Source organism: Marinitoga sp. 1197 (genome assembly GCF_001021165.1).
Taxonomy (GTDB): Bacteria; Thermotogota; Thermotogae; order Petrotogales; family Petrotogaceae; genus Marinitoga.
In genome coordinates this window covers 115,343-173,013 of sequence record NZ_AZAY01000048.1, presented here as the reverse complement: position 1 = coordinate 173,013, position 57,671 = coordinate 115,343, and the positions used below count along the sequence as shown (strand labels likewise).

At 26.9% G+C, this 57,671-nt stretch carries 50 protein-coding genes and 3 pseudogenes (1 of these 53 cut by a window edge); 43 read left to right on the top strand and 10 right to left on the bottom strand.

Features of this window, described 5'->3' with window-relative positions:
- Both X275_RS10480 and mnmG read left to right on the top strand, forming a co-directional pair.
- A protein-coding gene (locus X275_RS10480) for an ABC transporter permease (protein WP_047268739.1) crosses the window boundary here: on the top strand, window positions 1-561 show its 3' portion. It extends 498 nt beyond the left edge of the window; the window shows 561 of its 1,059 coding nt (coding positions 499-1,059); its start codon lies beyond the left edge, outside the window; the stop codon is at window positions 559-561.
- A gap of 82 nt (window positions 562-643) precedes the next feature.
- Window positions 644-2,515 carry a tRNA uridine-5-carboxymethylaminomethyl(34) synthesis enzyme MnmG gene (mnmG, locus tag X275_RS10475; protein WP_047268775.1) on the top strand — a complete coding sequence of 624 codons (1,872 nt, stop codon included), beginning with the start codon at window positions 644-646 and terminating at the stop codon, window positions 2,513-2,515.
- A 48-nt stretch (window positions 2,516-2,563) separates the two neighbouring features.
- Here mnmG and X275_RS11215 read toward each other — a convergent pair whose 3' ends face one another.
- On the bottom strand, window positions 2,564-4,297 hold the full coding sequence (locus X275_RS11215) for an HD-GYP domain-containing protein (RefSeq protein WP_052913884.1): 1,734 nt from the start codon (window positions 4,295-4,297) through the stop codon (window positions 2,564-2,566).
- A gap of 58 nt (window positions 4,298-4,355) precedes the next feature.
- Here X275_RS11215 and X275_RS10465 point away from each other — a divergent pair, with 58 nt between their 5' ends.
- The 3 genes and pseudogenes from X275_RS10465 to X275_RS11430 all read left to right on the top strand — a co-directional run.
- Window positions 4,356-5,798 (top strand): alpha-amylase family glycosyl hydrolase, encoded by a 1,443-nt coding sequence (locus X275_RS10465; protein WP_047268738.1) that lies wholly within the window; start codon window positions 4,356-4,358, stop codon window positions 5,796-5,798.
- A gap of 3 nt (window positions 5,799-5,801) precedes the next feature.
- Window positions 5,802-6,398, top strand: coding sequence for a transglycosylase SLT domain-containing protein (locus tag X275_RS10460; RefSeq protein WP_231588328.1), 597 nt, complete (start codon window positions 5,802-5,804; stop codon window positions 6,396-6,398).
- A gap of 128 nt (window positions 6,399-6,526) precedes the next feature.
- A pseudogene (locus tag X275_RS11430) lies at window positions 6,527-6,775 on the top strand (transposase); the annotation flags it as partial.
- Window positions 6,776-7,147: 372 nt separating this feature from the next.
- On the opposite strand, the pseudogene X275_RS11760 reads toward X275_RS11430, so the two are convergent.
- Together X275_RS11760 and X275_RS11930 are read right to left on the bottom strand one after the other, a co-directional pair.
- Window positions 7,148-7,375 (bottom strand): annotated as a pseudogene (locus tag X275_RS11760) (PD-(D/E)XK nuclease domain-containing protein); the annotation flags it as partial.
- Between the two features lie 30 nt (window positions 7,376-7,405).
- Window positions 7,406-7,468: pseudogene (locus X275_RS11930) on the bottom strand (hypothetical protein); the annotation flags it as partial.
- A gap of 395 nt (window positions 7,469-7,863) precedes the next feature.
- On the opposite strand from X275_RS11930, the gene X275_RS10455 reads away from it, so the two are divergent.
- From X275_RS10455 to pruA, 5 genes are read left to right on the top strand one after another with little or no spacing between them, the layout of a single operon-like run.
- Entirely contained in the window at window positions 7,864-8,178 is a 315-nt protein-coding gene (locus tag X275_RS10455) for a (2Fe-2S)-binding protein (protein ID WP_047264819.1), read from the top strand.
- On the top strand, window positions 8,165-9,700 hold the full coding sequence (locus tag X275_RS10450; RefSeq protein WP_047268737.1) for an FAD-dependent oxidoreductase: 1,536 nt from the start codon (window positions 8,165-8,167) through the stop codon (window positions 9,698-9,700). The genes X275_RS10455 and X275_RS10450 overlap by 14 nt, the downstream gene beginning before the upstream one ends.
- Window positions 9,700-9,978: a (2Fe-2S)-binding protein gene (locus X275_RS10445; protein ID WP_047264821.1), complete on the top strand. Its 279-nt coding sequence runs from the start codon at window positions 9,700-9,702 to the stop codon at window positions 9,976-9,978. The genes X275_RS10450 and X275_RS10445 overlap by 1 nt, the downstream gene beginning before the upstream one ends.
- A complete protein-coding gene (locus X275_RS10440) occupies window positions 9,968-11,110 on the top strand; it encodes an NAD(P)/FAD-dependent oxidoreductase (RefSeq protein ID WP_047268772.1) in 1,143 nt (380 codons plus the stop codon). Before X275_RS10445 ends, X275_RS10440 begins: the two co-directional genes overlap by 11 nt.
- Window positions 11,111-11,126: 16 nt before the next feature.
- On the top strand, window positions 11,127-12,746 hold the full coding sequence (gene pruA / locus X275_RS10435; protein WP_047268736.1) for an L-glutamate gamma-semialdehyde dehydrogenase: 1,620 nt from the start codon (window positions 11,127-11,129) through the stop codon (window positions 12,744-12,746).
- A gap of 504 nt (window positions 12,747-13,250) precedes the next feature.
- On the opposite strand, the gene sfsA is transcribed toward pruA, so the two are convergent.
- On the bottom strand, window positions 13,251-13,922 hold the full coding sequence (gene sfsA, locus X275_RS10430; protein ID WP_047268735.1) for a DNA/RNA nuclease SfsA: 672 nt from the start codon (window positions 13,920-13,922) through the stop codon (window positions 13,251-13,253).
- A 107-nt stretch (window positions 13,923-14,029) separates the two neighbouring features.
- Here sfsA and X275_RS10425 point away from each other — a divergent pair, with 107 nt between their 5' ends.
- A complete protein-coding gene (locus X275_RS10425) occupies window positions 14,030-14,803 on the top strand; it encodes a TIGR00266 family protein (protein ID WP_047268734.1) in 774 nt (257 codons plus the stop codon).
- Window positions 14,784-14,906, top strand: a complete 123-nt coding sequence (locus X275_RS11845) for a hypothetical protein (protein WP_255350044.1) — start codon at window positions 14,784-14,786, stop codon at window positions 14,904-14,906. Before X275_RS10425 ends, X275_RS11845 begins: the two co-directional genes overlap by 20 nt.
- Window positions 14,907-14,911: 5 nt before the next feature.
- On the opposite strand, the gene nadD is transcribed toward X275_RS11845, so the two are convergent.
- Together nadD and obgE are read right to left on the bottom strand one after the other, a co-directional pair.
- A complete protein-coding gene (nadD, locus tag X275_RS10420) occupies window positions 14,912-15,493 on the bottom strand; it encodes a nicotinate (nicotinamide) nucleotide adenylyltransferase (RefSeq protein WP_047268733.1) in 582 nt (193 codons plus the stop codon).
- Window positions 15,494-15,497: 4 nt separating this feature from the next.
- The gene (obgE, locus tag X275_RS10415; protein WP_047268732.1) at window positions 15,498-16,826 is read right to left on the bottom strand and encodes a GTPase ObgE; all 1,329 of its coding nucleotides are present in this window, start codon (window positions 16,824-16,826) and stop codon (window positions 15,498-15,500) included.
- Window positions 16,827-16,891: 65 nt separating this feature from the next.
- On the opposite strand from obgE, the gene X275_RS10410 reads away from it, so the two are divergent.
- The 14 genes from X275_RS10410 (at window position 16,892) to ligA (ending at window position 32,707) form a co-directional block, all read left to right on the top strand.
- Window positions 16,892-17,134, top strand: coding sequence for a DUF370 domain-containing protein (locus X275_RS10410; RefSeq protein ID WP_047268731.1), 243 nt, complete (start codon window positions 16,892-16,894; stop codon window positions 17,132-17,134).
- Complete coding sequence (gene clpP / locus X275_RS10405; RefSeq protein ID WP_047268730.1) at window positions 17,134-17,730, top strand: ATP-dependent Clp endopeptidase proteolytic subunit ClpP; 597 nt, start codon at window positions 17,134-17,136, stop codon at window positions 17,728-17,730. The genes X275_RS10410 and clpP overlap by 1 nt, the downstream gene beginning before the upstream one ends.
- Window positions 17,731-17,842: 112 nt before the next feature.
- Window positions 17,843-20,260: a DNA mismatch repair protein MutS gene (gene mutS, locus X275_RS10400; protein WP_231588327.1), complete on the top strand. Its 2,418-nt coding sequence runs from the start codon at window positions 17,843-17,845 to the stop codon at window positions 20,258-20,260.
- Window positions 20,261-20,308: 48 nt separating this feature from the next.
- Window positions 20,309-21,391, top strand: coding sequence for a M24 family metallopeptidase (locus X275_RS10395; RefSeq protein WP_047268729.1), 1,083 nt, complete (start codon window positions 20,309-20,311; stop codon window positions 21,389-21,391).
- Between the two features lie 23 nt (window positions 21,392-21,414).
- Window positions 21,415-21,972 (top strand): elongation factor P, encoded by a 558-nt coding sequence (efp, locus tag X275_RS10390; RefSeq protein ID WP_047264833.1) that lies wholly within the window; start codon window positions 21,415-21,417, stop codon window positions 21,970-21,972.
- A 13-nt stretch (window positions 21,973-21,985) separates the two neighbouring features.
- Window positions 21,986-22,423, top strand: a complete 438-nt coding sequence (locus X275_RS10385) for an Asp23/Gls24 family envelope stress response protein (RefSeq protein ID WP_047268728.1) — start codon at window positions 21,986-21,988, stop codon at window positions 22,421-22,423.
- Window positions 22,420-22,848, top strand: a complete 429-nt coding sequence (nusB, locus tag X275_RS10380; protein ID WP_047268727.1) for a transcription antitermination factor NusB — start codon at window positions 22,420-22,422, stop codon at window positions 22,846-22,848. The genes X275_RS10385 and nusB overlap by 4 nt, the downstream gene beginning before the upstream one ends.
- A 10-nt stretch (window positions 22,849-22,858) precedes the next feature.
- Entirely contained in the window at window positions 22,859-24,694 is a 1,836-nt protein-coding gene (gene dxs, locus X275_RS10375; protein WP_047268726.1) for a 1-deoxy-D-xylulose-5-phosphate synthase, read from the top strand.
- 22 nt (window positions 24,695-24,716) lie between these two features.
- Window positions 24,717-25,280, top strand: a complete 564-nt coding sequence (locus tag X275_RS10370) for a hypothetical protein (RefSeq protein ID WP_047268725.1) — start codon at window positions 24,717-24,719, stop codon at window positions 25,278-25,280.
- Between the two features lie 3 nt (window positions 25,281-25,283).
- A complete protein-coding gene (locus tag X275_RS10365) occupies window positions 25,284-27,596 on the top strand; it encodes an endonuclease MutS2 (protein ID WP_047268724.1) in 2,313 nt (770 codons plus the stop codon).
- 23 nt (window positions 27,597-27,619) lie between these two features.
- On the top strand, window positions 27,620-29,689 hold the full coding sequence (locus X275_RS10360) for a cell division FtsA domain-containing protein (RefSeq protein ID WP_052913882.1): 2,070 nt from the start codon (window positions 27,620-27,622) through the stop codon (window positions 29,687-29,689).
- Window positions 29,686-30,042: a holo-ACP synthase gene (gene acpS / locus X275_RS10355; protein ID WP_047268722.1), complete on the top strand. Its 357-nt coding sequence runs from the start codon at window positions 29,686-29,688 to the stop codon at window positions 30,040-30,042. The genes X275_RS10360 and acpS overlap by 4 nt, the downstream gene beginning before the upstream one ends.
- A complete protein-coding gene (locus X275_RS11210) occupies window positions 30,042-30,689 on the top strand; it encodes an MgtC/SapB family protein (RefSeq protein ID WP_052913879.1) in 648 nt (215 codons plus the stop codon). Before acpS ends, X275_RS11210 begins: the two co-directional genes overlap by 1 nt.
- 20 nt (window positions 30,690-30,709) lie before the next feature.
- Window positions 30,710-32,707, top strand: coding sequence for an NAD-dependent DNA ligase LigA (ligA, locus tag X275_RS10345; protein ID WP_047268769.1), 1,998 nt, complete (start codon window positions 30,710-30,712; stop codon window positions 32,705-32,707).
- A 61-nt stretch (window positions 32,708-32,768) separates the two neighbouring features.
- Here the strand turns inward: ligA and X275_RS10340 are convergent, their stop codons facing one another.
- From X275_RS10340 to X275_RS10330, 3 genes are read right to left on the bottom strand one after another with little or no spacing between them, the layout of a single operon-like run.
- Window positions 32,769-33,008, bottom strand: coding sequence for an acyl carrier protein (locus X275_RS10340; protein ID WP_047264843.1), 240 nt, complete (start codon window positions 33,006-33,008; stop codon window positions 32,769-32,771).
- A gap of 12 nt (window positions 33,009-33,020) precedes the next feature.
- Complete coding sequence (locus X275_RS10335) at window positions 33,021-34,070, bottom strand: NAD(P)H-dependent flavin oxidoreductase (RefSeq protein WP_084825194.1); 1,050 nt, start codon at window positions 34,068-34,070, stop codon at window positions 33,021-33,023.
- A gap of 56 nt (window positions 34,071-34,126) precedes the next feature.
- A complete protein-coding gene (locus tag X275_RS10330) occupies window positions 34,127-34,771 on the bottom strand; it encodes a TetR/AcrR family transcriptional regulator (protein ID WP_047268721.1) in 645 nt (214 codons plus the stop codon).
- A 209-nt stretch (window positions 34,772-34,980) separates the two neighbouring features.
- Between X275_RS10330 and X275_RS10325 the strand changes: the two genes are divergently transcribed.
- Complete coding sequence (locus tag X275_RS10325; protein ID WP_047268720.1) at window positions 34,981-35,418, top strand: GatB/YqeY domain-containing protein; 438 nt, start codon at window positions 34,981-34,983, stop codon at window positions 35,416-35,418.
- Window position 35,419: 1 nt separating this feature from the next.
- Complete coding sequence (locus X275_RS10320) at window positions 35,420-36,577, top strand: TolB family protein (protein ID WP_047268719.1); 1,158 nt, start codon at window positions 35,420-35,422, stop codon at window positions 36,575-36,577.
- A gap of 2 nt (window positions 36,578-36,579) precedes the next feature.
- Here the strand turns inward: X275_RS10320 and X275_RS10315 are convergent, their stop codons facing one another.
- Complete coding sequence (locus tag X275_RS10315) at window positions 36,580-37,038, bottom strand: chemotaxis protein CheW (protein ID WP_047268718.1); 459 nt, start codon at window positions 37,036-37,038, stop codon at window positions 36,580-36,582.
- 152 nt (window positions 37,039-37,190) lie between these two features.
- Here X275_RS10315 and X275_RS10310 point away from each other — a divergent pair, with 152 nt between their 5' ends.
- The 15 genes from X275_RS10310 (at window position 37,191) to X275_RS10240 (ending at window position 57,437) form a co-directional block, all read left to right on the top strand.
- Window positions 37,191-39,350, top strand: coding sequence for a methyl-accepting chemotaxis protein (locus tag X275_RS10310; RefSeq protein ID WP_047268717.1), 2,160 nt, complete (start codon window positions 37,191-37,193; stop codon window positions 39,348-39,350).
- Window positions 39,351-39,498: 148 nt separating this feature from the next.
- Window positions 39,499-41,487 (top strand): CHASE2 domain-containing protein, encoded by a 1,989-nt coding sequence (locus X275_RS10305; RefSeq protein ID WP_047268767.1) that lies wholly within the window; start codon window positions 39,499-39,501, stop codon window positions 41,485-41,487.
- Complete coding sequence (locus tag X275_RS10300) at window positions 41,480-42,658, top strand: HD-GYP domain-containing protein (protein WP_047268716.1); 1,179 nt, start codon at window positions 41,480-41,482, stop codon at window positions 42,656-42,658. Before X275_RS10305 ends, X275_RS10300 begins: the two co-directional genes overlap by 8 nt.
- Window positions 42,651-43,304, top strand: coding sequence for a DUF3307 domain-containing protein (locus X275_RS10295; RefSeq protein WP_047268715.1), 654 nt, complete (start codon window positions 42,651-42,653; stop codon window positions 43,302-43,304). Before X275_RS10300 ends, X275_RS10295 begins: the two co-directional genes overlap by 8 nt.
- 4 nt (window positions 43,305-43,308) lie before the next feature.
- Window positions 43,309-45,420, top strand: a complete 2,112-nt coding sequence (locus tag X275_RS10290; RefSeq protein ID WP_047268714.1) for a hypothetical protein — start codon at window positions 43,309-43,311, stop codon at window positions 45,418-45,420.
- A 2-nt stretch (window positions 45,421-45,422) separates the two neighbouring features.
- Window positions 45,423-46,679 (top strand): HD domain-containing phosphohydrolase, encoded by a 1,257-nt coding sequence (locus X275_RS10285; protein WP_047268713.1) that lies wholly within the window; start codon window positions 45,423-45,425, stop codon window positions 46,677-46,679.
- 76 nt (window positions 46,680-46,755) lie between these two features.
- Complete coding sequence (gene dnaX / locus X275_RS10280; protein WP_047268712.1) at window positions 46,756-48,120, top strand: DNA polymerase III subunit gamma/tau; 1,365 nt, start codon at window positions 46,756-46,758, stop codon at window positions 48,118-48,120.
- A gap of 14 nt (window positions 48,121-48,134) precedes the next feature.
- Window positions 48,135-50,723: a glycosyltransferase family 2 protein gene (locus X275_RS10275; RefSeq protein WP_047268711.1), complete on the top strand. Its 2,589-nt coding sequence runs from the start codon at window positions 48,135-48,137 to the stop codon at window positions 50,721-50,723.
- Between the two features lie 53 nt (window positions 50,724-50,776).
- On the top strand, window positions 50,777-51,334 hold the full coding sequence (gene frr / locus X275_RS10270; protein ID WP_047268766.1) for a ribosome recycling factor: 558 nt from the start codon (window positions 50,777-50,779) through the stop codon (window positions 51,332-51,334).
- The gene (locus tag X275_RS10265) at window positions 51,331-52,047 is read left to right on the top strand and encodes an isoprenyl transferase (protein WP_084825192.1); all 717 of its coding nucleotides are present in this window, start codon (window positions 51,331-51,333) and stop codon (window positions 52,045-52,047) included. Before frr ends, X275_RS10265 begins: the two co-directional genes overlap by 4 nt.
- Entirely contained in the window at window positions 52,034-52,879 is an 846-nt protein-coding gene (locus tag X275_RS10260) for a phosphatidate cytidylyltransferase (protein ID WP_047268764.1), read from the top strand. The genes X275_RS10265 and X275_RS10260 overlap by 14 nt, the downstream gene beginning before the upstream one ends.
- A gap of 12 nt (window positions 52,880-52,891) precedes the next feature.
- Window positions 52,892-55,501, top strand: coding sequence for an alanine--tRNA ligase (gene alaS, locus X275_RS10255; protein ID WP_047268710.1), 2,610 nt, complete (start codon window positions 52,892-52,894; stop codon window positions 55,499-55,501).
- Between the two features lie 13 nt (window positions 55,502-55,514).
- Window positions 55,515-56,789 carry an SLC13 family permease gene (locus X275_RS10250; RefSeq protein WP_047268709.1) on the top strand — a complete coding sequence of 425 codons (1,275 nt, stop codon included), beginning with the start codon at window positions 55,515-55,517 and terminating at the stop codon, window positions 56,787-56,789.
- An 11-nt stretch (window positions 56,790-56,800) separates the two neighbouring features.
- Window positions 56,801-57,097, top strand: a complete 297-nt coding sequence (gatC, locus tag X275_RS10245; protein ID WP_047268708.1) for an Asp-tRNA(Asn)/Glu-tRNA(Gln) amidotransferase subunit GatC — start codon at window positions 56,801-56,803, stop codon at window positions 57,095-57,097.
- Between the two features lies 1 nt (window position 57,098).
- On the top strand, window positions 57,099-57,437 hold the full coding sequence (locus X275_RS10240; protein ID WP_047268707.1) for a YraN family protein: 339 nt from the start codon (window positions 57,099-57,101) through the stop codon (window positions 57,435-57,437).
- The last annotated feature ends 234 nt before the right edge of the window (window positions 57,438-57,671 follow it).

Below are 57,671 nucleotides of genomic sequence, written 5' to 3'. Positions count from 1 at the left end.
ATTTTATCAAACGGGATGTTTTCTATGATAACTGTTTTTGGTAGATATAAAAAATTAAATATTTTAAAAAGGTTTATATTAATTCCCATAAAATCATATGCATTTACTGTAGGAATAGTTCTTACAAGGGTAATAATTAGTTTTATATCATTGATTTTTCTTATAATAACAGGTATGATTATATTTAAGTCAAATATAGAAATAAACTGGATATTATATTTATTACTGTCATTTACAAGTACAATTGGTATGATGGGTCTTGGATTGGTATTTTTATTTGTATTTAAGAAAAGTGAAACTGCGCAAAATGTAGCATCAATATTTTTTACAATAATGATGTTTTTTTCTGGAGTTTATTTTCCAATAGAATTTTTACCAAAAACATTTCAAATAATTTCTAATTTTTTACCGATAAAATATATTGTTGATTCACTAAGATATGTAGCAGGTATAGATATTATGAATATATATTATTTTATATTTTTAAATATAATAATGTTTGTATCAGGTACGTTTTTATTAATACTTGCATCAAAAGCATTTTTAACTCCAGAAAAATAAAAATTCACAAACTATATTATTAAAAGAAAAACAATAAGTGTATAATAAATGTATAATATGTAATTTGGAGGGAATTCTTGTGATTAATTATGAAGATGATTTAAAATATGATGTTATTGTGGTAGGAGCTGGACATGCTGGAATTGAAGCAGCTCATATTTCTGCAAAAATGGGTATGAAAACATTATTGCTTACTATAAACTTGGATAATGTTGGATGGGCGCCGTGTAATCCTGCAATAGGAGGGCCGGCAAAGGGAATCGTTACACGCGAAATAGATGTGTTAGGTGGGATTCAGGCTAAAGTTACAGATGAAAATATGATAAATATTAGAATGTTAAATACTAAAAAAGGACCTGCAGTAAGAGCATTGAGAGCTCAAATAGATAAATATGATTATTCTCAGCATATGAAAGAAATTTTACATTCTACACCAAACTTATTATTGAGATATGGTCTTGTTAAAGACCTGATTATAGAAAAAGGAAAAATAAAAGGCGTAATTACTGAATTAGGAGCGAAGTATGAAGCAAGGGCAGTTGTTTTAACTACTGGGACTTTTTTAAGAGGAAAAATTTTTGTAGGAAGAAGTGTATTTGAATCTGGAAGAATGGGAGATTTTCCAGCAAATGGATTAAGCAAATCTCTTTTGAAAAATGGTATTAAATTGGGAAGATTTAAAACTGGAACACCTGCAAGAATTCTAAAAGAAAGTATAGATTTTTCTAAAATGGAACGACAAGATACCTCTGATGAACCATTAGCTTTTTCGTATTTTTCTCAGCCTAAAGTGTTAAATAAAGAATATCCTTGTTGGCTTACAAGAACTACTAAAAAAACACATGATATAATAAAAAAATATTTGATGTTTTCGCCATTATATGGTGATATAAAATTAATAGAAAGTGTTGGGCCAAGATATTGCCCATCAATAGAAGATAAAGTGGTTAAATTTAATAAAGATTCTCATCAACTATTTATAGAACCTGAAGGAAGAAGAACAAAAGAGTATTATATTAATGGATTGAGCACTAGTTTACCGTATGAAGCACAAATTCAAATGGTGAGAAGCGTTCCAGGATTGGAAAATGCAGTTATAGTTAGACCAGCATATGCAGTTGAATATGATTTTGCTTATCCTGATCAGCTTCAACATACTCTGGAATCAAGTATAATAGAAGGTTTATACTTTGCGGGGCAAATTAATGGAACAAGTGGTTATGAAGAGGCTGCAGGTCAGGGATTAATTGCTGGAATAAATGCAGCATTGAAAATTAGAGGAGAAAAACCATTTATTTTATCACGAGCAGAATCTTATATTGGAGTATTAATAGATGATTTAATTATAAAAGGTACAAATGAGCCATATAGATTATTAACATCAAGAGCTGAATTTAGATTACTCTTAAGGCATGATAATGCGCATATAAGATTAGCTAAGTATGGTTATAAATATGGATTGATTCCTAAAGAATTTTATGAAAAGGTTATAAAGTTGGAAAAGAAAGTTCAAGAAGAAATTGAAAGATTTAAAACAGTTAAGATAAAACCTAATAATAGGATTAACGATATTTTAGTAAAAAGTGGGACAACACCTATAAAAAGTGGGATGAATTTATATGAATTATTAAAAAGGCCACAGGTGTTATATGTAAACATAAGAGAATTTGACAATAATCCAATTTCAGATATAGAACTTTTAGAACAGGTTGAAATAGCAATAAAATACGGTGGTTATATAAAAAGAATGATGGAAGATGTGGAAAGAATGAAAAAACTTGAAAATGAAAAAATTCCTGAAAATATAGATTATAAAGAAATTCCTAATCTAGCTTACGAAGCAGTTGAAAAGTTAAGTAATGTTAAACCAAAATCAATAGGTCAAGCAATGAGAATTCCAGGGATTACCCCAGCGGATATAATGAACTTAACCATGTATTTAAAAACAAAATGAGCATATTGCTCATTTTGTTTTTAATATGGTAATTATTTTTATAATTCTTTAATTGTTAGATTCAATATTTTTATTAATAATTTTCTTAATAGTTATTTTATTTTTTATGAAAATATCAATTAAATCAGGATCAAATCTTTTTCCAGAATCTGATTTAATAATTTCAACAGCTTCTTCAAATGAATATGCGTTTCTATATACCTTTTTTGTTATTAAAGCTATTAAAGTATCAACAATAGCAACAATTCTTCCTTCTATTGGTATTTCGTCTTTTGAAAGACCATAAGGATAACCTGAACCATCCCAATTTTCATGATGTGAAATAATAATTTTCCCGGCATTTGAAAATGGAAATATATTTATATTATTTAATAAAATTAGACCTAATTTTGTATGTTTCCTGACAATTTTCCACTCATTTTCATTAAGTGGTCCTTTTTTTAGTAAAATATTTTCAGGAATAAATATCTTTCCTAAATCATGAATTTTAGCTCCATAATATAAACCTTTTAGTTTTAATTCATCTAATTCTATTTGTTTTCCAAGAAATAAAGAAATATCCCCAAGTAGATAATTGTGAATATAATTATATTCTTTCGATTCAGACATTATTCCAACAATATTAAAAAGGTTTTCTAATTGGGAGTAATAATTATTTTTAATATTATTTATTTCAAGAACCTTAATATTTAACTTCGTTGCCAGATTATTTAGGTTTTGTCTTAATAATTCGGATTCAAAAGGTAGTTCTGCAATTAGTTTATTTATGGACAATTCAAAATTCCTTCTATCATATTCTTCATAAATGAATTTTTTAAAAGAAGAAAGAAAAGTTATAATTGCAAAATTTTCTTTTTCTATTCTATCTAATTTATTTTTTAAAATTTTATTTTCTGATATAGTTGTTTGTAAAGGGATTTTTAATGAATTTATTATATAAAAAAAAGAATTAAAAAGTTCATCGAATTCAGGAATAGATGTTTCTATTGTTTTAAAGTAATCCTTTTTTTTAATAACGGAATTTAAGTTTAAGTTTTTTATAATATCTTTATTTATATTAAATCTTGACATTATAAATTTAAAAAGAAAGAAGTGATAGATAAAAACAATTATTATTGATATAATAAAAGAATAAAAAAAAGATTTGAAATAATTTAAAGGAAAATCAAAAATACCAGGTTTAAAAAATGTATAAATCTTTAAAAGTGGTTTATTTCCAAAATAAAAAAAATCAAAATAACTCATATAAAAATTTTTAATTTTGAAAGTATCTTTAATAAAATGAATATTTTTATATTTTTCATAATAACTTTCATTGCCATAAATGAATTTTCCAGAAAGATCTGTAATATAAAATTTAAAATCTAAATTTAATTTTGAAAAATGGGTGTCAAAAAAAGTATCCAATTTAAATTTTAAATTTTTAAAATCATCTTTGTTTCTTATTTTTAAATAAATACAATTATTTTTAATTCCATAAACATAAACATTTAAATCAAAAATATTTTTTACAAATTCACTGTTTTCAAAAGGAATTATTTGTGTTTTTAAAACAAAAGGAGGTTTTACTTCTGATGAATAATAATTTATTATTGTATGTTCGAAATCATTTACTATAACATCATTTATAACTTCGATTGTTAATTTTATATTTTCATAAAATTTATCTATTTGCTCATTTTGTTTCAAAAAAGATGATATGATAATAAATGAAAGAGAAAAAGATAGCAAAATAATACTCATTGTCATTAATGTTATTTTATGCATAGATAAATTTTTCATTTAATACACCCTCTTTATTAGTTTCGTAAATATTATATCATAGAAAGGAGAAATAAATATGTTTTTTTACGAATTGTTTGTAAGATCTTTTTATGATTCAAATAATGACGGAATAGGCGATATAAAAGGAATCACTAAAAAACTTGATTATTTAAAAAATTTAGGTGTAGAAGGAATTTGGTTGTTACCTATTATGCAATCGTCTGCATTTCATGGATATACCGTAATTGACTTCTATTCAATTAATCCGTCATATGGCACATTGGAAGATTTTAAAGAATTGGTGAAAGAAGCACATAAAAAAGATATTAAAATAGTTTTAGATATTCCAATAAATCATACGTCTGTTAAGTGTGAGTGGTTCCAAAAAGCTATAAATGGAGATGAAAGATATAAAAATTATTATATTTGGGCAAATGAAAAAACAGATTTAAACGAGAAAAGGCATTGGGATGATAGTAACATATGGTTTAGATATAGAGATAAGTATTTTTATGGATTATTTGGTTCATCATCTCCAGACTTAAATTTTGATAATAAAGAATTATGGAAAGAGATGAAAGCAGTTTTTAAATATTGGCTTGATTTAGGCGTGGATGGATTTAGATTGGACGCGGCTAAACATATTTTTGATTATGATATAAAAAATATGAAGTTTAAATATCAACATGAAAAAAACATAAGATTTTGGAAAGAAATGGTAACATACATAAAAAATTTAAAACACGATGCAATTATTATCAGTGAAATCTGGGATTCTCCCGATATTGTAAAAAAATATCATGGTATTTTTGATGTGGAATTTAATTTTCCATTATCTTATTATATAAAAGATTCTCTTAAATATCATGATCCCAAAATATTGATTGAAGGAATAAAAGAAACATTAAGTCATTATATAACAGGAGATATTGAATCTATATCTGGGAATTTTTTTACAAATCATGATATGGAAAGGTTAATTTCAACATTATATAATAATTCTAATATGGCTAAGATGGCATTTAATATTCTATTTACGCTACCTGGTTATCCTTTTGTTTTTTATGGAGAAGAATTGGGTATGAGAGGAGAAATAATTGATGTAAATTATACAGAGGATTCTCAGGAACCGATGCAATGGTATGAGTCTGGTTTTGGTCCAGGGCAGACAGAATGGAAGGGGTGTAAATTTAATAAACCATATTCTTTTGTTTCGGTAGAAGAACAGGAAAAGGATAAAAATTCGTTGTTAATTCATGTCAAAAAGTTGACGGAATTTAGAAGTGAAAATAAATGGATTGAAAATGCATTAATATCTAATCTAAAAAATGATAGGTTTGTAATAAAATATGAATTGAAAAATAATGAAAAAAACATATTAATTTATCATAATGTTAAACCACAAATAGTAAAAATAAACTTAGAAGTGTATAATTCATATAGTGTATTTGGTTCTGCAACTGTAAAAAATAATATAGCTTATTTAAATGGATACTCAACATTAATTTTGGAAAAATAAATTATGGAGGTGATACTTATAAAAAAGTATCTGATATTAGTTGTTGTTTTATTGACAGCTTTTGTATTTGGTGAAGTGAAAAATTATAATTTAACAAATGAAACGAATTTAAAACTATTTTTAGTGGATTTTATGAATCGTGAATATAAATTAACTACAGGAAAAGATTTAAAATCTGAAAGGAAAATATTATTGACAGATGGAATTTTAATGGCATCAAAGGAATTTAATATTTCTCCAATACTTATTGCATCTATTATCGATATCGAAACAAGTTTTAGAAATGTCATAGGTAAGTATGGTGAAATAGGTTATATGCAGATTAGACCAGAAACAGCTAAATATATCATAGAAATGTATAAAGAAACATTTGAGAAATATAAATATTATAATCTGGATTTGAAATGGATTAAACAAAGATTATTATATGATCCAAAATATAATATACTTGTTGGAACTGCATATCTTGATTATTTAAAAGAATTACATGGAGATATTACGCATGCTATTAGTTGGTATAATGGTGGTGGAAATTCATATTATTTAGATAAAGTTGTATTTAAAATAGCTCAAATAACAATAGAATATCCAATAATCTAAAATATTCAAACGTAATCTAAAAGGAATCGCTATGCGATTCCTTTTAGGTTTATATTATAAGCAAATTTATATATAAACCATTTTCACCTATTTTTGAAAGAAACGTTTTTCAACTTTGGAAACTCGCTTATTTTAAATATTCAGAACCTATTAGAAAGCTGATATATACCACAAATCCCATAGAAAATGTACATAGACAATTTAGAAAAATAACAAAAAATAAAAGTGTATTCCCAACAGATGAATCATTAATAAAAGCAATATATCTTGCAGCAATGAGAGTAACAGAAAAATGGACTGGTAGAATCAGAGATTGGGATCAAATATTAAATGAACTTAGAATATATTTTGAAGATGATAGAGTACCTATATTTTAAAAAGATTTTTAAAAAAATTAGATAAAATCACAATTGAATATTAAACTCATTTTGAAAAGTGAATATTACTTAAATCACTGCACAGAAATGTGCACAAAAGGATGAGAACAAAAAAATTGAATATTCATTAAAAAGAAAAATTCTCAATTAAAATCCAACATAAAAATTATTATAAACACTATGAAATTATAACTCTAACATTTAAATTTCACAAAGTGTATTAATTTTACGAAAAACTAAGAAAAAACTTTATATTTACTAATATTTTATAATAATTCCCATTAATCAACTATTATCAATTTACACAGAATTTTGGATAGTCCCACAAAAAAACCGTTTTCGGGGATTTTGTTAATTCGAGATTGTGTGCAGTTATATCTTTTCTATTATATAATCCTCAATATTCCTTTTTTCTGAATCTATGTTTATCCCTATTATATATATTTCTTTTCCACTGTATTTTTCATAATATTTCTTTTCTTTTATTTGGTTTATCGCATCAATTGCGCTTTTATCCATTTTTATTTCAAAAAGATATATCCTTTCATCAAAATCTATTACAAGGTCGCTTCGTCCTAAGTTTGTTAATTCTTCTGCTTTTTCTTTATTGTTTATATGTTCTAATATTGATGATTCATATTCGTCTATGAGTATTACTGTTTTTTCTTTGTATTTTTTACTTAATTCTGTTATTAAATGTCCAAATCTTGTTGGTAAATTATTTTTTATTGGTGAAATATCATATTCTCCTCCACGTTTTTTTTATATACTCTATGTCTTTCTTCATAAGTTCGTTTGTTTTTAGTTTTTCATCTTTTGTAAAGTATTTTAATAAGTTTTCATAAAAACTTATTATATCATAAAATCGTGATATTCCATTTTTGAAAGTTAAGAGTTAATGTTTGAGCATTTTTGTTTTTTGGATTCTCTATAATTAATATTTGTTTTTTTAGTTTAAAATATGACGTTATAAGAAGTTACGGTTAATTAATTCGTAATACTAAGTAAAGATAATTTATTTTAAAGTTTTTATATATTAAGCTTTGTTGTATAATGTTAATGAAAGTTTTTTCACAGGGGGGGATAATTTGAGAATTCAAGAGCATCCAATTTTAGAATTTAAAAGGAGAAAAAAAATTAAGTTTTATTTTGAAGATCAGGAATTATATGGTTATGAAGGAGATACTATTGCTGCGGCGCTGCACGCTTTAGGAATTTGGGAATACAGAGAGGGTTTGAAAACAAAAAGACCAAGAGGTTTGTTTTGTGCAATAGGACATTGTTCTTCATGTTTAATGGTTGTTGATGGTGTTCCAAATACGAGAATTTGTATTACACCATTAAAAGAAGGAATGGTAGTAAAAAAACAAAAACCAAAGGGTGATTTAATTGAGAGAGTATGATATTTTAGTTATAGGGGGAGGTCCAGCTGGGATAAATGCTGCCTTGAGTGCAAGTAGAAAGGGATTAAGAGTATTACTTGCAGAGGAAAAGGAATTTTTAGGGGGACAATTGATTAAACAAACACATAAATTTTTTGGTTCAAAGGATGAATACGCAGGAACAAGGGGTATTCAAATAGTAAGAGAATTTATTGAAAAGATTAATAACGATAAAAATATAGATTTAATGTTGTCGGCAATGGTAATGGGATATTATGAAGATGGAGTAGTAACGATATTAAAAGATGAAAGAATGTTTAAGATAAAACCCAAAAAAGTAATTGTTGCAACAGGTGCGTTTGAGAGGTCATTGCCATTTGAAAATAATGATTTACCAGGAATTTTTGGAGCTGGTGCGGTCCAAACACTTATGAATGTATATGGAATTTTGCCTGGAAAAGAAGTATTGATGGTTGGTTCTGGAAATATTGGTTTGATTGTTTCGTATCAACTGACACAGGCTGGAGTTAAGGTTAAAGGAATAGTTGAAATTTCAGAAAAAATTGGTGGATATCTTGTTCATGCTTCTAAAATTAGAAGGTTAGGAATTCCTATATATACATCATATACGATAATAAAGGCACTGGGAGGAAGGAAAGTTGAAGGTGCAATAATTGAAAATGTAAAAACACATGAGAAAAAAGAGATAAAATGTGATGTTGTATGCCTTGCAACTGGATTAAGTCCTTTAGGAGATATTTTAAATCAGATGGGTTGTGAGATGATGTATATTCCTGAGCTTGGCGGATTTGTTCCAGTCAGAGACGATAATTTAAAAACAACAATTGATAATATATTTGTCGCTGGTGACGTTGCTGGAATTGAAGAGGCTACTGCTGCAATGCTCGAAGGAGAACTTGCAGGTTTGTATGCTTCATATGAATTGACCGGTGAATTTGACAAAAGGATAAATGAGATAAAAAATAGATTGGCTGAATTACGAAAAACTTCCACAAAGATAGTTAGTGGTTTAAAAAAGTTAAATTTAAATGTAGATTTTATAATTGAAGAGCAGGAAGATTTAGACGAATTGCATAGAAATGGAATTCCAGAAAAAGAAAGAATAGAAAGTGTTTCAAATACTGAAAAGGCAAAATTTGCTGTAATAGAATGTTTTCAAAAGATTCCTTGTAATCCATGTGTAGTAAGTTGTCCTACGAATGCTATAAAAATGGATACTTTAAATGGACTACCAAAATTGGAATATGATTTGTGTACAGGATGTGGTAACTGTATAGGTGTTTGTCCTGGTTTGGCAATATTTGTTGTTGATAAGAAAAAATCGTCTGTTTTCTTGCCATATGAGATGTTACCATTACCGGAAAAAGGTGAAAAAGTAGATTTATTAAATAGGAAAGGAGAAAAAATTGCAGATGGAAAGGTTTTGTCTATCAGAAAATTAAAAGACAAAACAAATATAGTAGAAGTAGAAGTTCCCAAAGAATTGATTATGGAAGTAAGAAACATTGAGGTGATGAGATAATGGATGAAGACAAAATTATTGTATGTAGATGCGAAGATATTACTCTTAGAGAAATTAAAGATTTAATAAAACAAGGATTCACTACTGTTGAAGAAATAAAAAGAGTTTCAAGAGCTGGAATGGGGCCATGTCAGGGTAAAACTTGTGGTCCAATTATTGCAAGAGAAATTTCTAAATTTACTGGGAAACCAATAGAAGAAGTTTATAATCCACATAACAGACCACCATTTGGGGGGATTTTCTTTAAGGAGATTGTAGGTGGAAAATATGAAAAATAAGGCTTCAGTTGTTATTATTGGTGGAGGAGTAATAGGGGTATCTATAGCATATAATCTTGCTAAAGTTGGTATGAAAGATGTAGTTTTACTTGAAAAGAAATATCTTGCATATGGAGCTACGGGAAGGTGTGGGGCAGGAGTTAGACAACAATGGGGTACAAAACAAAACTGTATTTTATCCCGTGAAAGTGTGAAAATATTTGAAAATATAAATGATATACTTGAAACAGATATAAATATAGAATTTAAACAAAAAGGATATTTGCTTTTAGCATATACAGAAAAAGAGTGGAATCAATTTAAGAAAAATGTGAAGTTACAGAATTCTTTTGGTATAAATTCAAAACTTTTAACTCCACAAGAAGCTAAAGAGATAGTTCCATTTTTGAATACTGAAAAGTTGCTTGGGGCTGCATTCCATGATAAAGATGGACATGCCAATCCGTTTTTAACAACCATAGCTTATGCGCAAGCTGCAGAAAGATTAGGAGTTGAAATTAATAAAGGTGTAGAAGTAAAGGATATATATGTAAAAAATGGAAGAATTAAAGGTGTTTATACAGATAAAGGATTTATTGAAACAGAAAAAGTTGTAAATGCAGCTGGAGGCTGGTCAGGCGAAATAGGTAAGATGGTAGGTGTTGATTTACCTGTATATTCTGAGAGGCATGAAATACTCGCTACAGAACCTGTAAATGAAATACTTGGACCAATGGTTATGTCTTTTTCTTACAATATATACTGTCAACAAACACCGAATGGTTCGTTTGTGATGGGTGAGGGGCCAGAAAAAAGTGTAGAAAAAAACATTAAGAGCACATGGCAATTTCTTGAAAGCATGGCTGAAAAAGTAACATGGCTACTTCCACCAACAAAAAATTTAAGAGTTGTACGTCAATGGGCGGGTTATTATAATATATCACCTGATCATCAACCAATAGTTGGTGATTGCAAAGAAATTGAAGGATTTTATATGGCAATAGGTTTTAGCGGACATGGATTTATGCTAGCACCAGCGGTGGGAATTTTAATGAAAGATATTATTTTGAGTAATAAGTTAACATGGGAAGTTATTCTTGATATTGGTAGATTTGAACGTAATGAAATTATTACTGAACCATCAGTAGTTTAAAAGGAGGGATAGAGGAATGTTTAACAGTATTTTTGTTATGGAAAGACCAAAAAATGAACCTATTTTATCTTATGAGCCAGGAACAAAAGAAAGGGAAGAATTAAAAGAAAAATTAAAAGAATTATCTTCAAAAGAAATTGAAATTCCTTTAATAATCGGAGGAAAGGAAATAAAAACTGGTAATTTAGGAAAATGTATAATGCCTCATAATCACAAGCATATATTAGCTCATTATCATATTGCTGGAGAAAAAGAAATAAAAATGGCTATTGAAAGTGCATTAAAAGCAAAAGCAGAATGGGAAAGTTATTCGTATATTGATAGAATTTCAATATTTTTAAAAGCCGCTGAATTATTATCTACCACATGGAGAAACACATTGAATGCTGCAGCAATGTTGGATCTTGGGAAAAATGTTTTCCAGGCAGAAATTGATGCAGCGTGTGAATTGATAGATTTCTTCAGATTTAATTCATATTATGCAACAAAAATTTATACAGAACAACCCCAATCTTCCAAAGGTATTCTTAATAGAATGGAATATAGAGCTTTAGATGGATTTATTTTTGCAGTTCCGCCATTTAATTTTGCGTCAATTTCCGGAAATTTACCAACAGCACCTGCAATAATGGGTAATGTTGTATTATGGAAACCAGCTTCATCTGCAGTTTATACTGCTTATTACATAATGAAATTATTACAAGAAGCCGGTTTACCAGATGGAGTTATTAATTTTATTCCAGGCCCAGGTGCTAAAGTTGGAGAAATAATCTTTTCAAATCCAAATTTCGGAGGAGTACATTTCACAGGATCTGTTAATACATTTAATTCAATGTGGGAAATGATAGGCAAGAATATTAGAAACTACAAATCGTATCCAAGAATTGTAGGGGAAACTGGAGGAAAGGATTTTGTAATCGCTCATCATACTGCAAATAGAAAAGCATTGATAACAGCATTGATAAGAGGTGCTTTTGAATATCAGGGACAAAAATGTTCAGCAGCTTCAAGGGCATATATTTCAAAAAGTATTTGGGATGACATAAAAGATGAGTTAATAGAAACTACGATGAATTTAAAAATGGGTTCCCCAACAGATTTTTCAAATTTTGTTAATGCAGTAATTGATAAAGCAGCATTCAAAAAAATAACTGGTTATATTGAATATGCACGGGAAAATGCAGAAATATTAGTTGGTGGAAAATATGATGATTCCATTGGTTATTTTATAGATCCTACAATTGTTTTAACAGATGATCCTCACTTCAAAACAATGGAAGAAGAAATATTTGGACCAGTATTGACAGTATATATATATGATGATGATAAATATGAAGATATTTTAAAACTTTGTGATAAAACATCGCCATATGGTTTAACCGGTTCTATTTTTGCACAGGATAGAGAAGCAATTAGAAAGGCTGAAAGAATATTGATCCATGCAGCAGGAAATTTCTATATTAATGATAAACCTACAGGTGCTGTTGTTGACCAGCAGCCATTTGGAGGTTCAAGAGGTTCCGGGACAAATGATAAAGCAGGCAGTTATCTCAATCTTTTGCGATGGACTTCCGCAAGATCAATTAAAGAAAACTTTAATCCACCAACAAATTATACTTATCCATTTATGAAATAAAACAAGCCAGGGGAAACCCTGGTTTATAATTTATTAACAAATAATTTTTTAAAAACATTTTTTGTATTTAGTATATATTGTTTTCAATAGCAAAAATTGGGAGAAATTCCATTTTTCTACTTTGAAATAATTTTCTGTAATTTATTTGATATATGATAAACCTTTTTTAAAAGTTTATCTATATAAAGTTTATTATTAAATTCGCTATAAACATAATTTTCTATATACAATAATAACCGAATTAATTTATTTATATCTTTATTATTATAATTTTTTTTAGATTATCGTATACATTATCTAAAGCAGAAATTATAATAGCATATTTTATTACTTCATTATTTGAAATTGTGCATATATCACTAATTAACTTAATTTCAGGTATTATATTTTCTTTGCTTTCTTAATAAGCAAATTCTCATTATTTTTAAATTGTTTCAAATATTCTATTATTTTTATATAATCATATTCTAAGTCTTTAAAAAAAATATCATAATTAGACATTTTTCACACCTTTTCCATTAATATATCAAGTTTTCTTTCAAAAATAATCAAATTATTTTTGAAAGAAAATAAAAGCGGAAATATTTTCACACCTTTTTTATATGCTTCAATAAGTTTTTTTGAAAATTCCGGATCCGTTTCATAATTAGGTGAAAAATATTCTGCTGTTGAAAAAACTAAAAAATATATATGACTTTCATATCCTTTTTCTTTAAGTTCTATTAGTTCGTTTAAATGTTTTAATCCGCGTTTTGTAGGTGCATCAGGAAACTTAGCAATATTATTTTCAGATAAAGTGCATCCTTTTATCTCTATCCATATTTTTTCATTTGCTAAAAAATCTATTCGGCTGTTATTATATTTTACTTCAGGCTTTAAATTTTTATATTTTTTCCTCAATATATTTTCAGCTATATATCTATGATATATTGAATTTACCAAAACAAATTCCTTAAATTTTTTTGCAGCAATTAAATCATATTTTGTTTTTCTTTTAGGATTATATACTCTTTTAATTAAAACACTGTTATTTTTATATAGAAGCTCTTTCAATCTACCAGGATCGTGAACATGAACATCTTCTATTTTATCATTTATTAGAATTTTAGCTAAATATCTGTTAACTCTCTCAATAAAAATACCTTTCTGAGTATTTTTTATTTCAAATATTTTCATGTTATCACCTAATATAATTATATCATATTATTATTTAACTTTGAAATTTAGAGAAAAGAATAATATGATATAATGTGAAAGAGAATAAAATTTAAGGAGGAATGGTTATGGCTGATATTATCGATTATAAAATTATTGGAGATGATATGCAACTTGTGGAAATTGAACTTGATCCAGGAGAGGGAGTTAGAGCTGAAGCTGGAGCTATGATGTATATGGATGATGGAATTGAAATGCAAACCAACACAGGGGGTGGCTTTTTTAAAGGATTAAAAAGAATGTTCGTTGGTGAAAGCTTTTTTATTACAAATTTTATTAATGTCGCTCATGGAAAAAAACATGTGGCATTTGGAGCGCCATATCCTGGGAAAGTTATTCCAATAGATTTAAAAAGATTTAATGGTGAATTTATATGTCAAAAAGATAGTTATTTATGTTCCGCAGCTGGTATAGAAATAGAAATAGCATTTACTAAAAAAATTGGTGCAGGATTATTTGGTGGTGAAGGTTTTATTTTAGAAAGATTAGTTGGGGATGGAATGGCTTTTATTCATGCAGGTGGCATGATAATTGAGAAAAATCTTATGCCTGGAGAATCGTTAAGGGTTGATACAGGGTGTATTGTCGGCTTTTCTAATACAGTAGATTATGATATTCAATTTGTTGGAGGTTTTAAAAATGCTCTTTTTGGTGGAGAAGGAATGTTTTTAACAAGAGTAACAGGACCAGGAATTGTTTATTTACAAAGCCTTCCATTTTCCAGACTTGCTGATAGAATATATTCTGCTGCAAGATTTTCTAATAAAGGTGAAACACGTGGAATCGATGGAATAGGTGGAAATTTATTGGGAGGTCTATTTGGTGGCGACACGAGATTTTAATAAAACTAAAATGGAAGCTACAAAAGCTTCCATTTTAGTTTTATTATTTCTAAAAAATAATATGAATGAGTTTGAATTTTTGGACATCTTTGTAAGTATTTAATTTTTCTAATTATTATTTTTATAATATTTTTTATAATATTTTATAACTTCATTACTAATTTTATCATCTACCATTCCATAAATACTGAGGCTTTTTTTTATTCTGTCTCGTATTTCTGTTGCGGATATTTCTATTAAAGGTGAATTTAAAAATATGTGAGGCAAATTATAGTTGTCAAATTTTAACTTTTCTGAGTATCTTTTATATACAACTAATGTTACTTTTTTTAATAAATCTTTCCATTTATACCAAGTATGGAAATTAATTAGCGAATCTTCCCCTATTAACAAAAAAATTTCATCATTATATTTTTCTTTTAAATATGAAACTGTTTGATGCGTATAAGACGGTGTTGGTAATTTTTTTTCAATATCACTCACAATAAACCGTTCTTTAGGAAAGGTTTTTTCACACCAGGAAAATCTGATTTTAAAATCAGCAATTTCATTATTTTTTAATTTGTGTGGTGGAATTACAGCAGGTATAATTAAAAACTTGTCTGGTTTCAAATAATCGTATGCATATTCTGCAATAATTCTATGACCAATATGTGGTGGATTATAACTCCCTCCAAAAAGAACTATCATAAAATCACTCCATATATTCAAATGCGAAATTTCCTAAATAAACTGTATCTCCTTCTTTTACACCAATATTTTTCAATGTTTTTTCTAAACCACTTTTCTCAAGAATTTCTAAAATCTTAATTCTCGCATCTTTTTGCTCTATTGGATATTTTTTTAAGAGAATTTCCACTTCTTTTCCTGTAACTTCATATATTCCTTCATCCCATTTTATAATTTCAAACCTTACTTTTTTGGGAACTTCAATATCTATAGGTTTAATGTCTAATTTTAATTTTTCTGGAGCATTTTTTAAAGATTTTAATATTTCTTTCTGTCTATCTATTCTCATTTCTTTGATATTATTCCATATTTCATTTAATAATTTATCTACATTCTTTTTTGTAGCTGCGGAAATAGGTATTATCTTCTTACTTATCTCATTTTCTAATTTTTTAATTCTTTTATTTAATTCTTCTTCATCTAATAAATCAGATTTATTTGCAACAACAATTTCTAATTTGTTGGATAATTCTGGAGAAAATTTTTCCAACTCATTACGTATTACATAGTAATCTTCTTTAGCACTTCTGCCTTCGCTTTCAGATATATCTAATATATGAACAATACAATAACATCTTTCCACATGTTTTAAAAATCTATCCCCAAGACCTGTTCCTTCATGAGCACCCGGAACCAATCCAGGTATATCTGCAACAACAAATGTATTTCCGTCACCCATATCAACTACACCTAAGTTTGGTATTAAAGTAGTAAAATGATAGTTGGCAATTTTTGGTTTAGCATTTGATATTACAGATATTAAAGTTGATTTACCAACATTTGGATAACCTATAATTCCAACATCCGCTAAAACTTTCAATTCTAATTTTAATATTTTTACTTCGCCTTCAACACCTTTTTCTGCTATCGTGGGAGCCTGAACTTTTGAATTCATAAAATGGACGTTTCCTTTTCCTCCCTTTCCCCCTCGCGCTACGACAACATATTGATTTGGATATTTTAAATCTGCAATTAATTCATTTGTTTCATAATCATAAACTAATGTACCAACAGGGACTTCAATAATTAAATTTTTTCCATTTCTACCATGCATTTTTTTTCCTTGCCCATTTTTTCCATTTTCAGCTCTAAACTTCTTTTTGAATCTAAAATCTGTTAATGTATTTTTTTCTATTTTTGATACGACAATTACATTTCCGCCATCTCCACCATCACCACCATCCGGGCCACCTTTTGGAATAAATTTTTCGCGTCTAAAACTGACGATTCCATCGCCACCTTTTCCACCGAATACAGTAATAATCGCTTCATCAATAAATATATTTTCACTCATTTTATCGCCTCCGTTTTGATTTTTTAATATTTTCGGTGTATAATATAATCTATGGAGGTGAAAATATGGCTATCATAAATGTAACAAAAAACTCTTTTTTAGTTGCGGAAAGAATACATTCTATTATACCAGAAAAATTCGCTCATTATAAGAGGTTGAAAAAAGAACATCAAAATACAACAAGTTTAGTTGATTTAACTTATGGAAAAAGTGTAAGATCAATAGTATTTACAGATAGTGGCCATATGTTTTTATTGGCGCTTCCTGTGGAAAAAATATTTGAAAAAATAAGGAAGGTGAATTCATAATGAGTATGCCAATACCAGTTGTAGTTGAGTCTACAGGGAGATATGAGAGAGCTTATGATATTTATTCAAGATTATTAAAAGATAGAATTATATTTTTAGGATCAGATGTTAATGATTATATTTCAAATTTAGTTGTAGCACAATTACTTTTTTTAGAAGCGCAGGATCCTGAAAAAGATATATATTTATACATTAACAGTCCAGGTGGTTCTGTAACTGCTGGTTTGGCAATGTACGATACAATGCAATATATAAAACCAGACGTTGCAACTATATGTATAGGGCAGGCAGCATCAATGGGAGCTGTATTATTAGCAGCTGGGGCAAAAGGAAAAAGGTTTGCCTTGCCTAATTCAAGAATCATGATCCATCAACCATGGGGTGGTGCTCAGGGAACGGCTAAAGATGTTGAAATTCAGGTTCAAGAATTATTAAGAATTAAAAAAATGCTAAATAATATATTAAGTGAACATACAGGTCAGGATTTAAAAACAATAGAAAAAGATACAGATAGGGATTATTTCATGTCCGCTGAAGAAGCTTTGAAATACGGTTTGATCGATAAGGTTATCAAAAGCAGAAAAGAAATAAAATAAAGTATCAGGGCGCATTTGCGCCCTGATACAATAATTTCATAATGAAACATCATTGGGGTGCGAAAGCACCCTAATGTAATGGGAAGGTGATATTATCAACAATTTAACTCCAATGATGAAACAATATCTGGAAATAAAAAACGAATATAAAGATTGTATTTTATTGTTTCGATTAGGAGATTTTTATGAAACTTTTTTTGATGATGCTAAGATTACCAGCGAAATTCTTCAAATAACCTTAACTCAGCGAAATGGTCATCCAATGGCAGGGATACCTTATCATGCTCTTGATAATTATTTAAAAAAGCTTCTTGAAAGTGGTTTGAAAGTAGCTGTATGTGAGCAAGTTGAAGATCCAGCCACTGCGAAAGGAATTGTAAAAAGAGAAGTAACAAAAATTTTAACTCCTGGCACTGTAGTGGAAGAAAATATGATAGATGAAAACAATAGATATTCTCTTTTAATATATTCATTAAAAGGTGAAGAATATATATTTGTTGTTTTTGATTTTAGTACTGGAGAGTTGTATATAGATACATTCAATTATTCAGAAAATGAAATTTTAGATTTCATTTCTTCATATTCTTTTGTCCAGATTCTAATTTCTAAAAATCTAAAAACATTAAAAAATAAAATAAAAAACGTTCAATCAAATATTTACATTGAAGAATTAGATGAATGGTATTTCAATAAAAATTTTGAAGATATAATAAAAGAAAGTTATGAAATTGTGAATATTGATGTTTTAAATTTGAATAAAAATGAATTATTAGCATTAGGTGCTATGTTTAAATATCTTGAAATTACTCAAAAGCAGAAAATAACCCACTTTTCTTTTCCGAAACGATTTAAAAATACAAACAATATGATTTTGGATTCTACTACAATATTGAATTTAGGGTTACTTCCAAATAAAGAAAATAAAGGAAAAACTTTGTATGATATTATTAAAGTTACAAAAACATCCATGGGAGCAAGAATGCTTCAGCAATGGATTTCAAAACCTTTAATTGATAAGAATCTAATTGAGGATAGATTAAATATCGTTGAATTATTTAGAAATGATACATTAATTATGGAAGAAATGAAAGAATATTTAAGTTCCATTAGGGATATAGAAAGAATATCTTCAAGGATTTCACTGTTAAGGGCTACACCAAGAGATCTGATTGCATTAAAAACATCTCTTGATGCTTTGCCTTATATTAATGAATTATTAACTATAATGGGATTAGAGACATTAAATGAATTTCATAATTTGAAAGAGTTATTAAATAGAGCAATAGTTGATGAACCAACAACGCAGGTTGGAACTGGAAAGGTTATAAGAAAAGGGTATAATGATGAATTGGATCAATATAAAGAAATTTTTGAAAATTCAAATTTGTATTTAAAAGAAATAGAATCAAAAGAAAAACAAAAAACAGGAATATCAAATTTGAAAGTTTCAAGAAATAAAATATATGGTTTTTATATTGAAGTTACAAAAGCAAATATTGATAAAATTCCGCAGTATTATATAAGAAAACAAACGTTAGTTAATTCTGAAAGGTTTATTACACAAGAACTAAGAGAATTAGAAGAAAAATATGCAATTGCGGAGAAAAAAATAGATGAGTTAGAAAAGAAAATATTTAATAATTTAATAGTTGAACTTCAAAAATATATTAAAGATTTAAAAAAACTTTCTAATAAAATATCTGAAATAGATATTTTAAGGGGATTTGCAGAAGTTTCGATAAAAAATAAATATATCAGACCAAAATTTGATGAAGAAAATTTTATAATTATCGATGGAAGGCATCCGGTTGTAGAACAATTTACTGATAACTTTATTCCTAATACAATAAATCTTACTAAAGAAAATAGATTTGTAATACTTACAGGACCAAATATGAGTGGTAAATCCACATATTTAAGGCAAATCGGTATTATTTCTATAATGGCACAAATAGGATCTTATGTTCCCGCAAAAAAAGCAGAAATACCTGTTTTAAAAAATATATTTACGAGAATAGGGGCAAAAGATGACGTTGTAAGTGGTAAATCCACATTTTTAGTGGAGATGTCAGAAGTATCAACAATATTGAATAACGCCGATGAGAATAGTTTGATTTTACTCGATGAGGTTGGAAGAGGCACAGGTACTATTGATGGAATAAGCGTAGCCTGGGCCACGTCTGAATATATATATCAGGTATTAAAATCATATACAATTTTTGCCACACATTATATGGAATTAACAATGTTAAATGATTTTTATGATGGTATTATTAATAAAAGAGTAAAAGTTTTAGAAACTGAATCTGGTATAATCTTTTTACATAAAATCGAGGATGGGATTAGTGATAAAAGTTATGGTATAGAAGTGGCAAAGTTAGCAGGCCTTCCTGGAGAAGTTGTGGATAGAGCTAAGGAAATAATGGAAGAAATTTCAAATAAAACAGAATTTGAAAACAAATTAAAAAGTATGAAAAAAATAAAGCAAAAAAGATTCAAGCGAAATGAAAATCAATTAAAACTTTTTTAATTCTATGATATAATATGAATATATAAATTTAAGAAAGGGGATTTCAGCATGTTTGAAAATAGAATAAATAAATTAAGAGAAAAAATGATGGAAAAAGGATTGGATGGCTTTTTGATAATAAATATTGAAAATTCTTCAAAACCAACATCTTATTATTTAACAGGATTCACAGGATCTTTTTCAGTAATTTTTATTACACATAACGATATAAAGTTTTCAACTGATGGTAGATATACTGAACAAGCAGAAAAACAAACAGGAATAAAACCTATTCTTTTTAAAAATAAATTATCAGAAGAATTGAATACTATTATTACAATTCCAAAGGGGTCAAAAATAGGATTTGAGTCAAACATGGTATCTTCAAATATTTATATAAATATTTTAAAAAAGTTCGAAAATTATGAATTTGTACCAGCAGAGGATATAATAAATGAAATGAGAAGAATTAAAACTCCAGAAGAAATATCTTTTATTAAAGAAGCAGCAATTATTGCTGAAAAGGCTTTGGAGGAAACTCTTGATACTTTTAAAATAGGTATGACAGAAAAGGAATTTGCTGCAAAATTAGAATATAATATGAAATTATACGGAGCTGATAACTATGCATTTGAAACAATAGTTGCATCAGGTTATAGAGGTGCTCTTCCACATGGTATTGCAAGCGAAAAGCAAATAGAAAATGGAGAACTAATAGTTATAGATTTTGGTGCATATGCAAATGGGTATAATTCTGATATAACAAGAACAATAGCTGTCGGTAATATTTCTGAAAAACAAAAAGAAATTTATGAACTTGTGTTAAAAGCGCAAAAAACAGCAATTGCAACAGCAAAATCAGGGATGAAATATTCTGAATTGGATAAAGTAGCAAGAGATATTATTTCTGAAGGTGGTTATGGAGAATACTTTACTCATAGTCTGGGTCATGGCTTGGGAATTGAAGTTCACGAAAATCCAAGAGTATCAAAAAATTCTGAAACTATATCTCAAGTGGGTGAGGTTATTACTATTGAGCCAGGTATATATCTACCAGGGGAATTTGGTGTAAGAATAGAAGATGATATTGTAATAACAGAAGAAGGTTGTGAAATATTAACATCTTTTGATAAAAATTTAATTATTTTATAATTCTAAGGGAGGTTATAAGAGTTATGGTAGTTGTAGGTGATTTAAAAAAAGGAATGATTATTGTTATGGATGGTGAATTATATAGAGTTTTGGGTATGCAAAAACATTTTACCGGAAGAGGCAGTGGAATAATAAAAACAAAATTAAAAAATTTAAAAACAGGATATGTTGTAGATAAAAATTTTAATTCCGGTGAAAAGGTTGAAGAAGCTGCCCTTGATTATAGACCTGCCGAATATTTATATCATGATGGAGATAATTATGTTTTTATGGATTTGAACACATATGAACAATATTTATTATCAGAAGAAGATGTTTCAGAAGCAAAAGATTATTTGATTGATAATTTAGAAGTAACTTTAACATTTTATGATGAAAAGCCAGTTGGGATAGTCTTGCCTACTGTAGTAATTTTAGAAGTAGTTGAAACTGAACCAAACTTTAAAGGTGACACAGCATCTGGTGGAGGAAAACCTGCAAAATTAGAAACGGGTTTGAAAACAACAGTTCCTTTTTTTGTTGAAGTTGGACAAAAAGTAAAAATTGATACGAGAACAGGAGATTATATAGAAAGAGCCTGAGAGGAGGGAAAGTATGCCCATCAATGAAAATAACCAATTTGGAGAGCTTTCGTTTACTGATGGAGCTTTAAAAGAATTGACCATGAAATCTTATCAGTTGTATTTTAAAGAAAATGTTCCAGAAATTGAATTAAATGAAAAAGATATTGCTAAAATGATAAAAATTGTTGAAAATGATGATGAGACAATATCTGTATATATTAAAACTAAAGCAAAATACGGTGTTAGTATTATTGAATTTGCAAAAAATTTACAAAAATTTTTGAAATCAGAAGTAGAAAAAATGACAGAAGTTCCTGTTAGAAATGTGGATATAGTCTTAGATGGTTTGATAGTAAGTCAAAATGAAGAAAGTTTTGAAGAACTGGAAAAGCGTCCAGAATTTGAAGATGAAATCACTTCAGAAAATGAATTTGAAGAGGATGAAAATAATGGGAGTGTTGAAAATTGATATCAAAAAGAAGAAAAATTAGAGAAGCAGTCTTAGAAAGCACATTTCAAATTGATTTTAATAAAGAAATATCTTATGAAACAATAAAAAATTTATTGAGGGACCTTTTGAAAGATAAAAAGGTCCCTCAAAGCCTTATAGAGGAAGCGGAAATTTATTTAGAAAATATAATTAATAACAAAAATGATTATGATGAATTGATAAAAAAATATTTAGTTAATTGGGAATTTGATAGAGTTGCTTATATTGAAAAAGCAATTTTAAGATTGTCAATTTTTGAATTAAATAATAGAAAAGATATACCTCCAAAAGTTATTTTAGATGAAGCAGTGGAGTTAGCAAAAAAATACTCTAATGAAAAGAGTGCGAAATTTATTAATGGAATATTAGATAGACTCGCTAAGGAAGAATTTAAGAGATTATAGAGGTGATTATATGAAAGAAAAACCATTATATCATTCAATTCAAAAAATGAATTATGAACAGCTAAATTCTTTTGCAAAAAGAATAAGGGAATATATATATAATACAGTAATCAAAAATACGGGTCATTTGTCTTCTAATCTGGGAGTTGTTGAATTAACACTGGCTTTATATAGAGTTTTTGATCCGAAAAAAGATATTATAATATGGGATACAAGTCATCAGGCATATATACATAAATTATTAACAGGAAGATGGGATAGTTTTAAAACATTGAGACAAAAAAATGGCATTAGTGGTTTTACAAACATTTTTGAAAGTGAATATGATTATTTTGGTGCAGGGCATGCGGGAACATCAATAGCTGCAGCATTGGGCTATGAAATAGGCTTTAGAAAACAGGGAATTGAAAAAAATATTATAGCTATTTTTGGCGATGGCGCTATGACAAGCGGTATGATGCTCGAATCGCTAAATCAATTAAAATCAGTAGACTCAAAAATAAAATTAATTTTGTTAAACAATGAAATGTCTATTTCCCCTAATGTCGGAGCTTTAGCTAAGATGCTCAATAAAATTAGAATATCAAATGATTATTTTACTCTTAAAGAAAAACTTAAGGGTTCTTTGGAAAGCACCGAAGTAGGAATTGACATTGAACATGCTTTGAAAAGACTAAGAGATGGAATAAAACATACAGTTTATAATAATGCTATAGGTGTTTTTGAAGATATGGGAATAAAGTATTATGGACCAGTGGATGGACATAATATAAAAGAATTAGAAAAATATATGAATTTTATAAAAAACTATAAAGATGGACCGTGTATTTTACATTTGAAGACTATTAAAGGTAAAGGAATGGATTTTGCAGAAAAGAATCCAACAAAATTTCATGGAGTTAGTAATAAAAAAACAGAAAAGATTTCTTACTCGAAAGTAGTTGGAAATACATTAAAATATATTGCTGAAAATTATGAATTTGTAGCTTTTACTGCTGCAATGGAAGAAGGTACAGGACTTAATATATTAAAAAAAGAATATCCAGAGAAGGTTATAGATCTCGGTATTACAGAGCCTTCTATTGTTACCGCAGCTGGTGGAGTAAGATTGGCAGGTACATTTGCCATTGTTGATATTTATTCAACATTTATGCAAAGAGCTTTTGATTCAATAATCCACGATATAGCATTGCAAAAAATTCCTGTTTTATTTTTACTGGATAGAGCAGGAATAGTTGGTGAAGATGGACCTACACATCACGGAGTATTTGACATTTCATATTTAAGATTGATTCCAGATATTGAGATACTAACACCTTTAAATGCTCAGGATTTAGCAAATATGATATATACATCTTTAGAGAAAGATTTAAATGTTCCTACATTTATACGATTTCCGCGTGGAGGTGAATTGTTAAACATAAATGAGATAATTGATAATTTAAAAATTGTAGATTATAACTGGAAAGTACTAAAAAGGGGAAATGAAAAAAATGTCATTTTTGTTGTTGGGCAATTGATAGAAGAATATAAAGATTTATGGGATGAATTAAACGCAACTATAATTGGTGTAAGAAGTATAAAAACATTGGATAAACACATTTTAGATATTTATTTAAAAAATGGATCTAATATTATTACTATTGAAGAAAATAATATAAAAGGAGGATTTAACGAAGAAATAAAAACGTATATATTAGAAAATAAAATAAAATGCAATTTTCATGCATTTGGAATAAAAGATGAATTCGTACCCCAGGGAACAAGAAAAGAACTTTTAGAAGAATATGTGTTGAATTCTGAAAAATTGAAAAAGATAATTTTATCTACAGAAAGGGTAAATTAACCAATTGAAAGGGGAGGGTAAAATGGCAAAAAATAAGATCTTACTACTATTCTTAATATTGTTTAGTTTTTTTGGATTTTCTTTTAATCTTTTTACATTAGGAACTTATGGAATAACTTCATCATCAACATCTTTAGATATAAACACATGGGATGAAACCTTCAAAGATTTTAATTATTATTCTTTTAAAATTGCCATAATGTATCCAGCTGAAGATTCTCCAGAAATGCTTTTTGGACCTTATTTTGGATATACAATTTATGATAATCTTGATAAAACACAGATGAAAGATTTAAATGCCATAATAGAAAGTGCTGGATACGAATTTGGTATTGCAACATTATACAATACAGAATTTTTGTTTAACTCAAAATTTAATGTATTAGCATTTGGTGGAGTTCATACAGAGGATCAATTCCAATCATTATCAACTTCTATTAGCATAAATCTGGGTATTTCATATAAAATATCAAGTTTTGATTTATCAATATTTACAGGATATGAATCAAGATATTTTACAACGGATAATAAGATGGCAACAATAAATTATTTTCCCGTTTCTTTAGGTATGGAGGTGCTCTTTTAATTAATGAATCAAAAAACATATAACGATTTAGAAATAAACAAGATATTGGAAAAGATTTCAAGATATTCTTTTTCAAACTATGGAAAGAAATATATTTTAGAAAAATTTGAATATATAAAAGATTATAAATTGTTAGAAAAAGAATATATGATATTAAAAGAATATCAGGAGTTTATTCTAAAATGTGGAGAATTTGATTTAAGGGGAATTCCTGCAATTTATTTAGAAATGGAAAAAATCGAAAATAATATATATTTAACACCTGTTGAATATAAAAAAATCTCAAATTTTTTATCTCAAATATTAAGTGTCAGAGATGAAAATAAGAAACTATTAAAAACCCACAATGAATTAGATAAAATATTTAATTCTATTCCTGATACGAACAAAGTTATAAAATTAGTGGATAAATCTATAGATGAAGATGGGAATGTTAAAGACACAGCGAGTGATAGGTTAAGACAATTAAGAAAAAAAATTGATATAATAAAAAAAAATCTAAGCGCTACTCTAAAAAGAACCATATCAAAATATCATAAATATGTATCTTTAGAACAACCGACGTTAAAAAACAATAAATATTGTATAGTAGTAAGGAGTGAATATAAAAATAAAATAGGTGGTACGATAATTGCGTATTCTGATACTGGAGTTTCCGTTTATATTGAACCATATGAGATAGGAAAATTAAATTCAGAACTTCAGGATTTAATAGCGTTGGAAAAATCTGAAATCTCAAGGATATTGGGGAATATTTTTTTAGAAATTACAAAAAATATATATTCAATAAATAAAACTATTGAAATAGTTGAGTATATTGATGGTTTAACAGCTAAAATCAGATATGCAAAAGAGTATAATTATGTATTTTCATTACCTGATTATAAAAATAATACAATAGTACTTGATGGTATTAGACATCCATTAATAAAAAAAGATGAAGTTGTTCCTGTAAATCTGAAATTATCGAAAGATAAATGTGGAATGATAATTACAGGGCCTAATACGGGAGGAAAAACAGTAGTCTTAAAATCAATTGGAATTAGTGTGATTTTTTCTCACGCAGTTTTCCCAATTCCAGCATATAATGCAAAAATTCCATATTTTAACAATGTATATACAGATATTGGGGATGAGCAAAGCATTGAACAAACATTGAGCACATTTTCTGCTCATTTGAAAAATATAAAATATATTTTGGATAATAGCGACGAAAATTCGTTGATACTAATAGACGAACTTGGAACAGGAACAGATCCTATAGAAGGTTCTGCATTAGCATTAGCGATAATTGAAAAATTGATAGAACTTAAATCTACATTTTTTATAACTTCTCATTTATCAGCAGTAAAAATATTTTCAATAGAAAACGAAAATTTAATGTCTGCTTCAATGGGGTTCGACAAAGAAAACTTAATGCCCACTTATAAATTATTAGTCGGTGTTCCAGGAGCATCTCATGCTATTGATATTGCAGAGCGATTGGGATTACCAAATGATGTATTATTAAAGGCAAATAATTTTTTAAGCAAAGAACAGGTCTTTGATGATAAAATTATAGAAAACTTAACTCAAATATATGAAGAATTAGAAAAAGAAAAGGAAAAACATGAATTAAAACATAAAGAAGTTATAGAATTAAAACAGAATTTAGAAGAAAAAATGGAAATATTAAAGAAAAAAGAAATTGAAAAGATAGATGAAGACATAAAAAAATATAAAAATTATCTGAGAGAATTGAAAAAAGAAATAGATTATTACATTAGTATACTAAAAAAAGAAAAAAACATAAATCAACTGAGAGAATTGGGTAAAACGGTCGAAAATAAAAAAAGAGAAATAGAAAAAATAAAAATTAACGATAAAAAAAGAAAAGAAACAAATATACAAATTGGAGATATAGTGAATATTTCAGGTGAAAAGGCAAAAGTTATAAAAATAAAAGGTGACAAAATTATAATAAAATTCTTTGATAAACCTTTTGAATTAAGTGTTTCGATGGATGAAATTAATATTGAAAAAGATGAGATAAAAAAAGAAAAGAAAATTGAAAAGGCATATATTGTTCATAATAAAAAGAATGAAATAGATATAAGAGGTATGACTGTAGAAGAAGCTATACCGGAAATAGAAAAATTTATTTCCGATATGATTTTGTCAAATTCTAATAATGGATATATAATTCATGGTAAGGGAACTGGAAAATTAGCAATGGGTATATGGAATTTTTTAAGAAAAAATAAAAAAATAAAATCATTTAGACTTGGTAATGATAAAGAAGGCGGAACTGGAGTTACATATATAGAGATAAAATAACAAATCCTCATTGGAGGTGTATTATGTTTGCACTGGATATAGGCACAAGATTTATTGTTGGATTAATATCAGAAATGAATGAAGATTCAGAAATTGTAATAAAAGATATTGCAATAAAAGAGCATGAGAACCGTGCTATGCTTGATGGGCAAATTCATGATGTTACTAAAGTGTCAAAAGGTGTTGAGAAAGTAATAAATAAGCTTAAAGAAAAAAATAACGAAATAAAACATGTTGCTGTAGCCTTAGCAGGTAGATTCCTGGTTACAACTGTTGGAGAATATGAAAAAAACATATCTGAAAACAAATATATTGATTATAATACAGTAAAGACTTTAGAATTAGAAGCGGTAAAAAATGCAGTTGAAAATTTAGAAATTGAGAAAAATTTTTATTGTGTGGGATATTCTGTATTATATTATGAAATTGACGGAGAGTGGATAAAAAAATTAGAAGGTCAAAAAGGGAATGTTGCAAAAGTAAAAGTAATAGCAGCTTTTTTGCCGAAAAATGTTGTAGATGCTATGTTGGCTGTATTAGAACTTAATAATTTAGAACCTGTTCATATTACGCTTGAACCTATAGCAGCTATGAATTTAATTGTACCAGAAGATTTAAGAACACTAAATATAGCTATGATAGATGTTGGAGCAGGTACCAGCGATATAGCCATATCCAAAGATGGAACAATAATTGGTTATGGAATGGTACCAATGGCTGGAGATGAAATTTCAGAAGCAATTTCTAAAGAATTACTTGTCGACTTTAAAACTGCTGAGCGATTGAAAAGGGCTCTGAATTCTGGCGATGATACTATATTAAAATATAAAGACATTTTAGATTTTGAGCATGAAATAACAAAAAATGAAATTATGGAAATTATAGATCCAATAATTGAAGAAATTACAGGTAAAATAGCAGAAAAAGTTTTAGAATTAAACGGAAAATCTCCAATAGCAGTAATGGTAGTTGGAGGTGGTGGTAAAGTTCCAGGATTTGTAGAAAAATTATCTTTAAAATTAAATTTATCAAAAAATAGAATAACTTTAAAAGATGTAAAAAATATAGATTATGTAAAATTTGAAAATGAAGATGAAACTATTGAAGGTAGTGAATTTATCACGCCAATTGGAATAGCATATGTTGCACATAAAAATGAAGGAAATGTATTTGCAAGAGTTTTGGTTAACAATAAGCCTATTAATATGATGCTGGTTGGTGGAAATATTTCTGTAATACAGGTATTATTACAAGCTGGATTTGGAATAAATGATCTTGTAGGCAAACCAGCCCCAGCAATATCTTATGAGATAAATGGTGAATTGAAATTTATTCCTGGTGAAAAAGGAAAAGAAGCTGAAATAAAAATAAATGGAATGAAAGCCGATTTAAAATCACCTATAAAACCAGGAGATATAATCGAAGTTGGCAAGCCTGAAAATGGAAAAATAAAAAAGGTATACTTTAAAGATATTATAAAAGCATATAAAATATATATTGATGGAAAATTATATGAAATATATCCCAAAATTTTTAGAGAAGATAAAGAAATAGATATTTCAGAGGAATTAAATGATGGGGATAAAATAGAAATAAAAAATCCTTTTGTAAAAGATTTAAATATAAAAACTACAGTAATAAAATTCTCGATTAACGATAATTCTTATGAAATACCAGCAGGAAAAATCATTCTAAGAAATGGAAATATATTGAATGATTATGATGAAATAAAAGATGGTGACATATTAAACACAAAATTTATTGATTTACCAAATATTGCCGATTTTATTGATATTAAACCAGAAAAGTTTATTACGGTGGTTTTGAATGGGAATAACATAGAAATACCGATAGAAGAAATTATAGTAAAAGATAAAAACAATAAAATAGATATAAATAATAAAGTTTATAACGGTATGCATATTAAGGTAGAAAAAGTGGAAAAAGATATAAAATTATTAGACCTATTTTTACATATAGATTTAGATATAAGCAGTTTCACCAAATATAGAATATTTATAAATAATAAAGAAATATTCAGTTTTAATGAGAAAATAAACAATGGAGATAATATAAGGATGGAATTTGAATGATAAAGGGAATAGGCATAGATATAGTTGAGATTGATAGAATAACAGATGGTATTGAAAATAAAATATTAAGCGAAAAAGAATTAAAAATATTAAATAAATTTCAAGGTAGAAAAAGAAAAAAAGAGTTTATTGCAGGAAGATTTTCTATAAAAGAATCATTAATAAAAGCATGTGGGATTTTTATACCTTTTAAAAAAATAGTCATTCTTAATAATGAAAATGGAAAACCTTATATAGATGAAGAAACATTAAGATATATAGAAGAAATATTCGGTGAAATAAAAATACATATATCAATATCTCACGAAAAAAATTACGCAGTTTCAATGGTGATAATCGAAGAGGTGGAATGATGACATATTATGAAATAATAATAAAAATAATATTATCTTCAATATCCGGAGCCTTAATTGGGTATAATAGAGAAAAAATAAATAGACCAGCTGGAATCAGAACTCATGCGCTGTTATCTTTGGGCGCAAGCATATTGACAATTATATCAATAACATCATTTTATGACCCTGTAGCAAAAGTTGGAGACCCAGGAAGAATTGCAGCTCAGATTGTTTCAGGAATAGGATTTTTAGGCGCAGGTACAATATTAAAGAATGGTAATAAAGTTAAAGGATTAACCACCGCTGCAACATTATGGGTATCTGCATCAATAGGTATGACATTTGGTGCAGGCGCATATTTCGTAGGGATTAGCGCTTTAATGATAACGCTAATTATTTTATATATAAACAAATTTTCAAAACATTTAAATATGGAAAGAACTATTGAAATAACTTTAAAAGATAAAAAAGATATTAAAGAAATATTGGATATTTTCTCAAAACACAATAATATAATATTAAAAAATATCGACTTTTCACAAAAAGATGATGGGATATTATATTTTGTTCTGGAAAAACCAGGTTATATGGAAATATCTAAAATCCAAAAAGAATTGATGTATATAGAGAATATTGAAAATATAAATATAATTGATGATAATTAATGAAAGGTGGAAATAATTATATGATATCAGAAGATATAAAAAAAGAGTATGAAGAACTAAAAAATAATATAGAAAAATATAATTATTACTACTATGTATTAAATAATCCTTTAATTTCTGATGCTGATTATGACAAATTATTTAAAAAGCTAATAACATTAGAAAAAAAATATCCGAAATTAAAAACACCAGATTCCCCAAGTTTTAGAGTTGGAGGTAAAATATTAAAACAATTTAACACTGTGCCGCATACTCTTCCTATGCTGAGTTTGGATAACACATATAATGAAAAAGAGATTATAGAATTCGATGAAAGAATAAAAAAACTTCTTAATGTTAAAAATGTTGAATATACATGTGAATTAAAAATAGATGGAATTTCAATATCGCTAAGATATGAAAATGGAATCTTAGTTCAGGGAATAACAAGGGGAAATGGAGTAAATGGAGACGATGTAACAGAAAATATTAAAACAATTAGGAGCATACCTCTAAAATTAAAAGAACCCGTGACCATTGAGGTTCGCGGAGAAGTTTTTATGCCTAAAAAGGAGTTTTTAAGAATAAATGAAGAAAGAGAAAATGAAGGGCTGAACGTGTTTGCAAATCCGAGAAATGCAACTGCGGGTACTATTAAACTTCTTGATACATCTGAAGTTTCTAAACGACATCTTGATTCTTTTATTTATTATATATTAGAACCTGAAAAACATAATATAAAAACACAGATAGATGCCTTAACGTACTTAGAAAAATTGGGATTTAAAGTGAACAAAGAAACTAAGCTATCTAAAAATATATATGGAGTAATTGAATATTGGAAATACTGGACAGAAAATAAAAACAAATTAGAGTATGATGTGGATGGAACTGTTATAAAGGTTAACAATTTTGAATATCAAAAAAAATTAGGAAATACCGCACGTAGTCCAAGATGGGCAATAGCCTTTAAATTTCCAGCTGAACAGGCAATTACAAAAATCAAAGATATTATATTTCAAGTTGGAAGTACTGGCATAATTACTCCTGTGGCTATTTTTGAACCAGTATTTTTAGAAGGAACTACTGTTCAAAGAGCTAGTTTACACAATTTTGATTATATAAAAGAAAGAAATATTAGAATTAATGATTATGTAAAAATAGAAAAAGCTGGAGGAATAATTCCGCAAATAGTTACAGTTTTAACAACAAAAAGAACTGGAGAGGAAAAAGAGATTAAAATTCCTGAAAAATGTCCTGTTTGTGGTGGAAAAGTTGGGAAGATGAATTCTCAAGAAATAGCAGTAAGATGTTTAAACCCATTATGCAAAGCGAAATTAAAAAGAAATTTAGAAGTTTGGGTATCAAGAGATGCAATGAACATACAGGGTTTAGGACCAAAGTTAATTGATAGAATTGTTGAAGCAAAATTAGTAGAAAAGGTATCTGATTTATATAAGCTAGATCATTTTAAACTCGCCACATTGGGGCACGGTATAGGTCCAAAAATGATAAGCAAAATTTTACAACAAATTGAAAAATCTAAAAATAGAGGATTAGAGAAAGTTTTATATGCATTGGGGATTCCAAATGTTGGAAAGAAAATAGCCAAAGATCTTGCAATAAAATTCAAAAGTATTGATAATCTCATAAATGCTGAATACGATGAATTAATATCCATAGAGGGAATTGGGGAAGATATTGCTCAGCAAATATATGATTTTTTCAGAAACAAAAGAATAAAAGATATAATCGATGAATTAAAAGAATATGGGATTAAATTAACTCAAGAAAATGAGGGAATAGGTGATATTTTTAAAAATATGAATATTTGTGTAACTGGAGAATTAGAAAGAATGTCACGTAGAGAACTAAAAGAAGTTATTGAAAAGAATGGTGGTATATTTAAAGATACAGTAACCAAAAAACTTGATTTATTGGTAGTAGGAAAAAATGCAGGTAGCAAATTGGAAAAAGCAAAAAAATATGGTATTCGAATATTAACTGAAAAGGAATTTTTTGAACAATTTAAGATATAGGCATTAATAATAAAAGGAGCACAAGATGCTCCTTTTATTAAAAAAATTCCAAAAGGGGAAGTTAATTTTTTGCTGCTAATATTTCAACAATATCTCCAACTGTCTTTATTTTCTCAAGTTCTGAATCTTCTATGGATATACCTAATTCATTTTCAAAGTCCATAGTTAAATCAACGAGTTCTAAAGAATCAAGATCGAGATCATCTGTTAAATTAGCATCTTCGGTTATTTTTTCTTTTTCGATACTTAAACTTTCAGCCATAATATCAACAACTTTTTCAAATAATTCTTTCTTATCCATATTCTTTCCTCCTTAATTTTCAAATAATTCTTCTATAATATCTTTAACCTTTTGCATTTTATTGATTTTCGAAACGGAACCACCACTAAAAACAAATCCATCATTGATATTGCCTATAGCCGCATTATACAAAGCTTTTGCAATACAATAAGGAGCATTTTTAAAATCACATGTTTTTATACAATGATATCTGCATTCATAAGGTTTCCTTTTTCCTTTTTCAACAGATTCAATAAATTTATTTCTAATAGCTCTACCAGGCAATCCAACAGGGCTTTCAATAATAGCGATATCATCAGATTTTGCATTTATTATAGTTTCTTTGAATTTAATATCAGCGTCACACTCTTCTGTTGCTATAAATCTTGTACCCATTTGAATACCATCAGCTCCTAAATCTAACACTCTATTAACATCACTTTTTGAAAATAAACCACCTCCTGCTATTAAAGGAATATTCTTTCCAAACTTTTGTTCTATAGTTAATAAATAGTTTTTAATAATAGGGATATTTTTTTCAAGTTTGGAATCTTCCGAAAATATTTTTTCTTTTTTATAGCCAAGATGACCACCTGCTAATGGGCCTTCTAAGACAAAAGCATCAGGCAAATAGTTATATCTAGACATCCACCTTTTTACTATTATTTGAGCTGCTTTTAAAGAAGATATAATAGGAACTAATTTAGTCTTACTATTATTCAAAAAAGATGGCAAATTTAAAGGTAGTCCTGCACCAGAAAAAATGATATCAATACCTTCATCGATAGCAGTTTTAACCATATCAGAATAATTAGTAAGTGCAACCATTATATTAACCCCAATAATGCCTTTTGTTTTTTTCTTAGCACTTTTAATATAATTTCTAAGACTTTCTATACTCGCTTCTTTATAGTTTTTTATATTAGAAAAAAAGCCTATTCCAGCAGTACCTATAACTCCAATTCCTCCAGCATTTGCAACTGCAGAAGCTAATCCATCAAGCGATATTCCAACAGCCATTCCTCCTTGAACAATTGGATATTTAGGTATAATATTTCCTATTTTCAACTTTCTTATAATAATATCACCTCGCTCATTTAAAATGACTCATGGTCATTAAAAGATAAAATAAAAAAATATTATTCGTCATTTTTTAAACTTTTTTCAATAAACATTACATAATAATCCAGTATTTCTTCGGCTGGAAAATCTTCATCCCAATTTTCATATAACTTTTTTCTTAAATTAAACTGTTGAACAATACCGACAGTCTGTAACCACAATAACATAGATAATTTATTTACATCAATATCTTTTCTTATAGAACCATCATCAATACCTTTTAGAATCAATAATTTTAAAATATCATAAATCTCTTCGCTTTTTTCATAAGTATTTATTATAATTATTTCGGAAGGGTCCAGAATAGCCTTTTCAGATTCGTATTTGATAACAAAACTATAGTAATCAGGATATTCTCTATAAAACTGAATATATGCACGTCCCATATTTAAAATTTTATCCAATCCAGTATTTACAGAATTTATTTTATTTTTTATTAAATCTTCTAATATTATAAGCCCTTCATATACTAAAGAAAAAAACAAATCTTTTTTACTGGAGAAATATAAATACAACGTACCTTTTGCCATTTTTGAATTTCTGGCAATTTCATTCATAGTTGTATTTTCATAACCTTTATTATAAAAAATCTCTTTAGCAGTTTGCATTATAATTCTTTTCTTCTCAAGAATTTTATCCTCATTATATTTTTTTCGTGTCATACAATTCTCCTGACTATTGGTCATTTTCTCTCGATGATTATAACATTTTTTTTTATTTTTGTCAATATTAAAAATATGCTAATTTATTTCTGTTGATATTAAATAAATATATATATTTTCATAAAATAACCCTCTAAATTTCAAATATTTTTATTGAACTTTAAATTATATATGGTATAATATATGAAAATTGAAAGGAGTGTGAAGGTATGGAATTAATTAACAAATTAAATAATGATATAAAAAAATTCATGAAAGAAAAAAATTCTAAAGCTTTAAACGCTATAAAAATACTTAAAACAGAAATAAAAAAAGCTGAAGTTGAAAAACAAAGAGAATTAAACGAAGAAGAAATTTTAACCATAATAAGAAAGCAAATAAAAATGAGAAGAGACTCTATTGAACAATATAGCAATGCTGGTAGAAAAGATTTAGTTGAAGAAGAGAAATATGAATTAGAGATTTTGCAACAATATCTTCCACCTGAAATGTCAGATGAAGAAATTGAAAATATAGTAAAAAATATTATTAATGAAATTGGAGAAAATGCAAAATTCGGGCAAATAATGGGATTGGCTATGAAAAAATTAAAAGGAAAAGTTGATGGAAATAGGGTTAATTCAATAGTAAAAAAGTTGTTGAGTTAAAATGAAAAAAATACTATTATTCTTGTTTTTATCCATAATTATTATCAATTTTTCTCAAATAAAAATAAAAAAAGAAAATATATTATTAATTCAAAACTCAAATTCATGGATTATGAACGAGATTGTCGATGAATTTGAGTCTAAGCTTTCGTATTCATATAATGTATATAAAGAAGATAAGAATGAAGATTATAATTTAAAGATAGTGTTTTCAGAAGATGCTTCTAAAAACAATGTTCGAATTTTGGCTTCATTTGATGGAACTGTTCTAGATTTGTCTGAGAAAATAAAGGATAATGAGGAATGGGTGAAAAAATTTACTATTAAAGTACTTGAAAAAATATCTTTTAATCGATTTTTTTATAGTAAGCAATGGGATTTTTTACAATTAACTTACTGGGATGGTGTGGATGAATATCCATCAATGTCACCAGATGGAAACAAAATAATTTTTATTTCTGATAGATATATAGGTAATAGAAATATATGGGGATACGATTTTATGGAAAATAAATATATAAGTATTCCTTTAAATTTTTCTTCTGAGTATTTCCCAAATATAACAGAAGATGGTTCTTTTGTATTTCAGAGTTCGCTGTATGGAAAATGGGACGTTTTAATTTATAATCCTGAATTAGAAAGTATAAAGAGGATATCTGACGATTCTTATAACGCATATACTCCGTATTATCATAAAGGGAATGTATATTTTTCGGCAGAAGAGAGAAATGGAAAAAGTTGGACGGAAATTTATAAATATAATATAATAGAAGACAATATTGAAAAAATTACTTCATTGAAAGACACATTTAAGTTTAGACCAGTAGTATTTAAAAACAAAATAATATTTCAAATGATAAATCCAACGAATGGACAAAATAATATATATATGCTTGAAAAGAATAAAATTATACCTTTGATATTTTCAGATCAAAATGAAGTTGATCCATATGTTTATAAAAATTATATAGTATATTCTAAATTAGAAAAAGGTTATTATAAAATATCATTATATGATGTAAAAAATAAGAAAGAATTTTGTTTAACATCAGATATTTATGATGATGCATTTTACCCTTATGTATATAATAATATCGTATTATTTTCATTATATTATAAAAATGGGGAGCCTGATATTTTTGCTGTCAGACTCCCATAATATTATGATCTAATAACCTTATCTAATTCAATCTTTTCTTCTGCTGATAATATTTTTTCAACATCTATTAAGAAAATCATATCCTCTTCAGTTTTAATAATTCCGCTTATATAATCGGCTTTTGTTCCGCCTACTGATGGTGATTCTTCGATTTGTTCTTGTTTTATATTCATAACCTCTTTCACTTCGTCAACCATCAAGCCGAATTTTTTTTCTCCTGCTTTTACAACCAAAACTTTAGCTTTATATTTGTCTTGAAACTGAGGATAATTGAATTTCAATCTTAAATTTATTATAGGCAAGACACCGTCTCTAAAATTAACGATTCCTTCAATAAAATCAGATGCTTCAGGTACTTTTGTAGTTTTTTGATATTCAATAACTGTATCAACATGATTAATATCAATAGCAAATTTTTCATCATCAATTTCAAAACTTACAGCTTTCAATTCAACAGACATAATTATCCCTCCTTATACTTTTGTTTATATTATACCATAAATAAAAGTATTTTTGAATAATTATACATACATAGTATTTTTGTTGTACAATACATAAAAAGCAAAAATTTATGATATAATTATTCTAATAGATACAAAGAAAGGGTGGTTTAATGAAATTGAAAAGTAAATTACTCACTATTTTTATTTTAACATTATTTGTTCCTTTTTTTATTTTAGGATATTTTTCACTAAATAATTCAAAAAAAGCTCTTGAACACGAGATTGCATCAAATTTTTCAAATATAATGGATTCCAAAACTTTTGAATTATCTTTGATTCTTAATAATTATAAAGGAAATCTTGAGAATATTACTCATTTTCAATATATACCATTAATGTTAAAATCTATGAATTCGTATTTTAAAGATTTTCAGGATATAAAAAATTTAAAAGAAGTATATGTGGAGAAAAATCCTAATTCTTATGAAGAAAGATATAAATTATATAAGATTGATGATGAAAATTTAGAAAAATATGGAGATGATGAATTTGCAATTTCAGATTATGATTTATTACACAGAAAGTATCATCCTAATCTTGTAAGTTATGCTTTATCTCAAAATTTAGAAGATGTGTATTTAATAAATAATAAAGGTGATATTATTTACACCTTAAATAAAGGAGAAGAATTCACTGAAAATATTGAAAATTCAGAATTAAAAAATACATCTTTAGGTAAATTGTATAATAAACTTAAAAAGCAAAAAGATGACAAGATTAATATCGAATTTTCCAGTATTGAAATATATAAATTTAAAAATAATAAACCCATATTATTTATAGGAACACCTTTTGTATATAGGTATGCAAGATATGGATATATAATAATAGCAATTGATTTTCAAAAGATAGGAAAAACAATATTTGATAATATAAACAAAAAAGACTTTACAAATATATATGTTTTAAACTCAAAAAATATCTTGATTACAAAATTGAAAAGTGTAAAATCTGGAAAAAAAATAGAAAAAATACCATCAATTTTAAATAATATTATGGAATATTCAAATTTTGAAAACAATGATGTATTGGGAATATCTTCTGAACTTTCTTTAAATAATGAGAAATTAAAAATAATATTGGAAGAGGATAAACATATAGCGTATATGCCAATAAATAATTTGAGAAATGCATTAATTATTATAATTGCCATTACATTAATAATTGCTATGATTATTGCAATAGTATTTTCTAATAGCTTAACAAGACCAATAAAAGTAATAGAAAATAATGCATTATTAGTATCTAAAGGTGATTTGACAAAAGATATTTATATAAAAAGAAAAGATGAAATAGGATTAATAGCAAATATTTTTAATTTATTAAAAGACACTATTAAAAATATATCGATTTCGTTTAATAAATATTCGAATACATTGAATAATGTAGAAGAAAAATTAAATCTAACTTCAGAAGAATTAATAGATATTACAAATAAAACATTTGAATCATTTGAGGAAATTAAAGAAAATTTAGAAGTTGTTGCATCGTCGGCTGAAGAAACTACCGCTAATATTGAAGAAATTACTTCAGGAGCCGATTTATTATCTAAATCAGCAAATGATTTAAATTTAAAAACAAAAGAAATTTCAACTAATGCATCTTCAGGAAAATTAAATATTCAAAGTATGATAAATGATGTATCTAATATAGAAAAATTAGTTGAAAAAAGCAATTCTATGATTTCTAAATTATTTGAAAAAACTAAAGCCATTGAAGCAATAGTAGATCAAATAACTGAAATATCAAAGCAAACAAATTTATTAGCATTGAATGCTGCAATAGAAGCAGCAAAAGCTGGAGAAGCAGGAAAAGGATTTGCTGTAGTTGCCGATGAAATAAGAAAGCTTGCTGACGATTCAAGTAGATCAGCTGCTAATATTACAGAAAATTTAAATTCTCTTGTAGAGGATGCCAGTGATGCCTTGAAAGAAAGTTCTAATATAACAAATAACGTTAATCAAATAGTAGAATCAATAAAAGGTATAGGAAAACAGATGGAGATTATACTTTCTGAAATTGATACTATTGGAGAAATGGTTGAATATACCTCTAATGTATCGGAACAGCAGAAAATTTCAACTTCGGAAATAACAAAAGCAGTAGAGGCTATTTCCGTTTCAATTCAACAAGTAACTGAAAAAGTAGAAAACATTGCAAAAATGATGAATACACAAAAATATAAGTTGGAGAACTTTGATAACTTGATTGAGGATTTGGAAAACATGACAAAAGAAATGATAAAATTTTCCAGTAAGTTTAAAAGTTAAGAAATTTTTTTGATATGAATAAAATAATTACAATCCTTTATTTAATAAGGTCATAAAGAACCTCAGGAAAATTCCTGGGGTTTTTGTTATTATTGTTATATAAAAAAACAAATAATATGTTATAATTATATTAGGTGATAGTATGAAAATGTTTAAGTTTAGATTGAAAATAACTCATGTGTTATTTATATCTTTTATATTAATTTATATAATAACTTACTTATTAAACAATCCATGGATTGAAATTTTTGAATTGAAAACATTAGATTTGAGATATAGAATTCGGGGAGAAAATAAAATTAAAACTGATGTGATTATTATTGCAATAGATGAAAACTCTTTAATAAATATGTCTACTAAATTTAATGATGAGTGGCCGTGGAATAGAGAACATTATGCCAGAATGGTTGCCAAATTATTCAAGCTTGGAATTAAAGCAGTAGGTTTTGATGTTTCGTTTACAACACCTTCAGAAAGTAATATAATGAGCAATGGAAAATCAAAAGATGATATATTATTATCTGCTATATTAAGAAAATATAATAAAGTTGTATTGGGAACATATTTAACTGTTGAAAAAAAGAATTTTGATGAATATAATCCTGAGTTTCGTAAAGAATTGGAAAAAAACAAATATTATCTAAAATATTCATTTAAACTCAAAAACCCGGAGTATTTACCATTATTTTATCCTTTAACTGCATATAAAATAATACCACCTATTCCAGAATTTTCTTCTCTTGTGCCAGCTTCAACATATGAAATTGGGCAATTAGATCCTGATGGTGTAGCCAGAGGTTTACCTCTTATATTTAAAGAGGAATGGGCATTAGAAAAAGGATATAGTACCGGGTTATTTCCACATATGGATATTATATTATATGCATTTTATAAAAATTATGATATTAATAATTTTATTTTTGATCCTAAAAATTACCAAATTCAAATTGGAAATGAAAATATTAAAACTGATAAAAATGGATCTTATTTGTTGAATTTTTATGGAAAAGGAAAAAATATATTTGATACTATCTCTTTTTATGATCTGGTTTATAGTAATAAATATGACAATTATGATTTTAAAGGTAAAATTGCAATATTAGGATATTCTGCAACTGCTAAAGGTTTATATGATTTAAGAATCACCCCTTTTTCAAATAATGAACCTGGTGTTTATTTGCATGCAACAGCAGTTCAAAATTTAATAAACAAGGATAAAATCTCGAGAATAAACTTTTTTTATACAATTATTATTTTGGTATTTGTACTCTTGTTGTCTTTATTATTTACGTCTTTCAAAAAAATATATATTAAACTCATATCTTTTTTAATTCCTATAACATATATTTTTGTTTCTTACATATTATTCAAAAATAACATATGGATTGATACTTTTTATCCTTTATTATCTACCCTTAGTATATCTACAATAGATACAGTTCAATCAGTTTTAAATGAATCAAGAGAAAAAAAGAAAATAAAATCTTTCTTTTTCAAATATGTTCCAGATTTTGTGGCTCAGAAACTGCTTGAACAAGGTAAAACAGAATTAGGTGGCGAGAAGAAAAATGTTGTTTTAATAATGTCTGATATTGTGGGTTTCACAGAAAAGTCTGAAAAATTATCTCCAGAAGATGTTGTACGTTTTTTGAATTATTATCTCTCTCAAATGGCTGATATAATAAGAAATAAATATTATGGAACTATTGATAAGTTCATAGGGGATTTAATTATGGCAATTTTTGGAGCGCCAATAGAATTTGGTGATGAAGTGGATAGGGCAATATCCTGCGCTTTAGATATGCGTAAAAAATTAAAAGATATAAATATAGAACTAAAAAATATGGGATTTGACTTTGAAGTTAATGCTGGAATAGGAATGCATTATGGTGAAGTGATTATTGGAAATATTGGTGCAGATTTCAGAATGGATTATACGTGTATAGGGGATGCAGTTAATACAACTTCCAGAATCGAACATTTAACAAGAGAATTAAATGAGTGGCTTATTGTTACTGGGGAAATTGTAAAAAGATCTAACAAATATAAGTTTGAATATATTGGTGATTTTAAAGTAAAAGGTAAAGAATTACCATTAAAGTTATATAGGATTAAGGAAGGAGATAAGAATGAATAAAGATTATAACTTAATTTTGGAAAACATAAATTTTTTGAAAAAGAATAACATAAAATATTACATATCTATAAATAATAAAAAGTTTGTTAATATAAAAGAACAAAAAAAAGAAATAATAAAAGTGGAATATAAAAAAGAAAATAGGGTAGAAATAATTTTTTTTGATAATATTGACGAGGATTATTTATTAAGTTTTGACAACGTAATTAGAAATTTCTGTAAAATTGAAAAAAAAGAGTATATAAATAATAAAATATTTGATATCCTTTCAAGGATAAAGCCAAATATAACTTTTAAAAAAACTATAGAAAATATAAAAGAAACTCTAAAAAATTTATTAAATCTTGATAATATGGATTTTTATATATATGAAACATCATCTTTTTTTCAAACAAATGATTTTAAACATTCTAAATTAAAAAAGAATAAATTTATATATTGTAATGTTAATAAGATGTATTTTCCCATTTTTTTTGAGAGCGAAATTTTTGGACATTTTATTCTAAAAAAAAATATGGGATTTGATTTATACGATTATACAATATTATATAAATTAAGTGACTATATAAAAAAAACAATTGAAAATTCATTTTTAGAAAATAAATTTGAAATAATCCTTGATAAATCATTAAATGTATTAACAAGCATTCTTGAAACACGTGTTCCTGGAGCCGAAAAGCATTGTCATAATATTGCAAAATCAGCAATAAAAATAGGTGAATATTTAAATTTAGAAAAAAAAGATATTCAAAATCTCATGCTTGGAAGTATGATATTTGATATTGGTAAAATTGGCATTCCAGAATATATATTTTTAAAAAAAGAAGAATTAACTAAAGAAGAAAATCAATTAATAAAAAAGCATGTTTTATATGGATATGAATTGGTATCAAAAATTCCAACCATTCCAGATAAGGTAAAAAAAATAGTATTATATCATCATGAAAAATGGAATGGCGAAGGTTATCCAGAGGGGCTCGAAAAAAATCAAATTCCTTTATTGGCTCAAATTATAGGGCTCTTGGATACCTATTATTCTTTATTAGAAGATAGACCGTATAGAAATAAATTACCAAAAACAAAAGTTTTAGAATTAATAGATAGTTATAGCGATATATTTTTTAATCCTGAATTGGTAAATGCTTTAAAAGAGGTGGTTGACAATGATTGAAAATATCTTTTTTTATTTTTTATTATCTCATTTAATTGGAGATTATGTCTTTCAAACATCCTATATAGCACGTTATAAAAATTCTAAAGTTAAAGTGCTGATTCTGCATATTTTTATAATTTTTATTTCAATGTTTATTTTGTTCTTACCCTCTTCTTTAAACTTATATAATTTTATTATATTACTCTTTTTAACAGGTATCCATTTATCAATAGATACATTAAAATTTAAAAATAGAACAAAAAAAGACTTCAATTCACATACCTATTATATTCTTGATCAGGTGATGCATTTTTCTTCATTAATATTAGTAAGTATGATGTATAATCAAAATGAATTTTTTCTTAAACCGGAATTTACAAAAATTTTATCAATAGGGTTATTTAACGCGTATTTCATAAGTCTTTTATTTTATATGATAGATAATTCTTCGATGCCATATAAAAGAGATTATTTAGGTTATATATTCAGAATTGCATTACCTTTTATAAAATATTATAGTAATATATTATTTTTAATACTCTCTTTTTTGTTTGTAATGTTTTCAATTTTATTATTCTTTAAAAAGAATGAAATAAGTACCAGATCTGAATTAGGACCTTTGTCCCTTAGCATTATAATTACTTATTTAACCATATGGAGGTGAAACTATGTTTAAAAAATTAGGGGTAATTTTCTTTTTTGTGATGTTTACATCTATGTTTTTTGGAAATGTCGTTATTAATGTTGAAAATACAACAGTTTATGCAGGAGAATCTGCCTTGATTGAAGTTACAACGGATCAGTCAACGTTAACGCATTTGTATGTTGATGTAACCAGTGGAGGTTTTGATGATCCGTTTATCCTATTTGATGGTTTTGATCTTGTTGATGGAAAGGCAAGCCTTACTTTTCTAGCTCCTTTAATGCCTACAGAAACAACCATTACTTTTTTTGATGAAGGAAGAACTTTTGAAAAAATGCTTAAACTAAAAGTTGTTGAAGAAAAAATAGATATACCAGAAACAAAATTAGTTATTTTAGAAAAGAAAGGTAATGTATTATATAAAAAACCAAATAATGATGTTTGGGATTCTCTTGCAACAGAAACTGTAATTCAGGAAAAATCGGAATTATTAACATTAGAAAATGGTTTTGTGCACTTAAAAGAACCTAATTTAAATATAGAAATTAAAGTAGCTGCTGATACACAATTATATATCAAACGTTTAAGAGTTTCAGAAAGTGGAGATATTGATATCGAATATGAGTTAAAAAAAGGAGCTACAATTAATAAAATCAAAGAAATTTTGGCCCCAGGATCAAAATATCTGGTTGGTTCTGGTTCTGTAGTTGCAGGAGTTAGAGGTACAGAATTTGGATTTGAAAATATTAATGGTAATACTAAAATCAGGACATTTGAAGGCACAGTATATACAATGGTTAATAATCAATTATTTCCTGTAACTGCAGGTAATATGTTTAGTTATTCTCCGCAACAACCAAAACCAAATATTCAAAATTTAGATAAACCATTAGAAAATTATGAGAATGAAATTTCTCCTAAAACTGAAGAGCAGCCTTCAGAAGAACAACAACCAGAAAAAAAATCTGAAGAAAAAACAAAGCAAGCTGAAGAGCAGCAGACAACTAAAGCAAATATAGGAAATATTTCTTTTGGTAAACAGCAAAAAGGAGTTAATAGTTATTTAGTATATTCTTTTGCACCAAATTTCGATTTTGGTCCTTTTGGAATAGGAATTGGTTTTAATGCTTATCAAGAAGATATAGATAGTCCGTTATATTATGGTCTTCCAACTGAAAATTCATCTCCTTCAGAGAATATTTTAAGTGCTTTATCTATTAATTATTTAAAATTTGATTTTTCTACATTTTATATTAGATATGGTATAAGTCAGTCTTATACAAAAGGATTAGGGCTTTTTATGAATAATTATACTATACCTTACTCCAGAGTAATTGATACTGAACTTAGATTCGGAAATGTTAAGATTGGAGGACATGTTCCTTATGAAATAACATCACTAATACCATTTAATTATCAACAAACATCAAATGTATTTTTTGCGTATCTCGATGCAGATTTAAATATATTCAACACAGAAGTTACTGCTATAATGAATCTTAATAAAGAAAAAACGAAAGATGAATTTAATCAGGCATATTTAACAACAATATATAAAGATATTCTATTTTTTAGGTTTGGAGTAGAAGGTGACGTAGTTTTAACCAATGATGGAACGATAGTATATGGTTTTCTTGCTGGACCAATTATGAACTTTCCTCCATATTTCCAATTTATGTTTGGAATAAATTATTTGTCAAATGGTTTTAATAGTGAATATCTTAATTCGTATTATGAATACAATTCTGCAAATGGTATATATATGAATTTAAACAGTAAAAAATCATATGGGATAATTGGAAAAACCGTTTTTTCGATTTCTCCATACTTAAATATATTAATAAAATATAACAAATTGTTTAGCGAAAATAGAGATAGCTTATTGACAGGTCAAATGACTGTGAATATTCCTTCAATGGGAGGAATTCCTCAATTGACTGCAGGATTTAATTATATGCAATATAAATTTTTAGAAGATAGCACAGTTGAAAATGTTTTTTTAAATGATAATACAAATTTACAGGGATTTATTTATTACCCAGTTTTGGAAAATTCTGGTGTAATATATTCTATAGCCTATAATATGAAAAAACAAAAATTTGAATATACGCTTAATTTTGAAACAAAGGAGTTCTAAAAATGTTAGATATCGCAATACAAAAGTTTGAGTTAAAAGGTTTAAAAATTAATGATAAACTTTATGGGAAAATAACAGATTTTTCTATAGAAATCGATGAGAATGTGGAAATTTATGCGGAAAGGGAATTAACACAATTTGAAATAATAACATTGAAAAATTTTTTTAATGGTTTTGAATATACAGATTCTATAAATATAAAATTTAAAAGCAGGCATATTTTAGAAACCTTAAAATTAATCAGTAGTAATTTTAAGTTAGAAACTGTATTAAAATACACAGAAGATGCCTTAAGAGAATTGTTATCTTCAGATGGTGCGGCTATATTACTTTATAATGAAAATAAAAAAATGTTAAACTTCTATATTACTTCTGGTGGTGCTAGTGGAAATATAGAAACAATAGATGTACCAATTGAAGGTTCTATTGCTGGAGAATGTTTCAAAAAAAAGGAAACTATAATAATAAATGATGCACAAAATAATCCTTTACATTTTAAAAAAACAGATAAAAAGGCTAAATATAAAACAAAAAATTTAATTGCTACTCCGTTGTTTTTTGAAAATGAGGTTATAGGTGTTTTAGAAGCAGTCAATAAAAAAAATGATAATTATACCTTGGAAGATAAACATATAATAGAACTCTTTTCTTCATTGATATCAAATAAATTGATGAATTCAAAAATATATGATGATTTAAGTAGCACAATTAAAGGTATTATTCTTGCAGTTGCAACAGCAATAGATTTGAGAGATAATTATACTCATACTCATTCAAAGAATGTATCTAATCTTGCAATTAAAATCGGGAAAAAAATGGGATTTAATGATTCTCTATTAGAAGAATTAGAAATTGCGGCTCTTTTACATGATGTTGGAAAAATCGGGATACCTGATGAAATATTGAACAAACCATCTAAACTTACCGAAGAAGAATTTAAAATAATTCAATCTCATACAATTATTGGAGCAAAATTATTATCAGAAATAGATTTTATATCTAAAAACATACCTTTAGGTGCTCTTGAACATCATGAAAAATTGGATGGAAGTGGATATCCTTATAATAAAACGGAAGATAAAATATCGTTATTTGGTAAAATTTTAGCTGTTGCAGATATTTATGATGCATTAACTGCCAAAAGAGTGTATAAGGAACCATGGCCAAAAGATAGGGTTTTAAAAATGTTAAAAGATAATTGTCCTAAAAAATTTGATTGTAAAATAGTCTTAGCTCTTGAAAAGTGTGTCAATACTTAAAAAGGGGAGAAATCCCCTTTTTATTTTTTAAATAATATGATATAATTTAACTGACAATTTATCAGGAGGAGATTGAATGATTACTTTATATAGAAAATATAGACCCTCAACCTTTGAAGAATTAATTGGACAGGAACACATCAAAAAATACTTTGAGAAATCTATTGAAAAAAATGAAATTTCACATGCATATATATTTTCTGGCCCTAGAGGAACTGGTAAAACGACAACTGCACGTATTTTAAGTAAAGTATTAAATTGTGAAAATCCAAATGGTCATAATCCATGTAATTCATGTGAAAAATGTATAGCAATAAATAATGGTAGTTTTATGGATGTTATTGAACTTGATGCCGCTTCTAATAGAGGAATAGATGAAATTAGAAAAATTAGAGATGCAGCTAATTTTAGGCCGGTTTCGGGTAAGTATAAAGTATATATAATTGATGAATTTCATATGTTAACAAAAGAGGCATTTAATGCTCTTTTGAAAACTTTAGAAGAGCCACCAGAACATGTAATATTTATATTAGCTACAACAAATCTTGAAAAGGTACCAGAAACAATAATATCAAGAGCTCAAGTTTTGCAATTTAAAAATATTTCTGAAGCAGAAATTTCAAAGCATATTATAAATATTTCCAGAAAAGAAAATAGAAATATTACTGAAGATGCAGCTAATTTAATTGCCAAAAAAGCAAAAGGTGGAGCAAGAGATGCATTATCTCTTTTAGAACAACTTTTGAAATTCTCAAATACTGATATTACTCAAGATGATGTAATAAAAATATTGGGTTTATTTGATGAAAAAATAGTAAAGGATTTTTTAAATGCAATATATAAAAAGGATAATGAAAAATTATTGAATATATCTTCTATGATTTTTAATGAAGGAAAAGAAATTGAAGTTTTTCTGGAGGAAATTTTAGAGTATATATTAAATAATATTCGTAATAATGAAACATTAGAGAAAAACTTATACATAGCAAAAAAATTATCAGAATTATTAAAAGAGATAAAATATTCTGAAAATAAAAAAATACTGTTTGATGTAAATGTATTATTATTATCTTCTGGAATCTATCATGAAAAGGATGAAGAAATAAATCTTTCTAATATAAAAACTTACAAAGAAAATATTAATAATACCACAGAAAATTTGACTTCTAAAGTTCTTGAAATATTGTTAAATAAAAAGGAAAAAATGAATTTGGGTTTATATTTTGCATTAAAAAACGCCAAAATAAATGAAAAGGATGATTATATAAAAATATTATATAAGAAAGAAAATTTATTGGAATATCAAATAGTTAAAAATAATTCAACAATTCTTGAATTATTATATTCCACTTTAACAAATCATCTGATTAAAATTGATATTATTTATGAAGATAATTCAGATGAAAAAACGAGAAAAAATAATATATTAAAATTGTTTTGAATGGGGGATTTTTCATGAAAAAAGGTTTGATAAGCGCATGTATAATGGCAAAAAATGAAGAACAAAATATAGAAAGATGCTTGAACAGTATAAAAGATTTTTGTGATGAAATAATTTTTGTTGATACAGGATCAACAGATAATACAGTTGAAATTGCAAAAAAGTATACAGATAAAATATATTTCTTTCCATGGAATGGAAATTTTTCAGATGCAAGAAATGAAACATTGAAGTATGCAACCTCTGAGTGGGTATTTATAATTGATGCTGATGAAGAAGCTTCAGAGCAATTGAGAAATAATATTAGAGATGTTTTAAAATCATTGGATAAAGATATAGTAGGGGTTTATATACCTACTATAAATTATCTAGATTTTGAAAAAAAGAATTATGAGATTGCAAGCACAGCAAGATTTTTCAGAAATGGTAAAGTAAAATATGAAAATATTGTTCATAATCAACCTGTATATAAAGGTAAAACTGTAAAAGTAGATCTTGAATTATTACATTACGGATATATTTGGACGAGATTAAGAAGAAAACAAAAAACAGAAAGAACATTGGCGCTTATTCAAAAATATCTGGAAAAAAATCCAGATGATGAATATTATTTAATTCAATATATGAAAACATTATCAATTGCTAAAAAACATATTGAAAAAATGAAAATTGGTTATAAAATAGCGAAAAAATTGCAGAAAGATGTACAAAAAAAAGATTATAAACCGATACCTATGACTGTTGAATTTATGTTTTTGTGGGGAATAGAATTGATGAATAAAGGATATTGGGATGATGCTGAAAAATGGTTTAAAATAGGTTCAAGATGGAACTTAGATGCTTATTATGGTTTAATGAATGTTTATTTTAATAAAAGAGACTGGGAAAATTTAAAAAAAGCATCTTTAGATTTTTTGAAATATTTAAATTTATTTGAAAACAAAAGAAGTGAAATTACGTGGTCAATGCAATCATTATTTAGAAGAAATGAAGGATTATCTTTTTTGATTATAGCAAAGGTTAAAACAAGAGATTTAAAAGATATAGATAAAATTATAAAAGAATTTAATTATAAAAAAAATAACGAAAAAATTATAAAGTTATATGATTTAATTTTTGATGAGTTTGCTAAGGAAACAAATTATAATAATAAGCAAAAATTATTAAAAGTATTAAAAGAAATTCATATTAATATAATTAATAATTCTGAATTTTTTCTCCAATCTACGAACAAAGCGATAAAAAAATATGACATAATATTTGAAAAAACAAAGGATAAAAACCCATATTTATTTTTAGAATATTTTGTTGATAGATTGAAAGATGAAAAGAATATTATAGGTTTTCTGTTAACATTTATAGATGATATATTTGATAAAGATTTTGAGCAGCTGCTTGAATTATTATTAAAAATAAGAAGATTGAGAAAAGATATTAGTTCTGACAAAGAAAAAGCTGTAATAGAATTATTAATTGCAGATATTCTTACAAAAAATGGAAGATTTAATGAAGCAAAATCGAGATATAAAAAAGTGGTAAGTTTAGAGAAATCACTTGCCAGATTTGTTCAAGTCTTAATAGAAGATATATTAACTCATATGGATCCTGAAGAACTTATTCCAGCTTACGTTGAATTAAAAGAAGAAATGAGCAAAAAAAATGAATTATTCTTTAATATAGATATCTTTGATTATCGAGAAGTTGCTTTATTTGATTATTATTTTGGAGAAATATTTCCTGAATTAAAATTCATATACGGATTAAAGATAAAAAATGAAAATAAGGAATTGTTTGAATCGTTATTATTAAAAGTTTTTGAAATAACAAAAAACAAATATTTTAAAGCTTTTGTAAGTTTGAGATTATATAATTACTATAAGGAATGTAAAGAATTTGAAAAAGCTAAATTATATTTGGAGAAAGCGCTAAATTTGAACCCTATTTTAGCAGATTTGACCAGTGGAAATTATAATTATACAGGTTTTTATTTTGAAGAAAAAATAGAAAATAAAGATGATAAAATAGTTAATGTATTAAATATAGGTGAAATAATTTCTGTTCTTCCGGTAATAAATCCTATAAAAATATGGTATGAATCTAAAATAACAGGTTTATATTATGTTTCACCACAACCTACATATAATGCAATGAAAAATTTAGATAATTTTTTAAAGAAATATTCTAAGTATTTTAATTTAATATATCCAGACCCTTTGAAAAATCATAAATTAAAATATATTCTTTCTGAATTAAAAAAAGATAATTTGTTAGAGATTAACTCAATAAATTCGTTTTTCAATAAAGAACATATTACAATATCTAATTTAGAGTATATCGAAGATAGGAATTTTAAAAAATCATATGATACAGTTGTTTTTTTTAATCCAGAATTTTCCAGAAATCTTATAAAAGATTTAAAATATTTAAAAACAATAACAGAAAATTTATTTGTAATATATAATTTAGATGATAATATAATAAACAAAGATCCAAGAGCTTTTTGGTATTTAGAACCTAAGAATATAAGACTTTTTTTTGATTATATGCAACCTGAAAATTTTGAATTTATAGATGATACAATGCTTTTTGTACATTATAAATAATATCATTTAAAATTATTAATATAAATACAAATATGGAGGTGGATATTGTGTCAATAAAGGATCCTGTTTTAAAGGAAGCAAAATCAAAAATGGATAAAACAGTTAAACATCTTGAAGATGAATATAAAAAACTCAGAACTGGAAGACCTTCTCCAGCCATGTTTGAAGAAATTTTAGTTGATTATTATGGAACACCCACACCAATTAATCAAACAGCAACTTTAAGTGTTGGAGAAGACCGAGCCGTTGTTATTACTCCGTGGGATAAAAGTTTGTGTTCAAAAATTGAAAAAGCAATTAATGCTGCAAATTTAGGTATGATGGCGTCAACTGATGGCGTGGTTGTAAGAGTGAAATTTCCAAATCCAACTGTTGAAGATAGAAAAAAATGGGTAAAACATGCAAAAGAACTAGCTGAAGAGTTTAAAGTTGCTTTAAGAAATATCAGGAGAGAAGATATGAAAGTTATAAAGGAAAAACAAAAAAACGGTGAAATTCCAGAAGATGATGCAAGAAAATTGGAAGATGAGATTCAAAAAATATTAAAAGATCATGAACACAAAATTGACGAAGTATTCCACAAAAAAGAAAAGGAGATAATGGAATCTTGAGAATCCCAAAACATGTTGGAATTATAATGGATGGTAATGGTAGATGGGCTAAGAAAAGAGGTTTAAAAAGAACTGTTGGTCACGAACGTGGAGCGAAAGTGGCGGAAGATGTAATACAATGGGCTTCTGATATGGGTATAAGGTATTTAACCTTATACTCTTTTTCTACTGAAAATTGGAAAAGACCGAAAGAAGAGGTAAATTTTCTTTTTTCCCTTATGGTAAGATATCTGGAATCAAGATTAAATAAAATAATAAAAGAAAATGTAAGAGTTAGATTTACAGGAAGAATTGAGGAACTTCCGGATAAAGTATATGATGTATGCAAAAGGATAGAAGAAAAAAGTAAAAATAATACAAAAATAGACGTCATTTTAGCTGTAAATTATGGTGGAAGGCGTGAAATTGTTGATGCGGTAAATAAACTAATTTTAAAAAAAGCAGAAAAGATCTCAATTGAAGATATATCAAATAATCTTTATTTACCTGATATTCCAGATCCTGAATTAATAATTAGAACATCTGGAGAAGTCAGAATAAGCAATTTTTTATTATGGCAAATTGCTTATTCTGAGTTGTATTTTACAGATGTATTATGGCCCGATTTTACCAAAGAAGATTTAGAAAAAGCTATAAGAGATTTTTCAAACAGAGATAGAAGATTTGGTGGCATTCAATCAGATGAAAGAAGGGATTGTAATGGCAGTAAATAAAAAAAATTTATTTATTAGAACATTATCTGGAATAATTCTCGGGCCAGCTGTTGTTTTTTCGTTTTTTTCTTTACCTACAACTATTGGGTTAGCGACATCAATAATATTAATAACATCATTAGAATATTTTGAAATGACATTAAAAGAATTCAAATATGAATATAAGGTATTTCTATCTATAATAGTAGCATTAACAAGTGCTGTATATGGTTTTGCATTAAGAGCTTATTATTCCGGATTATTTATTTTTGATCCCATTACAATTTATATTATAACAATAATTGCAATTTCGGGACTAAGTTTAATATACCTAAAAGATACCAAAAAATATAAAATAGCTATAGAAAATTTTGTTTTTGCCCTTATTACAATATCGTTATTTTTATCATATTTTTACCATATAAATTTAAACTATGGTTCAACTACAAGTATATTAATATTAACATCTGTCTGGATATATGATGCAGGAGCTTTTTTTGTTGGTTTGAATTTTGGTAAACACAAATTATCTCCAAATTATTCACCGAAAAAAAGTATTGAAGGTTTAATTGGAGGAATTATATTAACTTACTTATATATAATTTTGTATGAATATATAAGGTCTTATTTTAACTTGAACTTAATTAATCCAATTCAGGCCATATTTTTCGCATTACTGGTTGGAATAGTAGATACAATAGGTGATCTTACGGAATCATCATATAAAAGAACGTATAACTTAAAAGATTCTGGTGAGACATTACCCGGTCATGGTGGTATGTATGATAGAATTGATGGTTTATTATATTTAACACCAGCATTTTATTTTTTAATGAAAATATTTGGTATATAATGGAGGGATTATATGAATTCAAAAAAAATCAGGGAATCATTTTTGAAATACTTTGAAGAAAAGGGTCATAAAATAATGAAAAGTTTTCCATTAATTCCATCTGACCCTCAATTATTATTTACTGTTGCAGGGATGGTCCCGTTCAAACCCATATTCTGGGGAAAAATGGAACCTACATATACAAAAATTGCAACATGCCAAAAATGTATAAGAACAAATGATATTGAAAATGTTGGTAGAACTGCAAGACATCAAACTTTTTTTGAAATGTTGGGTAATTTTTCTTTTGGTGAATATTTTAAGGAAGGTGCAATTAAATTTGCCTGGGAATATCTTACAGAAGTTTTAAAATTATCCCCAGAAAAATTATGGGTATCAGTTTATTATGATGATAATGAAGCATATAATATATGGAAAGATATAATTGGAATACCAGAAAACAAGATTATGAGATTTGGAAAAGAAGACAATTGGTGGGGGCCGGTAGGTCCAACAGGGCCATGTGGCCCAAGTTCAGAAATATATTATGATACAGGACGTAAAGATTTATGCCCTGATCCAGAAAAATGTACTCCTGAAGATGATTGTGGAAGATATGTTGAAATATGGAATTTAGTTTTTACAGAGTATTATCAAGATGAAAAAGGGAATTTACAACCGCTACCAAGAAAAAACATTGATACTGGTGCAGGATTGGAAAGAATATCTGCAGCTGTACAGGGAGTTTATGATAATTTTGAAACAGATTTATTTACACCAATCATAAATAAAATAGAAAATATATTTGGCATAAAATTTAAAAATAATAAAAAAACAGATGTATCAATAAAAGTTATAGCCGATCATTCAAGAGCTGTAACATTTTTAGTATCAGAAGGAATTTTACCCTCGAATGAAGGAAGAGGCTATGTTTTAAGAAGAATTTTGAGACGAGCATTGAGACATGGTGCATTATTAGGAAAAAAAGAACCATTTATGAATAAAATTATAGATGTAGTTATTGAGTATTATGGTGATATATATCCAGAAATTTCTGAAAAAGCGTCTTTCATAAAAAATATAGTGGAAGCTGAAGAAAAAAGATTTTTGGAAACTCTTGATAAAGGTACTGAAAAATTGATGGATTATATAAAGAATTCTAAAAATAATATAATAGATGGCAGTTTTGCTTTTGAACTTTATGACACATATGGATTTCCTTTAGATATAACCAGAGAAATTGCTGAAGAAAATAATTTTTCTGTGAACGAGGAAGAATTTAATAGATATATGGAATTACAGCGTCAAAGGGCCAGAGATGCTGCTGGTGAAAAAGAATATGCGAAAATAAACAAAGCTTTTAAATATATTGGTGATGAATTAAAAACAACGGAGTTTACAGGATATGAAAATTCAAAAGATGAAAGTGAAATATTATATATAGTAAAAGATGAAGAAATAGTGGAAAATGCGAAAAAAGGTGAAGAAATAGTAGTAATTACCTCAAAAACTCCATTTTATGCAGAAAAAGGTGGGCAAATAGGGGATACGGGGGTAATAAAGAATGAAAAGTTTGAATTTGAGGTTGTAGATACTAAAATTATAAACAATGAAGTTATAGGGCATTATGGTAAAATATTAAATGGAGAAATAAAAGTTGGAGAAAAAGCAATCCTTGAAGTAGATAAAAAAAGAAGAAATGCAATAAAGAAAAATCATACAGCAACACATTTATTACATAAAGCATTGAGGGAAGTTCTTGGTTCTCATGTAAAACAGGCTGGTTCGTTAGTTACTGATGAAAAATTAAGATTTGATTTTACGCATTATGAATCAGTGTCAAAAAAAGATGTTAGAAAAATTGAAGAGTTAATAAATGAAAAAATATTAGAAAATATAAAGGTAATTACAGAAATAAAAGCTCTTGAAGATGCAAAAAATGAAAATGCAATGGCATTATTTGAAGAAAAATATGGTGACAAAGTTAGAGTGGTAAAAATAGATGATTTTAGTTCAGAATTATGTGGCGGTACACATGTTTCATATACCGGAGAAATAGGTTTATTTAAGATATTATCTGAAACAGCAGTATCAGCTGGAGTTAGAAGAATTGAAGCAATAACTGGAATGAAAACATTAGAATATGTAAATGATCTTGAGAACAAAATCAATACTATTTCAGAACATCTTGAAGCAGCTCAAGAAATAATCGTTCCAAGAATTTTAAACCTGTTAGAAAAAATTAAAGAGCAGGAAAAAGAGATAAAAAGATTACAGGAAAAACTTACTTCGCAATCTTTGGACGTTTTTACCATAAAAAAATATGATGATATTGAGATTTATATAAAAATATTTGAAGGTGTTGCTTCTGACGTTTTAAGGAATGTAACCGATATTGCTGAAAATAAAATTAAAAGCGGAATAATTATATTGTTTAATAAAAAAGATAAAAAGGTTAATTTTATAGTAAAAATAACAAAGGATCTATCAGGAAAGTATCATGCAGGAAATATTGCCAGAAAAATCGCAAAAGAATTAGGTGGTGGAGGTGGCGGAAGACCAGACTTTGCCCAAGCAGGGGGTAAAGATCCATCTAAAATAAATGATATAATCAGTAATATTAAAGATTATATAGGGGGATGATTTTACGGAACGCATTATTACATTATTTATTTTTCTTTTTTCTTATACATTATTAATTACAGAAAAAGTTAATAGAACAATTGTCGCGATACTTGGCGCCACTATTATGATGATATTGGGTATTTTTGAAAATCATATAGAAGCTATAAAGAACTATGTTGATGTAAACACAATATATTTATTAATGGGTATGATGATTTTTGTTTCTGTTATCAAGAAAAGTGGGCTTTTTGAGTATCTTGGAATAATAACTTTAAAAGCATTTCATAAAAATGGGTATATACTTTATTTTGGTTTAACATTTACAGTTGCTCTCATGTCTGCTATAATAGATAATGTTACAACTGTTTTGGTTTTCATTCCTGTAACTCTGGCAATAACAGATTCGCTGGATGTTGATCCATTACCCTTTATTTTTGGTGAAATTATGGCATCAAATATTGGAGGAACTGCAACAATCATCGGAGATCCACCGAATATAATGATTGCAAGTGCTGCAGGACTGCGTTTCACAGAGTTTTTTATAAACAATGGTCCAATATCTTTTTTAAATCTTTTTGTAATGCAAATTCTTACAATACTTTTTTTTAAGAAAAAATTGGGTTTTAAAATTGACGTTGAAAAAATAAAATCGTTTGATCCTAAATCTGCAATAAAGAATAAAAAAGGTTTTTATATTTCATGGTTTTTATTGATATTAACCTTATTTTTATTTATTTTTCAGCATCAGCTTGAAATGGAAAGTTCTACAATAGCTTTATTTATAGGATTTTTAGCTTTGTTATTACTTGATAGAAATGAAGTTGAAGAAATTCTGAAAGAAGTTGAATGGGGTACAATTCTATTCTTCTTTGGATTATTTATTATGACTGGTGGTTTAGTTCAAACAGGAATTTTAAAAGATTTTACTTATTTTTTGGTAAATGTTGCCGGAAATTCCATGAGAAGTTTTGCAATGATGCTTATAGGAATTGCTGGAGCCATTTCGGGCTTTGTTGATAATATTCCTTTTACCGCAACACTAATTCCTGTTATAAAAAATTTGCAATATATAAATCCAGCAATTTTTTCCAACTTAGATCCATTATGGTATTCTTTATCACTGGGGGCATGTTTAGGTGGAAATTTCACTCCCATTGGTGCATCAGCTAATATAGTAGCTTTAGCAATGTTGAAACAGTTTAAAAATGAGGAAATAAAATTCCTGGATTTTTTCAAATATGCTTCTCTTATAGTAATATCTAATCTTATACTTTCTGCAATTTATGTAGAATTGATTTTAATTTAGGAGGAATTAAAATGATTGATGTCAATGATGAATTAATAAAAAAATTAGAAAAACTATCGATGATTGAGTTATCTGATGATGAAAAAGAAATAATTAAAAGAGATTTAAATGAGATTCTAAAGTATATGGAAATGATAGATGAAGTGGATATAAAAAATGTTGAGCCTCTATTTTCTCCAATTGAAAAAATATTAAAAAATATTTTTCACGAAGATATTGAAAAAACATCGAAGTTTATTAAAAATATAGTAAATGAATTTCCAGAAAAAAAAGATAATTTATTAAAAGTACCAGGTATTCAAAGTTAATATGAACGATAAAGGAAAAAAATATGAATTAGCAGCTATAAAATATTTACAGAAAAAAGGATTTAAAATATTAAAAAAAAATTTCACCACAAGAATTGGTGAAATCGATATAATAGCACTTGATGGAAAATGTTTAGTATTTATTGAAGTCAAAGGTGGAAAAGATTATTTAGAAAATCCAGCATATAGAGTAAATTATAAAAAATTAAAAAAAATTATAGCTGTTGCTAATATTTTTATTAAACATACTTCTGTTGATTTCGATGAAACAAGAATAGACGTAATAGGTGTAAATGATAAATTTGAAATTTCTTATTTTCCCGATCAAAAATTATTTTAAATTTTAAAGACAACAAGCAGCCTTTGGCTGCTTGTTGCAATTTTAATTTATACGATGTCTAAAAAGTCAAATTTACTCAGGCAGCTTGATTGCTTATCCTTAAAATTATTCATTCTCAGCCGTCGCATCGATTTTTCATCCATGAAAAAGCTTCACTCAAAAAAACGTCCTGTTTTTTTGACGGCTTTCATTCACTCTTAGATTTTTTATGATAAAAAATCTAAGGGGAAAAGA

Coding starts and splice junctions, on each gene's coding strand:
- X275_RS10315 (WP_047268718.1), bottom strand. CDS start 37,038: ATGTCTGTTGAATTGAAAGCTGTAAGTTTTGAAATTGATGATGAAAAA.
- alaS (WP_047268710.1), top strand. CDS start 52,892: ATGAATTCAAAAAAAATCAGGGAATCATTTTTGAAATACTTTGAAGAA.
- X275_RS10395 (WP_047268729.1), top strand. CDS start 20,309: ATGTTTGAAAATAGAATAAATAAATTAAGAGAAAAAATGATGGAAAAA.
- mutS (WP_231588327.1), top strand. CDS start 17,843: ATGATGAAACAATATCTGGAAATAAAAAACGAATATAAAGATTGTATT.
- X275_RS10385 (WP_047268728.1), top strand. CDS start 21,986: ATGCCCATCAATGAAAATAACCAATTTGGAGAGCTTTCGTTTACTGAT.
- X275_RS10460 (WP_231588328.1), top strand. CDS start 5,802: ATGGAGGTGATACTTATAAAAAAGTATCTGATATTAGTTGTTGTTTTA.
- X275_RS10300 (WP_047268716.1), top strand. CDS start 41,480: ATGAATAAAGATTATAACTTAATTTTGGAAAACATAAATTTTTTGAAA.
- X275_RS10365 (WP_047268724.1), top strand. CDS start 25,284: ATGAATCAAAAAACATATAACGATTTAGAAATAAACAAGATATTGGAA.
- ligA (WP_047268769.1), top strand. CDS start 30,710: ATGATATCAGAAGATATAAAAAAAGAGTATGAAGAACTAAAAAATAAT.
- efp (WP_047264833.1), top strand. CDS start 21,415: ATGGTAGTTGTAGGTGATTTAAAAAAAGGAATGATTATTGTTATGGAT.
- X275_RS10330 (WP_047268721.1), bottom strand. CDS start 34,771: ATGACACGAAAAAAATATAATGAGGATAAAATTCTTGAGAAGAAAAGA.
- X275_RS10295 (WP_047268715.1), top strand. CDS start 42,651: ATGATTGAAAATATCTTTTTTTATTTTTTATTATCTCATTTAATTGGA.
- X275_RS10465 (WP_047268738.1), top strand. CDS start 4,356: ATGTTTTTTTACGAATTGTTTGTAAGATCTTTTTATGATTCAAATAAT.
- X275_RS10305 (WP_047268767.1), top strand. CDS start 39,499: ATGTTTAAGTTTAGATTGAAAATAACTCATGTGTTATTTATATCTTTT.
- X275_RS10290 (WP_047268714.1), top strand. CDS start 43,309: ATGTTTAAAAAATTAGGGGTAATTTTCTTTTTTGTGATGTTTACATCT.
- X275_RS10445 (WP_047264821.1), top strand. CDS start 9,700: ATGGATGAAGACAAAATTATTGTATGTAGATGCGAAGATATTACTCTT.
- X275_RS11215 (WP_052913884.1), bottom strand. CDS start 4,297: ATGAAAAATTTATCTATGCATAAAATAACATTAATGACAATGAGTATT.
- acpS (WP_047268722.1), top strand. CDS start 29,686: ATGATAAAGGGAATAGGCATAGATATAGTTGAGATTGATAGAATAACA.
- X275_RS10240 (WP_047268707.1), top strand. CDS start 57,099: ATGAACGATAAAGGAAAAAAATATGAATTAGCAGCTATAAAATATTTA.
- X275_RS10370 (WP_047268725.1), top strand. CDS start 24,717: ATGGCAAAAAATAAGATCTTACTACTATTCTTAATATTGTTTAGTTTT.
- X275_RS10320 (WP_047268719.1), top strand. CDS start 35,420: ATGAAAAAAATACTATTATTCTTGTTTTTATCCATAATTATTATCAAT.
- gatC (WP_047268708.1), top strand. CDS start 56,801: ATGATTGATGTCAATGATGAATTAATAAAAAAATTAGAAAAACTATCG.
- X275_RS11210 (WP_052913879.1), top strand. CDS start 30,042: ATGACATATTATGAAATAATAATAAAAATAATATTATCTTCAATATCC.
- clpP (WP_047268730.1), top strand. CDS start 17,134: ATGAGTATGCCAATACCAGTTGTAGTTGAGTCTACAGGGAGATATGAG.
- X275_RS10285 (WP_047268713.1), top strand. CDS start 45,423: ATGTTAGATATCGCAATACAAAAGTTTGAGTTAAAAGGTTTAAAAATT.
- obgE (WP_047268732.1), bottom strand. CDS start 16,826: ATGAGTGAAAATATATTTATTGATGAAGCGATTATTACTGTATTCGGT.
- sfsA (WP_047268735.1), bottom strand. CDS start 13,922: ATGAAAATATTTGAAATAAAAAATACTCAGAAAGGTATTTTTATTGAG.
- X275_RS10440 (WP_047268772.1), top strand. CDS start 9,968: ATGAAAAATAAGGCTTCAGTTGTTATTATTGGTGGAGGAGTAATAGGG.
- X275_RS10275 (WP_047268711.1), top strand. CDS start 48,135: ATGAAAAAAGGTTTGATAAGCGCATGTATAATGGCAAAAAATGAAGAA.
- X275_RS10310 (WP_047268717.1), top strand. CDS start 37,191: ATGAAATTGAAAAGTAAATTACTCACTATTTTTATTTTAACATTATTT.
- X275_RS10340 (WP_047264843.1), bottom strand. CDS start 33,008: ATGGATAAGAAAGAATTATTTGAAAAAGTTGTTGATATTATGGCTGAA.
- X275_RS10360 (WP_052913882.1), top strand. CDS start 27,620: ATGTTTGCACTGGATATAGGCACAAGATTTATTGTTGGATTAATATCA.
- nadD (WP_047268733.1), bottom strand. CDS start 15,493: ATGATAGTTCTTTTTGGAGGGAGTTATAATCCACCACATATTGGTCAT.
- X275_RS10425 (WP_047268734.1), top strand. CDS start 14,030: ATGGCTGATATTATCGATTATAAAATTATTGGAGATGATATGCAACTT.
- pruA (WP_047268736.1), top strand. CDS start 11,127: ATGTTTAACAGTATTTTTGTTATGGAAAGACCAAAAAATGAACCTATT.
- dnaX (WP_047268712.1), top strand. CDS start 46,756: ATGATTACTTTATATAGAAAATATAGACCCTCAACCTTTGAAGAATTA.
- X275_RS10260 (WP_047268764.1), top strand. CDS start 52,034: ATGGCAGTAAATAAAAAAAATTTATTTATTAGAACATTATCTGGAATA.
- dxs (WP_047268726.1), top strand. CDS start 22,859: ATGAAAGAAAAACCATTATATCATTCAATTCAAAAAATGAATTATGAA.
- X275_RS10325 (WP_047268720.1), top strand. CDS start 34,981: ATGGAATTAATTAACAAATTAAATAATGATATAAAAAAATTCATGAAA.
- X275_RS10410 (WP_047268731.1), top strand. CDS start 16,892: ATGGCTATCATAAATGTAACAAAAAACTCTTTTTTAGTTGCGGAAAGA.